At 55.0% G+C, this 55,808-nt stretch carries 47 protein-coding genes and 1 pseudogene (1 of these 48 only partly in view); 24 read left to right on the top strand and 24 right to left on the bottom strand.

Annotated elements, in window-relative coordinates; genetic code table 11:
* Positions 1-361: 361 nt before the first annotated feature.
* On the top strand, positions 362-619 hold the full coding sequence (locus HGO37_RS18540) for a type II toxin-antitoxin system VapB family antitoxin (RefSeq protein ID WP_250984603.1): 258 nt from the start codon (positions 362-364) through the stop codon (positions 617-619).
* Between the two features lie 594 nt (positions 620-1,213).
* Positions 1,214-1,646: pseudogene (locus HGO37_RS18535) on the top strand (transposase); the annotation flags it as partial.
* 460 nt (positions 1,647-2,106) lie between these two features.
* Here the strand turns inward: HGO37_RS18535 and scpB are convergent.
* From scpB to HGO37_RS18520, 3 genes are all read right to left on the bottom strand, one after another.
* A complete protein-coding gene (gene scpB, locus HGO37_RS18530) occupies positions 2,107-2,802 on the bottom strand; it encodes an SMC-Scp complex subunit ScpB (protein ID WP_250984602.1) in 696 nt (231 codons plus the stop codon).
* Between the two features lie 2 nt (positions 2,803-2,804).
* Entirely contained in the window at positions 2,805-3,740 is a 936-nt protein-coding gene (locus tag HGO37_RS18525; RefSeq protein ID WP_246787984.1) for a DUF1403 family protein, read from the bottom strand.
* Between the two features lie 138 nt (positions 3,741-3,878).
* Positions 3,879-4,772 (bottom strand): helix-turn-helix domain-containing protein, encoded by an 894-nt coding sequence (locus HGO37_RS18520; RefSeq protein ID WP_250984601.1) that lies wholly within the window; start codon positions 4,770-4,772, stop codon positions 3,879-3,881.
* 357 nt (positions 4,773-5,129) lie between these two features.
* On the opposite strand from HGO37_RS18520, the gene HGO37_RS18515 reads away from it, so the two are divergent.
* The 4 genes from HGO37_RS18515 to HGO37_RS18500 all read left to right on the top strand — a co-directional run bounded on the left by HGO37_RS18515 (position 5,130) and on the right by HGO37_RS18500 (position 9,436).
* Positions 5,130-5,939, top strand: coding sequence for a transketolase (locus HGO37_RS18515; RefSeq protein WP_250984600.1), 810 nt, complete (start codon positions 5,130-5,132; stop codon positions 5,937-5,939).
* Positions 5,939-6,907, top strand: coding sequence for a transketolase family protein (locus HGO37_RS18510; protein ID WP_250984599.1), 969 nt, complete (start codon positions 5,939-5,941; stop codon positions 6,905-6,907). Before HGO37_RS18515 ends, HGO37_RS18510 begins: the two co-directional genes overlap by 1 nt.
* An 83-nt stretch (positions 6,908-6,990) precedes the next feature.
* Positions 6,991-8,463 (top strand): FGGY family carbohydrate kinase, encoded by a 1,473-nt coding sequence (locus tag HGO37_RS18505; RefSeq protein ID WP_250984598.1) that lies wholly within the window; start codon positions 6,991-6,993, stop codon positions 8,461-8,463.
* A 22-nt stretch (positions 8,464-8,485) separates the two neighbouring features.
* Positions 8,486-9,436 carry a sugar-binding transcriptional regulator gene (locus tag HGO37_RS18500; protein ID WP_250984597.1) on the top strand — a complete coding sequence of 317 codons (951 nt, stop codon included), beginning with the start codon at positions 8,486-8,488 and terminating at the stop codon, positions 9,434-9,436.
* A 25-nt stretch (positions 9,437-9,461) separates the two neighbouring features.
* Here HGO37_RS18500 and HGO37_RS18495 read toward each other — a convergent pair whose 3' ends face one another.
* From HGO37_RS18495 to HGO37_RS18480, 4 genes are read right to left on the bottom strand one after another with little or no spacing between them, the layout of a single operon-like run.
* Positions 9,462-10,271, bottom strand: coding sequence for an ATP-binding cassette domain-containing protein (locus HGO37_RS18495; RefSeq protein ID WP_250984596.1), 810 nt, complete (start codon positions 10,269-10,271; stop codon positions 9,462-9,464).
* A 46-nt stretch (positions 10,272-10,317) separates the two neighbouring features.
* Positions 10,318-12,285 carry a Fe(3+)-hydroxamate ABC transporter permease FhuB gene (gene fhuB / locus HGO37_RS18490; RefSeq protein WP_250984595.1) on the bottom strand — a complete coding sequence of 656 codons (1,968 nt, stop codon included), beginning with the start codon at positions 12,283-12,285 and terminating at the stop codon, positions 10,318-10,320.
* The gene (locus HGO37_RS18485) at positions 12,282-13,187 is read right to left on the bottom strand and encodes an iron-siderophore ABC transporter substrate-binding protein (protein ID WP_250984594.1); all 906 of its coding nucleotides are present in this window, start codon (positions 13,185-13,187) and stop codon (positions 12,282-12,284) included. The genes fhuB and HGO37_RS18485 overlap by 4 nt, the downstream gene beginning before the upstream one ends.
* A gap of 26 nt (positions 13,188-13,213) precedes the next feature.
* On the bottom strand, positions 13,214-15,301 hold the full coding sequence (locus tag HGO37_RS18480) for a TonB-dependent siderophore receptor (RefSeq protein ID WP_250984619.1): 2,088 nt from the start codon (positions 15,299-15,301) through the stop codon (positions 13,214-13,216).
* 262 nt (positions 15,302-15,563) lie between these two features.
* Here HGO37_RS18480 and HGO37_RS18475 point away from each other — a divergent pair, with 262 nt between their 5' ends.
* Entirely contained in the window at positions 15,564-16,475 is a 912-nt protein-coding gene (locus tag HGO37_RS18475) for a LysR family transcriptional regulator (RefSeq protein WP_250984593.1), read from the top strand.
* A gap of 346 nt (positions 16,476-16,821) precedes the next feature.
* Here the strand turns inward: HGO37_RS18475 and HGO37_RS18470 are convergent, their stop codons facing one another.
* The 5 genes from HGO37_RS18470 to HGO37_RS18450 form a co-directional block, all read right to left on the bottom strand.
* Complete coding sequence (locus tag HGO37_RS18470) at positions 16,822-17,595, bottom strand: ABC transporter ATP-binding protein (RefSeq protein WP_409515604.1); 774 nt, start codon at positions 17,593-17,595, stop codon at positions 16,822-16,824.
* Positions 17,592-18,446, bottom strand: a complete 855-nt coding sequence (locus HGO37_RS18465; RefSeq protein ID WP_250984592.1) for an ABC transporter ATP-binding protein — start codon at positions 18,444-18,446, stop codon at positions 17,592-17,594. The genes HGO37_RS18470 and HGO37_RS18465 overlap by 4 nt, the downstream gene beginning before the upstream one ends.
* Positions 18,439-19,350 (bottom strand): ABC transporter permease, encoded by a 912-nt coding sequence (locus HGO37_RS18460; RefSeq protein WP_371815344.1) that lies wholly within the window; start codon positions 19,348-19,350, stop codon positions 18,439-18,441. The genes HGO37_RS18465 and HGO37_RS18460 overlap by 8 nt, the downstream gene beginning before the upstream one ends.
* A gap of 9 nt (positions 19,351-19,359) precedes the next feature.
* Positions 19,360-20,424: an ABC transporter permease gene (locus HGO37_RS18455; RefSeq protein WP_371815336.1), complete on the bottom strand. Its 1,065-nt coding sequence runs from the start codon at positions 20,422-20,424 to the stop codon at positions 19,360-19,362.
* Positions 20,425-20,547: 123 nt separating this feature from the next.
* Complete coding sequence (locus tag HGO37_RS18450) at positions 20,548-22,143, bottom strand: ABC transporter substrate-binding protein (RefSeq protein WP_250984591.1); 1,596 nt, start codon at positions 22,141-22,143, stop codon at positions 20,548-20,550.
* A 125-nt stretch (positions 22,144-22,268) separates the two neighbouring features.
* On the opposite strand from HGO37_RS18450, the gene HGO37_RS18445 reads away from it, so the two are divergent.
* The 3 genes from HGO37_RS18445 to HGO37_RS18435 are packed head-to-tail and all read left to right on the top strand — an operon-like array spanning position 22,269 to position 25,052.
* Positions 22,269-22,988: a GntR family transcriptional regulator gene (locus tag HGO37_RS18445; protein ID WP_192489639.1), complete on the top strand. Its 720-nt coding sequence runs from the start codon at positions 22,269-22,271 to the stop codon at positions 22,986-22,988.
* Entirely contained in the window at positions 22,981-23,901 is a 921-nt protein-coding gene (locus tag HGO37_RS18440) for a dihydrodipicolinate synthase family protein (RefSeq protein ID WP_250984590.1), read from the top strand. The genes HGO37_RS18445 and HGO37_RS18440 overlap by 8 nt, the downstream gene beginning before the upstream one ends.
* An 11-nt stretch (positions 23,902-23,912) precedes the next feature.
* Positions 23,913-25,052 (top strand): mandelate racemase/muconate lactonizing enzyme family protein, encoded by a 1,140-nt coding sequence (locus HGO37_RS18435; protein WP_250984589.1) that lies wholly within the window; start codon positions 23,913-23,915, stop codon positions 25,050-25,052.
* 138 nt (positions 25,053-25,190) lie between these two features.
* On the opposite strand, the gene HGO37_RS18430 is transcribed toward HGO37_RS18435, so the two are convergent.
* From HGO37_RS18430 to HGO37_RS18405, 6 genes are all read right to left on the bottom strand, one after another.
* Positions 25,191-26,270: an ABC transporter ATP-binding protein gene (locus HGO37_RS18430; protein WP_250984588.1), complete on the bottom strand. Its 1,080-nt coding sequence runs from the start codon at positions 26,268-26,270 to the stop codon at positions 25,191-25,193.
* On the bottom strand, positions 26,267-27,094 hold the full coding sequence (locus HGO37_RS18425) for a carbohydrate ABC transporter permease (RefSeq protein WP_250984587.1): 828 nt from the start codon (positions 27,092-27,094) through the stop codon (positions 26,267-26,269). Before HGO37_RS18425 ends, HGO37_RS18430 begins: the two co-directional genes overlap by 4 nt.
* The gene (locus tag HGO37_RS18420) at positions 27,091-27,993 is read right to left on the bottom strand and encodes a carbohydrate ABC transporter permease (protein WP_250984586.1); all 903 of its coding nucleotides are present in this window, start codon (positions 27,991-27,993) and stop codon (positions 27,091-27,093) included. Before HGO37_RS18420 ends, HGO37_RS18425 begins: the two co-directional genes overlap by 4 nt.
* Before the next feature lie 101 nt (positions 27,994-28,094).
* A complete protein-coding gene (locus HGO37_RS18415) occupies positions 28,095-29,327 on the bottom strand; it encodes an ABC transporter substrate-binding protein (RefSeq protein WP_192489645.1) in 1,233 nt (410 codons plus the stop codon).
* Positions 29,328-29,399: 72 nt separating this feature from the next.
* A complete protein-coding gene (locus HGO37_RS18410) occupies positions 29,400-30,305 on the bottom strand; it encodes a sugar phosphate isomerase/epimerase family protein (RefSeq protein ID WP_192489646.1) in 906 nt (301 codons plus the stop codon).
* 12 nt (positions 30,306-30,317) lie between these two features.
* Entirely contained in the window at positions 30,318-31,352 is a 1,035-nt protein-coding gene (locus tag HGO37_RS18405; RefSeq protein WP_250984585.1) for a Gfo/Idh/MocA family protein, read from the bottom strand.
* 130 nt (positions 31,353-31,482) lie between these two features.
* Here HGO37_RS18405 and HGO37_RS18400 point away from each other — a divergent pair, with 130 nt between their 5' ends.
* Entirely contained in the window at positions 31,483-32,496 is a 1,014-nt protein-coding gene (locus HGO37_RS18400; protein ID WP_250984584.1) for a LacI family DNA-binding transcriptional regulator, read from the top strand.
* Between the two features lie 91 nt (positions 32,497-32,587).
* Here the strand turns inward: HGO37_RS18400 and HGO37_RS18395 are convergent, their stop codons facing one another.
* On the bottom strand, positions 32,588-33,568 hold the full coding sequence (locus tag HGO37_RS18395; protein ID WP_250984583.1) for a sugar phosphate isomerase/epimerase family protein: 981 nt from the start codon (positions 33,566-33,568) through the stop codon (positions 32,588-32,590).
* A gap of 488 nt (positions 33,569-34,056) precedes the next feature.
* Here HGO37_RS18395 and HGO37_RS18390 point away from each other — a divergent pair, with 488 nt between their 5' ends.
* The 5 genes from HGO37_RS18390 (at position 34,057) to HGO37_RS18370 (ending at position 39,216) form a co-directional block, all read left to right on the top strand.
* Entirely contained in the window at positions 34,057-34,998 is a 942-nt protein-coding gene (locus HGO37_RS18390) for a D-ribose ABC transporter substrate-binding protein (protein ID WP_192489650.1), read from the top strand.
* A 69-nt stretch (positions 34,999-35,067) separates the two neighbouring features.
* Entirely contained in the window at positions 35,068-35,691 is a 624-nt protein-coding gene (locus HGO37_RS18385; RefSeq protein ID WP_250984582.1) for a DUF2291 family protein, read from the top strand.
* Positions 35,688-37,232 (top strand): sugar ABC transporter ATP-binding protein, encoded by a 1,545-nt coding sequence (locus HGO37_RS18380; RefSeq protein WP_250984581.1) that lies wholly within the window; start codon positions 35,688-35,690, stop codon positions 37,230-37,232. Before HGO37_RS18385 ends, HGO37_RS18380 begins: the two co-directional genes overlap by 4 nt.
* Positions 37,229-38,311, top strand: a complete 1,083-nt coding sequence (locus HGO37_RS18375; RefSeq protein WP_192489653.1) for an ABC transporter permease — start codon at positions 37,229-37,231, stop codon at positions 38,309-38,311. The genes HGO37_RS18380 and HGO37_RS18375 overlap by 4 nt, the downstream gene beginning before the upstream one ends.
* Before the next feature lie 95 nt (positions 38,312-38,406).
* Entirely contained in the window at positions 38,407-39,216 is an 810-nt protein-coding gene (locus tag HGO37_RS18370; protein WP_192489654.1) for a DeoR/GlpR family DNA-binding transcription regulator, read from the top strand.
* A 19-nt stretch (positions 39,217-39,235) separates the two neighbouring features.
* Here the strand turns inward: HGO37_RS18370 and HGO37_RS18365 are convergent, their stop codons facing one another.
* A complete protein-coding gene (locus tag HGO37_RS18365) occupies positions 39,236-40,600 on the bottom strand; it encodes an MmgE/PrpD family protein (RefSeq protein WP_250984580.1) in 1,365 nt (454 codons plus the stop codon).
* Between the two features lie 111 nt (positions 40,601-40,711).
* Here HGO37_RS18365 and HGO37_RS18360 point away from each other — a divergent pair, with 111 nt between their 5' ends.
* The 8 genes from HGO37_RS18360 to HGO37_RS18325 all read left to right on the top strand — a co-directional run bounded on the left by HGO37_RS18360 (position 40,712) and on the right by HGO37_RS18325 (position 50,122).
* Positions 40,712-41,617: a LysR family transcriptional regulator gene (locus HGO37_RS18360; protein WP_250984579.1), complete on the top strand. Its 906-nt coding sequence runs from the start codon at positions 40,712-40,714 to the stop codon at positions 41,615-41,617.
* A gap of 35 nt (positions 41,618-41,652) precedes the next feature.
* Positions 41,653-42,552, top strand: a complete 900-nt coding sequence (locus tag HGO37_RS18355) for a LysR family transcriptional regulator (RefSeq protein ID WP_192489916.1) — start codon at positions 41,653-41,655, stop codon at positions 42,550-42,552.
* Positions 42,553-42,727: 175 nt separating this feature from the next.
* Positions 42,728-43,672 carry an ABC transporter permease gene (locus HGO37_RS18350; protein ID WP_192489657.1) on the top strand — a complete coding sequence of 315 codons (945 nt, stop codon included), beginning with the start codon at positions 42,728-42,730 and terminating at the stop codon, positions 43,670-43,672.
* Entirely contained in the window at positions 43,669-44,487 is an 819-nt protein-coding gene (locus HGO37_RS18345; RefSeq protein WP_250984578.1) for an ABC transporter permease, read from the top strand. The genes HGO37_RS18350 and HGO37_RS18345 overlap by 4 nt, the downstream gene beginning before the upstream one ends.
* Positions 44,484-46,112, top strand: a complete 1,629-nt coding sequence (locus tag HGO37_RS18340) for an ABC transporter ATP-binding protein (RefSeq protein WP_250984577.1) — start codon at positions 44,484-44,486, stop codon at positions 46,110-46,112. Before HGO37_RS18345 ends, HGO37_RS18340 begins: the two co-directional genes overlap by 4 nt.
* 1 nt (position 46,113) lies before the next feature.
* Entirely contained in the window at positions 46,114-46,977 is an 864-nt protein-coding gene (locus tag HGO37_RS18335; RefSeq protein ID WP_250984576.1) for a serine hydrolase, read from the top strand.
* A gap of 25 nt (positions 46,978-47,002) precedes the next feature.
* Positions 47,003-48,544 (top strand): ABC transporter substrate-binding protein, encoded by a 1,542-nt coding sequence (locus HGO37_RS18330; RefSeq protein ID WP_250984575.1) that lies wholly within the window; start codon positions 47,003-47,005, stop codon positions 48,542-48,544.
* 135 nt (positions 48,545-48,679) lie between these two features.
* Positions 48,680-50,122 carry a M20 family metallopeptidase gene (locus HGO37_RS18325; protein ID WP_250984574.1) on the top strand — a complete coding sequence of 481 codons (1,443 nt, stop codon included), beginning with the start codon at positions 48,680-48,682 and terminating at the stop codon, positions 50,120-50,122.
* Between the two features lie 58 nt (positions 50,123-50,180).
* Here the strand turns inward: HGO37_RS18325 and kdgD are convergent, their stop codons facing one another.
* The 4 genes from kdgD to HGO37_RS18305 form a co-directional block, all read right to left on the bottom strand.
* Entirely contained in the window at positions 50,181-51,086 is a 906-nt protein-coding gene (kdgD, locus tag HGO37_RS18320) for a 5-dehydro-4-deoxyglucarate dehydratase (RefSeq protein ID WP_250984573.1), read from the bottom strand.
* A 74-nt stretch (positions 51,087-51,160) separates the two neighbouring features.
* The gene (locus HGO37_RS18315) at positions 51,161-52,366 is read right to left on the bottom strand and encodes a pyridoxal phosphate-dependent aminotransferase (RefSeq protein WP_250984572.1); all 1,206 of its coding nucleotides are present in this window, start codon (positions 52,364-52,366) and stop codon (positions 51,161-51,163) included.
* 76 nt (positions 52,367-52,442) lie between these two features.
* Positions 52,443-54,080 carry a hydantoinase B/oxoprolinase family protein gene (locus HGO37_RS18310; protein ID WP_250984571.1) on the bottom strand — a complete coding sequence of 546 codons (1,638 nt, stop codon included), beginning with the start codon at positions 54,078-54,080 and terminating at the stop codon, positions 52,443-52,445.
* 14 nt (positions 54,081-54,094) lie between these two features.
* Positions 54,095-55,808 carry the 3' portion of a hydantoinase/oxoprolinase family protein gene (locus tag HGO37_RS18305; RefSeq protein ID WP_250984570.1) on the bottom strand. Its footprint extends 377 nt past the window's final position, so the window shows 1,714 of its 2,091 coding nt (coding positions 378-2,091); the start codon falls outside the window, past its right edge — the gene reads right to left on this strand; it ends in the stop codon at positions 54,095-54,097.

Genomic DNA, 55,808 nt, shown 5'->3' with positions numbered 1-55,808 from the left:
CGCTCGCCTCCCTGGTTGCGGCGCGTCTCTGACGACCACCTTGCCCTCTCAGCAGCCGATCCTGCCAGCGCGCGCGCCCCGAAACTGCAGATTTTCTCGCCATTGCCACCGGATTAGCCCCGCTTACCCCCGCTTACGTGTGGATGGGCAATTTGGCGAGATAGTAAACCATTGAAATCATGGTAAATGATTTGTGAAACCAACTCTATAGCTATTTTAATATTCGTCAGTGGGTATGGTTAACAGTTGGTGTATATACTACTGATTAGTAATGCTTATCAGTGTTTAGCCATCTCCCGCGATCTTATTGCCACCTTTGTATGTGAAGCCTATGTTTCGCGCACGAATTAAGAGGAACGCGATGTCCGAACCACAGCTTTCCATCCGCAGCGGCAAAGCGAAAGATCTTGCCCATGCGCTGGCGCGCCGCACCGGACAGCCAATAAACCGTCTGGTCGAACTTGCGCTTGAACGCTACGATCAGGAACTTCGGGGGAAATCGGCGCTGACGCCGACGGATGCCTTATGGGAGCTGATGGCTGAAGGTCGGCGCTCGGTTCCCGCCGGTACCAGCTCCGGTCATGATGACCTCTATGACGAAAACGGCTTACCAATATGATTGCCATTCATACGTCGGTGAAATTGGAAACGGCGCTGAACGAGCCTGAGGCGGAACTGTTTCAGACTCTCATAAGCCAAGAAGAAATTCTTATTGTTTGGCCGACCCTTCTGGAGACGCGCATGGTGCTTCGGGCAAGAAGTTTTCGAATGCGGGAGCGATTTCCAAGCTGTTCGTTGATCTTCCGAACGTGACTGCGGTCGACTTTGGTGAACGGCATTATAAAGCGGCCGAGAAGGCTTTCTCGAAGCTTCGCGCTTTGATGACAAAGCCACGGTCTGCTCGTCCGATTATTGCGTGTGATGATCCAGTTGAAGCCTACGTTCAGGCGTGCATCGCATCTCCATTTTTCAGCTATGTTTCTCCGGAAATTTATAGTCTGTGCGACACTAGGAAAACCGCGACAGACGATTAGACCTCTCATTCGGTTGATGAGACATCAGCACTCGGCCTGTGCTTACCACTGGCATGGTCATCTTTTCACTAAAGACGTTCTTGCAGCGATGCTTGCCTAGCTCGTGGCAATCAACTTCGATCTTACCCGCCCCTTCTGGGCGGTTGCCACTATCTACGTCGTGGCCAACCCTCTTTCCGGTACTCGCAGCTTCAAGCCAGAGCCAGGCTACGAAGCTTCGGATGACAATTCCAGGCGTTGGTGCCATCACTGCCGTCTCGTACATTGCAGCGATCAAATATCCTGATGACGTCGCCACCTCGCACCCAGTGGGTGCCTGCCTCGGGCTTACGACGCGGCCCTAACAGTCCGGCAAAATCGATTACGATGGCCATATTTCGCGACGCGGTGACGGTCGGCTGCGGGGATTACTCTATGAGGTGGCAACCGTCCACTTAACAAGAACCACTGTAAGGACCGAATGCAGTCTTAAGATCTGGGGGCTGAAGCTGCGTGAGCGGCGGGGCTTCAAAACGTACCGCGGTTGCTGTTGCGCGAAAACTTGCGGTCATTATGCATAGCATGCTCAATCCCAGGCAAGCGATCAATCCATTGGCTGGCGCTGCTGCATAGGCAAATTGCCGGGTTACCTGCATCAGCGTCTCAATCTGACTGAGATGTTGACCGTCCCCGCTGTGGACGTGGGTCATTCCGTCGGTTCGGTCGCAGTTCCTTGAGACTGCGTCTTGAAGATAGGTAGACCCGCCCTGTGAAAACCCAAGATGCGGCGATTGCTTGTCGACCGCGGAGACAACCGTGCTCCCAGCAACGGACGAGTTTGCAGGAATAGTGAGATGTACAACGAAGAAGTGAAAAAGATGTCGCCCTCCCGACACGGCAACGAAGTACGTCTAATCCACTTGAGGCGACGCAGGCGATTAGCCGACGGAATGAAACTGCTATGCTTGGGTTCGCGTGAGGCTTCCCTTAACCAATCAATTGCAGCAGCATTGCTTTTTGGCTGCCCACTAAACATCGGCTAAGACCCCTGGCGTTTCGGACATCCTTGGAAGCAGAAACTGAGCGGACACACCTACTTTTCGTCTGCTTGCTGCATATTCTCGATCGCGGAGTCAGTCACCACAACAGCTGTCCTATTCAACAGGCCCGCGTCCTCAAGGGCTTCGATATCCGGTAAATCACGCAGTGTCTCAAACCCGAAAGCCGACAGAAAATATTTCGTCGTCACATACGTATATGGAGCGCCGGGCATGGGACTGCGCGGCCCGGTATCGAGTAAGCCGGCTCCTCGAATACTGGCAATCGTATCGCGCGAAATTTCCTTGCCGAAAATTTTGGAAAGCTCTCCACGCGTGATTGGCTGGAAATACCCAATTGCAATCAGCACCATGGCCTCATGATGGGAGATAGCGGGTGCCAGCGCACGTGTCGGTGTTTTCGATGCCTTGATTGCATGCGCATAGGCCGGTTTGGTGCGGTACTGCCAGCCTCCAGCCACGGAAACGATGTCATAGGGCCTCGGTTTCATTTCTGCACGCAGATCAGCAATCAGTTTATCAATGTCGCAGCCATTCCCCACAACGCGAGCCAGCGTTTCACGGCGAACCGGTTCTGATGCGGCAAAAATGATTGCCTCGACGCGCATCATCCACTCTCGCCACCGGAACTCGACCGGCAAATGTTCCAGTTCGGTATCCAGCGGGATTTCAATCTTGCTGCTTGACCGCCTGTCGCGACGTTCTTTTTGGGCGGAGCCGTCAATCTCCATCGTCAAATCCCGTAAACCCGGAAGGTAGAGCGGCCAGAAAGCTCTCTCACGCCGCCCATGCTCTCCAACCGTTCGAAAAATCTGCTGCTTGCCCAGCGGGACAGGTCCGTGCCCGGCGCTGAGGCTGATAGGGCATCTTCGCTCAAAAGCTGTCTGATAATCCGCTCTCCGCCCTTTGTACGAATGGTGGCAGAACTGGCTATCGTTCGGTCTGCGCGGCGGCCAATCTCATTTGCCATCAGCAACACATCTTCCGTCCCGTGAACAAGCGCCATGGAGACCGCACGATTGAATCCCTGCTCTCCCGGGGCCAAACGTCCTTTGCCAGCGGAGGTCCGAAATGCACCGCTGTAGCGTTGGGCAAGAAGAAACGGAACTGGCAAATCCCAGCCAAGACGTTTCGCCAAAACCCAATCGCCCAGCCACCACGCTAAAACCTCGACATCGGGGCGAACGGCATGAATTCTTGTCACCAATTCCGCCACAGCTATCGGTGCGGCCTGCGGTTTTTGCATGATCTCGTCGATAAGGACAGGAAGGTCAGCAAGTGTGCTGTCCCAACGTAACGCAAAAAGATCCGTCAGGGATTGCAGGGTCTTGCTGCTGATAAAATCCACCCGCGTCTTCAGCATTCTGGTCGCCAGCAGGACGTTTCCGGCTGGCCCGGCATTGTCACCGGGTCGCACCATCAATACCGCGTCGCGCAAGGCGGCTTCTTCGGTCTCACGGCCTAACATCTGGTTGGCCGAAATGGCACAGCGCAATGCAAGGCGGCTTCGCCAGCACCCTGTCCACGGGTGATCTTTTTTGATAAACCCATCCAGCGAGTTCAAAGCCGAACCCGCAAGAAAGGCCGCATCCGCTTCCGTCACGGCATTTTTCTTGTCGGAAGCCCAGGCCGGAATGATTGTGGGTGAATAGGCTACAGTCACACCCATGCGTGATGCTCTTTTCATCCGCAAAGGCTAACAGACAAGTGCACTTATTGCCATATGCGCGATAGTTTACGCACAGCATGTCTCAGATGGCATTTTTACCATTTTTGCCGGCAACGGCAAATCCTGTCGGCTGAGATTTCAGCTGAGCTGTTGCATGCGCCGCCACGCGGCGGGCGTCTGACCAGAGACTTGCCGGAATGCTTTTGTCAGATGCGCCTGATCTGAAAAACCAAGCTGCGCTGCCACACCAGCCACGCTCAAGTCGCTCTCCAGCAGCATTTTTTGCGCAAGATCGATCCGTTTTCCAAGCTGCCATTGCAGCGGCGTCTTGCCCGTTGTCTGTTTGAAAACATTGGCAAACCAACTTTCCGAAAGCCCGACAATATTGGCCATCTCCGCCACTGTCAGTCGGCAGTCGTTGCGGGCGTTTACACCGTTGATCAGCTTGTTCATTTGCGCCTGTGTCAGCCGCCCGTTGGACGGTTCACTGACATCGTCTGGAATATTGAGAAGGCCGGCAACAATGCTGCCAACAAGGCTTTCAGCATAGATCGCATGACGTGAAGGCGACGAGAGTTCATCAATCACCAGACCGGCCAACAGCTCAATCGAGCGAATGTCCTGAATCTCGACCGGGCTGCGCAGAGCTGTAAGTGCCGCTGATGTGCCGATTGATGGCGACAGAAACCGCAGCAGCCGATCCTTGTGCAAGTGCAGATCAAGATGAGAAAACCGGTGCGTGCCGGTGAAGTTCGTCCACAATGGTACGCCGGCCGGCACGTAAATGGCCCGCATCATCGGGCGATATTGCTGTACGTCGGAACGGTCGCGGTTGGACATGTGAATATGCGACGAAACGTCATTCAGAAAAATGACGATACGTGGATCTGGAGACAGGTAATAGGCACTGGCGCCATTTTGCCCTTCAGCATCCCAAAACACACTCATGATACCATCGAGGCCACGCCATTTGACCGGCGCCGTAACCTTGATGCCGTCTGTATGGCAAATCATCGAGTGCATGTATGTCATATCAATTACATTCAACGTTTTTCATAAAAACCGGCACAGACGTTAAATTCGACCTCCAGGGCGTTTTCCAATCTGGAGAACCGCCTCTCTAAGCTGCCATGCCATCACGGATTTTCATGATGAAAATATTCATGTTTTACTGCAATGGCAACTGTTTTGTCATTCAGCTGCGGACGGGGCCGCACGCATTGTCACTCAGCCCACCCAATGCAGAATATTTATTCACAAAAGCTTTTTAATTCTCGAAGCAAACTAATGCGCGATTCAGAGACGCGCTTATTCGCGGTTAATGCTTGACTTATTGCCTGAATGTGAAAATATATTGATAAGTGAATATATATTCAATATGAGGATTTCATGCAGCCGAATGATCTCGAACATATCGCCCGACAAATTCGTCTTCGCGATCTTCAAGCCGTCGTCGAAGCCGGAGCTGGCCATATTGGCGGGGAAATGTCGGCCATCGACGTTTTGACGGCCCTCTATTTCCGGGTTCTGCGTATCTGGCCGGATCAGCCCAAACACCCTGAGCGCGACCGTTTTGTACTTTCCAAGGGCCATGTTGCCTTGGCGCTTTATGTCACGCTGGCCAAACGAGGTTTCATTCCGGAAGCGGAAATCAGCACATTTCTCAAGCCACATTCGCGCCTGAACGGTCACCCTAATTGCAACAAGGTTCCGGGCGTAGAAACCAACACGGGGCCATTGGGCCATGGCCTACCGGTCGCCGTCGGCATGGCCAAGGCAGCCAAGATAACAGGCGCGAAGTATCATACCTATGTCCTGACAGGTGATGGCGAGATGCAGGAAGGTTCAAACTGGGAAGCTATCGCTTCGGCAGCACAGTTCGGCCTCAATAACCTGACCCTGATCATCGATCATAACCGGTTCCAGCAGGGTGCCGCCCTTAAGGATACCAACAATCTCGCGCCCTTTGCCTCGAAACTCGAGGCTTTTGGCTGGACCGTTTCCGAAATCAACGGAAATGCCATGAACGAGATTGTGCCAGCACTGGAAACGCGCGGTAACCAACCGCATTGCATTGTCGCCCATACCAACAAGGGCCACGGCATTTCCTTCATGCAGGATACCGTCGACTGGCATCACAAGGTGCCAAATGCAGAACAGTATAAAATTGCCCTGGCTGAGCTTTCGGAGACGCTGTGATGAACGCTGTAACACCTTCTCCAAAACTGCATGATTGCCGCGACGCCTTTGTCGCAGTGCTCGAGCGCCTTGGCGCAGAAAACTCCAGGATCGTTGCCGTCTGTAACGACTCCGTCGGCTCCTCAAAACTTGGCGGTTTCAAAGCCAAATGGCCGGAACGCCTCGTCAACGTCGGCATCGCCGAACAGAACATGGTTGGCGTTGGTGCTGGCCTCGCCAATGGTGGCCTTTTGCCATTCGTTTGTGGCGCGGCCTGTTTCCTGACCGGCCGTTCGCTTGAACAGATCAAGGCTGATATTGCCTACTCCAATGCCAATGTGAAGTTGATCGGTATTTCCTCCGGCATGGCCTACGGCGAACTCGGCCCGACACATCATTCGATTGAAGATTTTGCCTGGACGCGCGTTCTTCCGAACCTTCCGGTCATCGCACCATGCGATTCCATCGAAACTGCAGCCGCGGTCGAATGGGCTGCCAATTTCGATGGTCCAGTTTTCCTGCGTCTGTCGCGTGTCGGCGTACCGGATTTGCTACCCGCCAATCACACATTCGAGCTGGGCAAGGCCAATCTGTTGCGGGATGGCGATGCAATCACTTTGATCGCCAACGGCACGCTGACCCACCGCATGGTGAAAGCCGCCGAGATTCTGGCCTCGAAGGGAATTGAAGCCCGGGTGTTGAACATGGCAACCGTTCGCCCCCTCGATGTCGATGCCATTGTTAAGGCGGCTCATGATACAGGTGCCATCCTGACGGCCGAAGAACATTCTGTGTATGGCGGTCTTGGCTCTGCCATTGCCGAATGCGTAGTGACTGAGGCACCTGTGCCTATGAAGATCCTTGGCGTTCCCGGTGTTTTTGCACCGACCGGCTCCGCAGAATTCCTGCTGGATGAATTCGGAATGTCACCCGCCGCCATCGCAGACGCAGCCGTTGCGCTGATTGCACGGAAGCCTTCACAGGCGTGAGTTGCCGTCCCTAAATTCAATGCCGGGCAGATCTTGGTCGAAGCCAACTGCCCGGTCCTTGATGCCCCTATACCGGAGCTGCCATGACGACGACTGCCATTCTCGCCATTGACCAGGGCACCACAAATTCGAAGGCCGTGCTTGTTTCCACGGCAGGCGAAATCCTGTCGCGTGGCTCATCACCTGTCGGCATCGAGCACCCCCAGCCCGGTTGGGTTGAGCAAAGTCCCGTCAGATTATGGGTATCCGTGCAGGAAGCAATTGCCCGCTGCATTCAGTCGATTCCCGATGTCGAGATCATTGGCATTGCAATTTCCAACCAGCGCGAATCCGTCACCATCTGGGATGCGCAAACAGGCGAACCTCTGGGACCGGTGGTCAGTTGGCAGTGCCGCCGCACCACTGCGACTTGCAGCGCGTTGATTGCCGCCGGACATGCGCCGCGCGTGCAGGCACTGACGGGCTTGCCGATTGACCCGATGTTCCCTGGCCCGAAAATGAAATGGCTTCTGGATCGGGCACCAGCAGGACATAACGTAAAACTGGGAACCATCGATGCCTGGCTGATCCATTGCTTTACCGGCGGCGCGGTCCACGCATGTGATGCAGCCAATGCCGCCCGCAGCCAGCTATATGATCTCAACGTCCAAGTCTGGAGCGACGAACTGTGCACCCTATTTGGTGTTCCCAAGTCCGCACTACCGGAAGTTCGCGATAGCGCCGCGCATTTTGGCGCCACCAGCAATGTGCCGGGTCTTAAGGACGGCATTCCGATTGCCTCCGCCATTGGCGACAGCCATGCCGCATTGTTCGGCCATGGCGCGTTTAATCCCGGCGATGGCAAGGCAACCTTCGGCACAGGGTCGTCAATCATGACCACCCTTCCCGGCTTCATTGCGCCTCAACAAGGTATCACCACGACCATTGCGTGGTCGATTGCTGGCAAACCGACCTATGCTTTTGAGGGCAATATTCTGGTTTCGGCCGCTTCTCTTCCATGGATGGTCGAGATGCTAGGCCTTCCCGATGTGCAGGCACTGACCGAACTTGCCGCGACGGCCGCCCCCGGCGGACCCGGTTTCGTTCCAGCCTTTGTCGGGCTTGGCGCGCCCTACTGGCATTCCGATGCACGCGCGTTGTTTTCTGGCATGACCTTCAACACGACGCGGGCGCAGATGGCGCGTTCAGTCACCGATTCCATCGCATTTCAGGTGCATGACGTATTCAAAGCGATGGCCTCGCAGTCGCAGACACCAATGGGTCGTCTTTACGTCGATGGCGGTCCAAGCCAGAACACTTTCCTCATGCAATGCGTGGCCGATGTTCTTGATCGGGCGATCATTCAATGTGATGCGCCGGAGGCGTCAGCATTGGGTGCTGCCTATCTTGCCGGCCTTTCACTGGGTGTGTGGTCGGATCTGACAGCCATCAGTGCGCTACCACGCAACAGCAATACAATCACCCCACGGAGCTCCGATGTTATGGATCGCCTGCATGTCTGGCAGGACGCAATCTATCGCTCGACCGTGTCCGTCCCTTCATCTATGAGTGAATAAAAATTCACTGCCGGAGGTTTGCATGGCACGGCTCAATGAGCTGCGACTGATCGCCCGAATTGCCCAGATGTACCATATCGAAGGCAAAAGGCAGTCCGAAATTGCTGAAATCATGCATATGTCTCAGGCAACCGTGTCGCGCATGCTGAAGCGCGCCGAGCAGGAAGATATCGTTCGCACGACGGTAATTCCACCAGCTGGCACCTTCGCAGAGCTCGAAGACGCCCTTCGTGATCGCTACGGCCTGACCGAAGCCATTGTTATCGACTGTTCGGAAGATCGTGACAGCGCCATTACCGCGCGCATTGGCGAAGCAGCCGCACATTTTCTGGAGGTCACCCTTCAGCCGGATGAAATCATCGGTGTCTCAAGCTGGAGCCAGACCATTCTGCGTATGGTGGACAACATTCATCCGCTAAAAAACGCAAAGGCCAAATACATTGTGCAGGTGCTTGGTGGCATGGGCGATGCGTCAGTGCAAACCCATGCGACACAGTTGACCGCGCGTCTTGCCCGGCTGACCGGTGGCGAACCGCGCCTTCTCCTCGTACAAGGCATCACCTCATCGCGAGAAGCAAAGCTCGTCATGCTGGCCGACCCGGTTGTGCGTGAAACCATGGACCTTTTCAGCCGCCTTAGCCTCGCCATTGTCGGCATTGGCGCCGTCGAACCGTCAGAGCTTCTGGCCCGGTCCGGCAACACTTTCTCTCCGCAGGAGATGGCCATGCTGCACGATGCTGGCGCAGTTGGTGAGATTTCCTACCGCTTCTACGACAAGGACGGTAAACCGGTGGAAACACCACTCAATGATCGGGTTATCGGCCTTTCACTCGAAGAGCTGCGTAAGACCAATCGCGTCATGGCACTGGCCGGTGGAGAGTCCAAGACCGAAGCCATTGCCGGCGCGTTGAAACTTGGCGTCATAGACGTGCTGGTCACCGACAAGTTTACCGCCGCTCGTCTGACAAATTGAGATTTTTCAAAGCGGTTGCAACGGTTTATAGCGCCAGCGCCACCAGCCTGCCGGTGGCCGGATGCGTGATGACATCCATCGAAACGCCGTAGATTTTTTGCAGGGCTTGCGATGTCATGATTTCATCCGGGCTGCCGCGTGCGATCAACTTGCCGGAATGAAGTGCGATAATGTCGTCGCAGAAGCGAGCCGCCATGTTGACGTCGTGCAGCACCACGACAACACCGAGACCCTTTTCATGCGAGAGACGCTGAACAAGTGACAGCACCTCAATCTGGTGCGCCACATCAAGCGCTGAAATTGGCTCATCCAGCAGCAGGCAATGTGCGTCCTGGGCAACCAGCATCGCCAGCCACACCCGTTGGCGTTCACCGCCAGACAGCGTATCGACAAGCCGGTCAAGGAATGGGCCGATATCTGTCAGCTCAATTGCCTCATCGACCTTTTTTTGATCAACATTGCTGAACCGACCAAGCGCCCCGTGCCATGGGTAACGACCAAGAGCCACCAGTTCCCGCACCAGCATGCCCGATGCTGGCGGTGTATTTTGCGGCAGGTAAGCAAGCCCTCGCGCAAACTCGCGATTGCTCCAGTCCGACAGTGGTTTTCCGCAGAAAGAGACATCCCCGCCGGTCGGGTTTTGCAAACGGGCAAGGATTTTCAGCAGTGTCGATTTGCCGGAGCCATTATGACCGATCAAACCAACGGTGCGTTTCGCGGGCAGCGACAAGGTCAAGGGCTGCAACAACGTCCTGCCCTGTAAAGACAGCGATACATCCTTTAATGAGAACAAGGGAGCAGCCTCATCGTTTTGCGATGTAACAACACTGTTCATGCCCCTGCTCCTCTCATTACCGCATACATAATCGCAATCACATTTGTCATGCGCGCCTGCCTATCAGCCAAATGAGATAGGGCGCGCCCGCCATGGCAGCAAACAATCCCAACGGCAGTTCGTAAGGGAATGTCACTGTTCTTGCGCCGATATCTGCAATCAACATCAGCATTGCTCCCAGCAGGAACGTCGCCAGCATATGATCGCGAGACCTTGTAAATCCTGCCCTGAAGGCAATATGCGGCGCCATCAGTCCCACAAAACTAAGCGGACCAACCAGCAACGCAGCAGCGCCAGTTCCCAGCCCGGCAGCCAATATCATCAGAGTTCGTGCTGCCCGGACAGGCACTCCCAGCGTTTGCGGCACGGAAGCTCCGAGCGGCATAATCGTCAACCAACGGGAAAGCGTCAGGCACAGAAACAGGATAATAACGCCGAGTGAGCCCAAAACCATGGCGGTAACCGGAGTCGCAGTCGATGCAGTACCCCCCAGCCAGGACAGGATCTGCCATGATCTCTGATCACCAACGGCAAGCAGTGCCGCCAGGATTGCAGAACTGAAGGAACTGACCGCAACACCGGCCAGCAGAATGCGTTGCGGCGAAAGATGCTGCCGGCTGGAGAATATCAGCACAACAATCATCACGGCGATTGCCCCGAGGCCTGCCCCGGCAAACAATTGCAACATGCCAGCTGCCGGAAAAATAGTAATCGCGGCGGCAAAACCGATGCCTGCTCCGCCACTCACACCAATCACTTCCGGGCTTGCCATCGGGTTGCCGGTCAGTCGCTGCAGAATTGCGCCTGCGAGAGCAAGCAGACCGCCGGCACCAGCCGACGCCAGCAAACGGGGCCAACGAAGCGGCAGAAGATCTTTGAAGTCCTGCATATTCAAAATCAGCCAGCCATCAGCGGTTTTGGCAACAGCCAGTGCAACAAAGACAATGACCGGGATAAAAGCAGACAACAGCAGAAGACTGCACAGCGATCGACGGTTCTGCTGTTCCACGACACCTGGCTGATGGGCATCATCGGAGCGGACCTGCGGCAAAAGCCACAACAGCAGCGGGCCGCCGATCAGCGCGGTCACAGCACCTGTCGGGAAATTTTCACTGGTTGTTGATGCCAGCAACTGGACAAAACCGTCGCAAAGCCAAAGCAATAGGCCCCCTGCGACCGGAGCGGCAAAGAGGATATGGGCTGGTTTACGAACACCAAGCCCCCGCACCAGTGCCGGCGCAGCAAGTCCGATAAAACTCACAAGTCCGACAGCAGCTGAAACACCGGCGGATAGCGCAACAGCCAATGCCCCGATGGCAAAACGAATCCCGAAAAGCGAGACCCCGAGAGACCGCGCACCGGCATCACCAATCGCCAGAACCACCAGAGGTCGGATCAGAAGCAAGGTCAGGAACAGCCCCCCGATCAACTGAAGCAGCAATGACAGGGATACCGACCAGTCCTGTTGGCCCAGCGAACCACCATTCCAGGTGACGAGTGACATCAGATACTCGCCCTGCGACAGGGTCAGTGCCGCAGAAATCGCAGACGCCGTCACGCCGACCAGAAGACCTGAGACAACCATCGAAACGGGCTCGAAGGCGCGTCGCCATCCAAGCAGGAAAACAACCGATGCCGCCATGAACGAACCGGACAGCGCGACCAGACCACGGTAGCCATCCAGCACTTCCGGGAAAAACAAGGTGCCAGCGACGATGGCAAGTTGCGCGCCTGCAGACACGCCAAGCGTAGACGGGTCGGCAATCGGGTTTTGTAGAAGCCGTTGCAGAAGTGCACCGGAAAGCCCGAGTATGGCGCCTGCCAGTACCGCAACCGCTGACCGTGGCAATATCGCATAGGCAAGAATGATCTGATCGGTCGTCATTCGTGCCGCATCAAACGGAATGGCAGGCCAGCCCTGTAATGGCAATTTTTGTAGCGCTGTATAGGTGGCGAGTGCCAGAGCGAGAAGCAGTGTTGCTGCGGCGAGGCTCCAGATTGTCCTGACGGTCACAGCGCATCCTCATTGGTTAGCAGTGCTTCCGTCAACAATCGCGCAAAACGCATACCGGCCGTCACACCTCCGTAAGGATTGACGTTGTCGAGCATCACCAATCGCTTGTTCTTGACTGGCTCAAGTGCGTTCCAGATCAGGCTTCTGCGCAACCCGCTGCGCGCCTCCACCGGCACATTGGACACAACGACAATCCGCGCATCCGGATTTTCCGCAAGAGTTTCCAGCGGCACCGGCGCTGCGAAGGTAAAACGCGAACCCTCACGCCACGCATTCGGCAGACCAAGCCGCATCAGGATGTCGCCAAACATGCTGTCGCTGCCGAAGGCGCGAAAATGCCTGCTGTCACCAATATTGATGATGTAGGTCGGACGATTGGCGTAGGGTGAAAGACGCTCACGCATCGTTTCCAGCGAATGCCCGGCCTGCTGCAGTACCTCTTGCGCCTGTGTGGACCTGCCAAGTCGCTCGCCCAACGCAGTGACCGCCGCAAGTGCCTTGCCGAAGGGCGGCTCACCCTTGACGTAAAACGGCAGCGACATGGTTGGTGCAATGGCCTCAAGCTGCTGCTGATAGCGGGTATAAAATGGCGAAATCAGAATAAGCTCGGGCCGCAAGAGATAGAGAAGTTCAAAATTTGGAGAACCTCTCAAACCCAGATCCGCGACAGTCTCCGGCACTGCAGGCTCAACACTGTCCTTGCGAAATTGAATAAGTTCAGTCGCGGCAACGGGCCTTACACCAAGCGCCATGACGGTTTCCAGCATCGCCCAATCAATGGCTGCTACACGCTGCGGAAAGACCTCAGCCTGTGCCAACCGACCAAATAGCGGCGCGGCGAGCAGGCCAAGAACCTGTCGCCGCCCAAGGCCTGATACGTTGAGTTTTGTGTGCACCGTCATTCCGGATCGTTATCAATTGCCCGTATTTACCAGCGATAGGTCAGCTTGCCCATTACCGTGCGGCCATTTCCGTAATAGCAACCGAATGTACCGCAGCTGGCTAGATATTCCTTGTCTGCAATGTTCTGGACATTCAGCGAGGCACGGTAATTGTTTTTGTCGTAATGCACACCCGCATCAAACAATGTCACGGCGCTCATATCAAACGTGTTGGTTGAGTTGCCGTAGCGCTGGCCGACATATCGCACACCGCCCCCCATGCCAAATCCTTCCAGCGGCGTATCTTCTGCAAAGGTATAATCCAGCCACAGGCCTGCAGAGTGCCTTGGAGCGTTCTCATAACGTCTGCCGTTATTCGTGCCGCTGACAATTTCCGTGTCCATGTAGGTATAGGCTGCACGAAGGTTGAGCCCATCCGCAAGACTGGTGACGCCCTCCAACTCCAGACCTTTTACACGTACGTCATACTGACCGTAAACAAGAGGCGTTGATGAGATCTGGTAGGATACGTTCTTTTGAAGCAGATCATAAACAGCAGCGGAGAAGAAACCGTCCCAGCCCTGTGGTTGGTATTTTATGCCGGCTTCCCATTGTTCGCCCATGGTCGGTTCAAGCAATTTCCCATTGGCGGGAACCGGCGTTGGCTCGAACGATGTGGCATAGCTGACATAGGGCGCGATACCATTATCGAACACATAACCAAGACCAACACGACCAGTCGGCTTCTCATCATCCTTGCTGCGTGATCTTGGAGCCGTGCCAGGCGCAGAAATCGCGCCACCTTCCGTGCTAGCCCAATCGTAACGCAAACCAACTGTTGCACGCCAGTTATCATAGGACATCTCGTCCTGAGCATAAATGCCCAGTTGCGTTAGGGTCGATTTCACATCTGCATATGTCGAGCGCGAAATGAGTGAGATTGGTCCACCATAGACAGGATTGACAGGATCAAGTGGGGTCGCCCGCCAGAACTCGGTTTTTACCTTGTTATCGAAATTGCGATAATCAAGACCGAACACCAGCTTATGGTCGATACCGCCAGTAGCAAACTCGGCCTGCAGGTTGTTGTCGACATTAAACGTATTCAGACGTTCGTCCTGAAAAGTGGCGTTTCGAGCGATGAGGCTGCCAGCCATACCATTGCCTGCGGAACTCATCCCAAGCGATTGATAGTTCCAGTCGAGGTTCGAATACCGAAAGTTCTGTCTGAAGGTCCAGGTTTCATCAAACCGATGTTCAAATTCGTAACCGATATTGGTCTGTTTACGATTGGAAAAATCGAATGACGGATCGCCGACATAAAAACCGCGCGGCAGCATTACACCCGTCGCGTTCAAGGTAAGGGCTGGCGGCAGTCCAGACGGTGAGCTTGGATTATCGCGCTGGAAGCTGGTCAAGACTGTCAATGACGTGTCGTCGTCCGGTTTCCAGGTGAAAGCAGGCGCGACGAAATAACGGTCGTTATCGAGAAAGCCGCTTTCATCGTGGGCGTTGCGTGCCACGCCCGTCAGGCGATAGGCGAAGTTTTCTCTATCGGCAATCGGACCGCCAAGATCGAACATCGTCTGATAATAGTCGTCACTACCGATCTGGACGCCAACCTCACCAAAAGCATCAAATGTCGGACGTTTGCTGATCTGGTTGATCAGGCCACCGGGGTTGGCCTGACCATACAGAATAGAAGCTGGACCGCGCAGCACTTCTACCCGTTCCAGACCATAGAGCTCGATCGGTGCGGCACCGGCGGTGCGCATGATGCGAAGCCCGTTCAGAAACTGGACCTGACGCCCATCAAACCCGCGAATTGTCGGAGAATCGAACCGGGCGTCAGAACCATAAGGGGCAGCAACGACGCCCGGCGTATATTGCAACGCCTCACTAAGCGTCTTGGCGTCCTGCGCATCAATCTGGTCGCGGGTGATGACCGACACGGATTGTGGTGTCTCAAGGATAGGCGTGCCTGTTTTGGTGGCCGTTGAACTGCTTTTGGCAACATAACCCTTTACAGGTCCCTTAGGGTTTTCCTGCCCTTCGCCTTGCACAGTGATTGTTCCGAGTTGTACCGCGCTGCCGGAATCCTGCGCTCTAACCAGTTGCGGCCATACCATGACCATAGCAACAGCCAAGACATGACCAGTCGTCAAAAGTGCCCTGCGCTTCTGATTGATACCCACGTTGCAAACCCTCAAATGACAGCCAATCACATGTCCTATGTCGAGACGACATATTTTCTGGACTTTTTTTGTCATCTTATTACTCAGAGGGCTCACAATGTTCCAATAAGCAGAGACAAGTATTTTCATAATCTAAAATTATGATAATCACAGAATTGCATAGTTTGTAATTCTTCTAATTTTCACCTCGAAAGCGACGGCCATGGCTGGACCCAAAATTGCCAAAGCGGACAGTTTTGAACTTCGTCATCTCAGATATTTCACCGCATTGGTGGACGAGAGAAACTTCGAGCGTGCAGCAGCAAGACTCGGCATTGCGCAGCCCGGTCTTAGCCAGCAAATCATGAACCTTGAGGCAATTGTCGGCATGCCCCTGCTGGACAGGACGAAACGCTCCGTCAATCTGACCTTGCCGGGGCAACTGCTGTATGCTGACGCCAAGAAGTTGCTGGCCGACGCGGATGCAACACTTGCAGCACTCAAACGCCTTGACCGTGGCGAGACAGGGCGCATCTCGATCGGCTATGTCGCATCGGCTGCTTATGCCGGCTCTATGTTGCAGTCCATCACCAGTTTTCGCTCATCCTATCCGGATGTGGAACTGCAACTGACGGAAATGGAAATGCGCATGCAACTTGCAAGCATCGCAGATGGCACGCTTGATTTCGGTTACATCAGGCCTCCGGCTCCGATACCGGAAGGCATAACGACCAACATCATTTTGAAAGAGCCGCTGGTGGTCGTGCTTCCTGAAAAACATCCACTTGCCCACGCCAAACAGCTTCAACTATCCGCCCTTGCACATGAGACCTTCATCACACCGCGCCAGCCACCGGATGTCGGCTTTCATCATAACACGATCAGCGCCTGCAACGAGGCTGGGTTCCAGCCGATCATCAGCCCACTCGGGCGCGATTTTACCACCATTTCCAGCATGGTGGCTGTTGGACTTGGAATTGCGCTGGTACCGAAGTCGCTGAATTGTCTGATGTTGCCGACGATCCGATACGTGCCGATCATTGACAACAACATCACTTCGGATCTTGCCATTGCTCACCGCAAAACCGAAGCATCGCCTGCGGTGCGCGCCTTCATCACCTACAATCGGCTGTAAATTTGCCTATCCGAATGCCCGCATAGATCATAGGTCTTGGCGTCAAGGGGGTGCGGATATTAAAAACTGCCCGGAAAACAACATTCCAGACTGAGCCGCCTCGGGTACCGACGCGGTCACATCGACGCTGGAATCATCTAGCATGCATGGCAAACTTTGATAGATTCCTCAGATGGGCCAGCAAAACGAAGCGTAGTATTCTGCGGGAGAGAACGCATGCGCACCGTCATCGACAGACGGCAAACGATAGGCCGCGAAAGCGGCATTGAAACCGGTTACGTCCGCAATGCACGCGCTGCCACAACCCTTATAAATTAACCTCTCAGTCAGGCCGCCAGAATAAAGATCAGGCTGGAACAGTGCTGCGCTTGGGCACATAACCCCGACTGCCATCCATCAACACGCGGGTGTAGGGATGGCTCACTGTTCCATCGATAAGCTGTTGTTTTTCGGCGACCTCGACAAACACACCGTTCTGCATAACCGCAACCCGGTCACACAGATGCGCGACGACAGCCAGATCATGGCTGACAAGAATGTAAGTGAGTTTCTCACGCTCACGGAGGTCTTTCAGCAGGTTGAGGATCTCCGCTTGGATCGACACGTCGAGTGCTGATGTCGGCTCATCCAGCAGTAGGATGCGAGGCTCCAGAATAAGCGCACGAGCAATCGCCACACGTTGACGTTGGCCACCTGAAAGCTGATGCGGAAAGCGGTAACGAAAACTGTGCGGCAAGCCGACATCGGTCAACACTTTTTCAATCCGCTCCTCGCGGCGGTCCTTGCCATGAATTTCCAGTGGCTCCAGCAATGTACGGCCGATCGTGTGGCGTGGGTGGATGGATCCGAATGGATCCTGAAACACCATCTGCTGTGTGGCGAGTTGCGATTTTGTGCGTTTCTGTCCAATTACTTCACCATTGATGGTGACGGCCCCTGTCCATTGCCGGTTACGCCCGGCAAGGGCACCAAGGACTGTGGATTTTCCACATCCGCTTTCGCCGACCAGACCAAATGTTTCGCCGACGGCAATCTCAAAAGACACGTCATTAACCACGCGCAGCAGCGTATCACCAGCGCCATAGGAGACCTGCAGATTTTCGACCTTAATCATACTCATGAACGGTTCTCCAACCAGGCCGGGTCGCGCCGCAACACATCCAGCCTGTCACGTGGATGCTCTAGGCTCGGCAGTGCATTCAACAGACCGCGCGTGTAAGGGTGGCGCGCATTATCGAGATCAGCTGCAGCAATGGTTTCGACAATCTGCCCAGCATACATGATGATGACACGGTCGCAGAAACTACGCACCAAATTGAGATCATGCGAGATGAACAGCAGGCCAATGTTGCGCTCCATGACCAGTTCATCAAGGATTGACAACACCTGCTGCCGCACCGTGACATCCAGTGCAGAGGTTGGCTCGTCGGCGATGATCAACGATGGCGAGGCAATCAGCATCATGGAGATCATGATCCGCTGGCCCATACCGCCAGAGACCTCATGCGGATAAAGATCGAAAACACGCTGTGGATCACGGATATTCACCCGCTCTAGCATCGCTAGCGTACGCGACCTTGCTTCCTTTTTCGAGACATGTTCGTGCAGAATAACCGTCTCGGAAATCTGCTCACCGACCGTCATCACCGGGTTGAGTGAATATTTCGGGTCCTGAAGGATCATGGCAATACGACGGCCGCGTATCGACAGCATCTGTTGCTCGCTTGCCTTAAGGAGATCAACATCCTCAAACTGCATGCGTTTGGCTTTGACAAGCGCATGCGGGGGCTGAAGGCGCATGATAGCACGACCCGCGGTGCTTTTACCGGAACCGGATTCACCGATGATGCCGACCTTCTCGCGCCCGACATTGAAGGATACGTCACGCACTGCGGTCACTACGCCAGAGAGTGTTGGAAACTCCACCGACATATTTTCGACGCTCAGAATTGTTTCTTTTAAATCAGCCATTTCTTGGGTCCAGAATATCGCGCAGGCCATCACCCAGCAGGTTGAAGGCAAGACTGACTATGAGAATGGCAATGCCGGGAATGGTCGTTAGCCACCAGGCATCAAGCAGATATTGACGCCCGGACGCTGCCATTGCACCCCACTCCGGCATAGGCGGCTGCGCACCGAGACCAAGGAAGCCGAGACCGGCAGCCGTCAGAATGATGCTGGACATATTCAGTGTCAGACGCACGACCACGGATGGTGCACAAAGCGGCACGATATGACGTAGAAGAATGCGCATCATTCCCGCCCCCTGCAACTCTGCAGCTACGACGAAATCGGCATTTCGAAATGTCAACGTTTCAGCGCGCGCAAGGCGGGCAATTGGGGGCCACACCGTCAATGCAATGGCAATCACCGCATTTTCGATGCCAGGTCCAAGACTCGCCGAAAAGGCCAGCGCCAGAACCAGGCTCGGAAAGGAAAGGAAAATATCAGTAATGCGCATCAGCACCACATCCACCCATCCCCCGAGATAACCGGACATCGCGCCAATCATGAAGCCGATGGGCGCTACGATCAGTGTCACCAGAATGCTGATGTAGAGGGTTGTTCGCGCGCCATAGACAAGTCGGGTATAAACGTCACGACCAAATTCATCCGTTCCAAACCAGTGCTGCCAAGATAGTGGCTGCAAGGCGCGCGATAGATCTTGATCATAGGGGCTGTAGCTGGTGATAGCGGGCGCAACAATAGCCACGACAATCAATCCAAGAACCACCAGAAAGCCGGTAAAGGCCAGCGGATTGGCCAGCAGCCCAAGCCAGGCAACATAAGCTTTATGTAGCCTGGCCTGGCGGGAAGACGTGAAGTCCTCGCTGATCAACCAATTATGCAGGGTGGTGAAAGATCCGTTTTTCATCATGATAAATCACCGCGTCCGTGGATCGATGAAGCGATAGACAATATCCGACAGGAGATTGATCGCGATGGAAATGAGGCCGATCAGCAGCACACTGCCAAGCACTGCATTCATGTCCGCAAAAAACAGTGCCGATGTCAGATATTGACCAAGACCCGGCCATGCGAAAACCGTTTCGATCAGCACGGTGCCATCAAGCAGTCCGCAATAAGCCAAAGCCACTACAGTCAACAACTGGACGCGGATATTCCGAAATGCATGCCGCCAGACAACAGCGCGTTGCCCCAGCCCCTTGGCACGGGCGGTGAGAATGTACTCCTGGCGCAACTGCTCCAGCATGAAGCTGCGGCTCATACGGCTAAGATACGCCATAGCTGCGTAACCGAGGATAAGAGCGGGCGCGATAACATGGTGCAGCGCGCTCAGAAACACTTCCCACTCTCCAGCCAGTACGGAGTCCAGCAGCAAAGAACCGGTCGGGCCTTCGACAAGCCCTTCATTGTAGATATCGATGCGTCCACCGCCGGGGATGAGGCCAAATTTCGCGTAAAATACCAAAATGACGATGGTACCGAGCCAGAAAATGGGCGTCGAATACCCCATAAGTCCGACAACGCGTCCTAGGTGGTCAACCCATGTTCCCTTGCGCACTGCAGAAACCACGCCGAGTGGGACGCCAAGTCCTGCACCAATGATGGTGGCGAGCGTCGCCAGTTCAATCGTTGCCGGGAAGACACGGGCCAGGTCGCTTGAAACCGTATTTTTCGTAATGTGAGATTGGCCAAAGTCCAGCTGCACCACATTTACCAGATAGGTCCCGAACTGCTCGTAAAGAGGACGATCCAGCCCCATTTCCTTGTAAACGCGCTCATATGTGGCCTGATCGGCCTGGTCGCCGATGGCCGCGATAACCGGATCGGCAGGGACAAGACGCCCGATAACGAAGGTTATCACCAAAAGTCCAAACAGGGTTGTCAGGATCACCGCAAATGATGTGGCGATTTTTCGGATTGAGGACAGCAGCTTTTTACTGCTGCCCGATACCCTTGTGGCGGTTGCCTGGGAGGAGTTCAATTCGGAAATCCTTGCTGGAGCATAATCCGCACACAGCACCAATGGTGCCAGTGAGACTATCGTCACTTAAAAGAGGTACAGAGAGCCAGTCTGATCCGATCAGACAGGCTCTCCCGAAAAGAGTTATTCACCCTTTGTCACGGTATCCCAGCGGGTCAGCCAGGTGGAATGACCGACATAACCTTTCACGTCCTTGCGGACTGCCTTGGCATCCGTTCTCTGGAATGACGTGACTAAAGCAGGCGAGGATTCCAGATAGGCCTTATTGATCTTGCCATAGAGATCGGCACGCTTTGCCTTGTCGGTTTCATGTGCTGCGGCCAACACCATGTCCTGAATATCCTTCGGAACATCCCAGGCAGAACGCCAAGCAAGAAGACCGGTCAGCTTTGCTTCATCTGCATTGTTGGCGTTTGTGGCGTAGGACGCGAGAACCGCATGCGGATCCGGCAAACGTTCACCTGAACGGGCAGAGAATATCTCGAAAGCCCTGTCGCGGAACTTGCCAATGTGGTCACCACCCTGCAAGTCCAGCTTGATACCAGCCTTTGCAGCATTGGCCTGAAGGGACTGTGCCACCTCATATTCCGGCGTTACCGGCGTCGCATAATAGGTTTTGGAAAAGCCATTTGGATAACCGGCCTCGGCCAGCAACTGCTTGGCCTTTTCAATATCCAGTTTGTATGGATTTTCGGTGATTGCCCCCGGAAGACCAGCAGGAATGATGCTCTGCTGCTTGATGCCGTAATATTTCATCACTGTGGAAGACAGCCCGTCATAATCAATGAGGTAGCGGAATGCCTCGCGAACCTTAGGATTTGAAAGAATTTCGTCCTTCTGGTTCAGCGCCACATAATAGAATCCAAAACCCGGCGTTTTCTGGATTTCGACATTGCCGCCTGCCTCAAGGGCTGCCAGATCTGTCGAGGAAAGACGTGTCGCAACATCCATGTCGCCCGCATCGATTTGCAAACGTTGCGCAGACGATTCCGGCAGGTGACGCAAAAGCACGCGGCGCATTGCAGGAGCACCCTGCCAATAATCGGGGAACGCCTCGGCAATCAGCGTTTCGTTGGAACGCCATGAGCGCAAGGAGTAAGGGCCGGAACCCGCATCCGCCGTCTGCAGATAGGCACGCCCCATGTCGCCATCCTTTTCCTTGTCGGCAAGGAATGCGCTGTCCAGGATAGAGGTGGAAAAGCTTGCCAAAGACAACAACAGCAAATCTGCGTTCCACACATCTGCGGTCTTGATCTCGACAGTCTGATCGTCAGTTGCCCTGATCAGACTATCAACATTGTCAGCTGAAAAACCCCATTGGCGCAGATCTGTCGACGGCGCCAGCCCCAACTTTACCAAACGGCGAAGCGACCATTCTACATCTTTAGCCGTAAGTGGATTGCCGGAATGGAACTTCACGCCAGAGCGAATTTTGAACGTAAAAGTCTTGCCGTCTTCGGAAACAGTCCAGCTTTCAGCAAGACCCGGCTGAGGCTCGTTAATCTTGTCGGCCGGCAAAACAATCAGCCGCTCATAGAGGTTGGCGACAACTTCAGCCGCTTCAAGCTGGTTCAATTCATGCGGATCCAGACCACGCATCGACGACATGTTGGTCGCGATGACAAGTTGATCTTTAGGCGTCGCCGCTGACGCGGCAAAAGGCAATGCTGCTGACATGGCAACAGCACCGGCAAGCGTCAGGAAATGGCGTCTCAACATGCTCTTCTCCTCCACAACGAGGCTCCTCAACCTCTGAAAACCACAATTTTCATATCGACATCGATCTGAAATCTGGTATATCAGATCTCACAAGTTCGATAACACGTCAACAGGATTTTGCATCAATGGCTGATCTACCGGATCTTTCATCGACACAGGGGCGCATTGAGAAACTGGACCCACAACTCCAGATTACCGTCCGTGATCATGTGCACCGCATCCTGCGCGGCGCGATCATTGCCGGTCGTTTCGCCCCTGACGAAAAAGTCAACGAACGGCAACTGGCCGAACAATTTGGCGTCAGCACCACCCCCATCAAGGAGGCGTTGCGACAGCTGGAAGCAGAGGGGCTTGTTCAGGCATTGCCACGACGCGGCGTGATCATCCGCTTCAACATGGGCTGGGCAGAGGAAATGATCCTTGCACGCGCGGCTCTCGAATCGATGATTGGCCATCTTGCAGCCCGGCGCATGTCAAAAGAGGCGACCACAGCGTTAAGGGCCACTGTCGGCCTTATGGAAGTCGCCACATCAAGTGGCGATGTTGATGAGCTTATTGCGCTCAACGAAACATTCCATGACCAGATCCATCAGGCATCTCGCTGTCAATATTTGGCAAAGCTGATTGAGCGTCAGCAATTTTATGACGCCAGCATTCGCCGCATCATTCACTCGGATACTGCAGAGCGCGAAAAGGCGTTGCGTGAGCACGCAGCCATTGCCGATGCCATCATAGCAGGGGATGCGGAACGAGCAGAAAAGCAGATGCGCGACCATGTGGTGCGCTCTGGCGAGACATATCTCGCAATCGTTTTTGGAAAAAGGGAGGACATCAAGGGTGAGTGAGAAGCTCGAAATCGTAAGAAAGGCACTGACTGGCATTTCTGGAGTGCCGGTTACCCCCTACCACGCAGACGGCAGCGTTCATGTCGAGAAGCTCGACACGCTGATCAAGGGGCTGGCGGCGGCCCGCGTGCACAACCTGATGGCTGCAGGCAATACCGGTGAGTTCTTCACGCTGACCATGGACGAAATTCGCCTCGTCCACCGCACAACGATCCGTGCAGCAGATGGCAAGGCACTGGTCAGTGCGGCTGTTGGCCGCTCGCTGGCCGATGCCAAAGCATTGGCGAAAGACGCAATTGCTGAAGGTGCAGATGCCATCATGGGCCATCACCCGATGGACCCGTTTGCAGGCCCCTCCTATCAGGCGCGGTATTTCCTCGAGCTGGCAGATTCGTCTACCGTGCCGGTCATCGCTTATGTGCGCAGTGACGGCTTTTCGGTGGCTGATTTCCGTGAACTGGCACTGCATTCCAACATTGCAGGGATCAAGTTTGCTTCGTCAAACCTCATGCTGCTGGCAGACATCATCCGCTCCACACAGGATGCACCGGCCATTTGGGTTTGCGGTCTTGCCGAGGGTTGGGCTCCGGCCTTTTACGCGCTTGGCGCGCGCGGTTTCACATCAGGTCTCGTCAACGTTTTCCCGCAACGTTCGCATGCCATCCACACGGCTTTGGAAGTGGGTGATTATGCTACAGCACGCCAGTTGATCGACGGCATCGCAGGTTTTGAGGCGCTTCGCACCAAATACAATAACGGCGCCAATGTCACGGTCGTCAAAGAAGCGCTCGGCATGCTCGGCAATGATGTTGGTCCGGTCCGTCTTCCCGGCGTGGTTTCGCTCAACGAAAGCGAACGCGCCTTGCTGCGCAACGTGGTTGACCGGGTCAGCAACGAGCAGCAGGCTGCCTGAGGAGAGTTAACGTGCATATTACCGGTATAAAAACATATATGCAGCGCGTCGATGATCGCCCGCGCCTGCTTCTAAAAATAGAAACCAGCGAGGGAATTTCCGGCTGGGGCGAATGCTACAATCATGGTCCCGACTGGGCCTTGCCGCCACTCCTGGACTATCTGTTCCATCAGATTGAGGGCGAGGATCCTCGCCGTGTGGAATATCTGGTGCTGAAGCTCAACCAGCAATGCCGCTTTCCGCCTGGTGCGCTGGGCCTTGCTGCAATTTCAGCCATTGATCACGCATTGTGGGACATTGCTGGCAAAGCCGCCGGTCTGCCGGTTTATATGCTGCTGGGCGGTAATGTGCGTGATCGCGTGCGGGTCTATTGCGGCGTCTACACAGCGCCGGATGCAGAACATGCCCGTGACCAAACCATGAAACTGCAAGAGGATTACGGTTACACTGCCTTCAAGCTCAGCCCCTTCCGCCGCGACTTGCATACCGGCCGCTGGGGTGAACTGGTGAAGGAAACGGGTGACTGGTTCGGCAAGATCAGAGACATCACACCATCGCATTTCGAATTTGCTTTTGATGCTCATGCCAAGATTTTTGAGCCCTATCAGGCGGTCCAATTGGCCGCGGCCATCGCGCCTTACGACCCGCTGTTTTACGAAGAGCCGATCCGCCCGGAGCACATACCGGCCTGGAGTGAACTGAAATCCAAAGTCACAGTGCCGCTGGCCACTGGTGAATCACTCTACTCACGTTTCGAGTTCCTGTCGCTTCTGTCCGCACGTGGAGCCGACATCATTCAGCCCGACATTTGCGTTGTGGGCGGTGTCAGTGAAATGCGGCGCATCGCGGCAATCGCCGAGGCACATTACGTCACCATCGCACCGCACAACCCGATGGGTCCGTTGGCCACAGCAGTGAATATTCACTTCTGCGCGGCCCAGCCCAATTTCAAGATCCTCGAGTTCAAACCCCATATTCATGCGCCATGGGCACTGGACCCATACATGCCTGTCGATGGCCATATGGAACTGCGTCCGGACCGTCCGGGCTGGGGCATTGAAATTGATGAAAAAGCCCTTGTGAAAGAAGATTATATTCACTGGGAGCGCAAGATCACCCGCAAACCAGACGGTGCAACCGCCTATCCGTAAAAAAATGTTAAAAGACGCGGGTGTTCCATGTTGGCCACCCGCGTCGTTTTATCATCAGAAAACCTTGGTTACCGGGACGGAAAAGGCGCGCCCTCTGCACTTGGGTGTCCGGCGCTTTTCCTGAAAAGCGAGCATGGCTTAAACGCCGGGCTCAATCCGCAGCTCTGTTTTCGCATCGAACACATGAATGTTGTCCCGGTCGAAAGTCAGGCGGATGGATGTATCCGACGTAAGCGGAGACCTGCCGTTCAAAACAACGACGATTTCCGGTGATGTGGCGGACGTAACATAGGTCATTGCACCAGTCGACTCGACTGCGGCGACCGGAATATCAAACCCTGGCGCATCGGGCGCTGCCAGCACCAGATGTTCCGGCCGGACGCCAACCAGCAATTCTGTGTTGGCTGGCAAGACCTTTCCGAGTTCAATGACCTGTTCACCACCAAGATCGAGGCTGAGCGATTTTCCATCCGCCGATGACCGCGCAGGAATGAAGTTCATCGCGGGTGAACCGATAAAACCGGCAACAAAGCGGTTGGCCGGTCGGTCATAGAGATCAAGCGGCCTGCCCTGTTGCTCGATCACGCCGCTGCGCATCACCACGACATGATCTGCCATGGTCATCGCCTCGACCTGATCATGCGTCACATAGACCGATGTCGCGCCCAGCCTGTCGTGCAGCGCACGGATTTCCTTGCGCATGTGGACACGCAAGGCGGCATCGAGGTTGGACAGAGGTTCATCAAACAGGAAGGCCTTGGGGTTGCGAATAATCGCGCGGCTCATCGCCACACGTTGACGTTGGCCGCCCGACAATTCCCTGGGGTAACGATGAAGCAAATCAGAAAGGCCGGTGATGGCTGCGACCTCTTCGGCGGCCTTCTTTGCTTCTGCCTTTTTCACGCCCTTTATTTTCAGGCTGTAGGTAAGATTTTGCTCCACTGTCATATGCGGATAAAGCGCATAGGACTGAAACACCATGGCAAGGTCACGTTTTCTGGGCGGAACGTCATTCATCCGCTCACCCGCTATCACCAAATCTCCGGCAGAGATTGTCTCAAGCCCGGCGAGCGAACGCAGCAGAGTTGACTTGCCACATCCGGACGGACCGACCAGTGCTACAAACGCACCCTTGCGGATAGAAAGATCGATGTTCTTCAGCGCATGATAGGCGCCATAATATTTGTTCACGCCCGACAGTTCGATTTGCTGGGTCATTTCAGAGCTCCTGAGGTCAGGCCGGAGACGATACGTCGCTGCAACAGCACGAAGATCGCAAGGATTGGCGTTACATACATTGTGGCGTAGGCCATGATGTTGTTCCATTCGCTGGTGTTTGGCCCCATGAATGAATTGAGGCCAACACTTGCCGGCTGCAAAGTGACATCCTGGATCATCGACTTGGAATAGACGAACTCTCCGAAGGCCTGCATGAAGATAAGGATTGCGCTGACCAGAATGCCGTTGCGGGCAAGCGGTAAAACGATGTGAAAAAAGGCACCAAAACGGGAGTTGCCATCCACAAGTGCCGCCTCTTCCAGCTCCAACGGCACGGCCATGAAGGTTGCACGGACAAGCACGACAAAAAACGGCATGCTTTTGGCGGCAATTGCCAGAATGACGGCAAAACGTGGATAATCGAGCAGGCCGATTTGCGTGAAGCCGACGAAGATCGGTGTCACCATCAACGAGGCCGGCAGAACCTGCAACATCAAGATCAGGAAAAGACCGGCATCAATCAAGACGTTTCTGTAACGCGCCAGTACATAAGCACAGCCGGTTCCAAGCACGGTGATCAGCGCAACGGACCCGAACGCAATCAATGTCGAGTTCCACAGGTACCGCCCCATATTCCGGCTTTCCCACACATAGGTAAACGTGCCCCACTGTGCAGTCGAAGGCCAGAAACTTGGCGGATTGGCAAACATTTCCGAGCCGGCTTTGATCGCGGTTATATACATCCAGTATAGCGGAAACAGATAGATTGCCGCCATGACGAGAGCGATAGCCAGCATCAAACGATTACGAGATGTTTCATTCATCCGCGCACCTCATGCCGTGTCGAGCGGACATAAACTGCCGCCGCAAACATCACGAACACCGTCATGATCACCGAGATCGTGGCACCTCTGCCAAAGTCATATTGGCGGAATGACAGATCCCAGGCCCAATACTGCGCAACATTGGAGGAATTGTTGGGTCCACCGTCGGTTATGGCCGCAAACAGGTCGAATTGCTGCAGGGTAAAAATCAGACCCAGAGAAATAATAGCCCCGATGGTCGAACGCATCATCGGCAAGGTGATTGTCCAGAACCGGTTCCAGGCATTGGCGCCGTCCATCTCGGCTGCCTCATAGAGATCACCGGGAATGGCGGACAGACCAACCGAAAGCAAGATCATGTTGAAGGACGTGCCTAGCCAGATATTGGCAATAACGACGGCCCAGAGGGAGAAATCGGGATCGGAGCGCCAGAAGATATTGTCGCTGATCAAACCACTTTCCCGCAGGAAAAAATTCAACACGCCGAAATCACCAGACAATATCCAGTTCCAGATCGCGCCGACGACCAACCCTGGCATGACCCATGACACAAGGAACAATCCACGCAGCCATGTGGAGCCGGGAAAACTCTTCCAGAAAAACAGGGCCAGACCAAAACCAATCACGAACTGACCCGCGATGGAGCCAAGCACGAAGATCAGCGTATTGGTCAGGATTGGCAGCGTTTCCGGCTGTTTGAATAGAGCAACATAGTTGTCGAAGCCCACAAATGGCCTGATAAAGCTGCCGAGGCTGAACATGTCCACCTCCTGAAAGCTCATCAGAATATTGTAGATCAGCGGCAGGCCGGCCAACGCAAACAGGAATGCAAAGGGCACGCCAACCAGCATCAGGTCGAAACCGCGACCATCGCTTATACTGGAGAGTATTCGTCTCATCAGAACCTCTTATGATCGCTTCAGACTACCCGGCACCGCAGTGCCGGGTAGTGACGTCGGGGAGGAAACGAGATATTCGGTCACGTCAGATGGAAGGCTGGTCAGCCTTCGATCGACTTGATCTTCTCGGCGGCCTGATCAAGCGCCGCCTTGGGCTCCATTTGCCCGGTCAACGCGGCCTGAATGGCATCCTGAATTGCCTTGGAAATCTTGGGCCATTCAGGCGACGGGCCACGCGGCTGGGCATATTTCAGCTGTTCGACGAATGTCGCCAAGGCAGCATCCTTGACGGCATTGCCGGTGGGTGGGACCGGCAGATCAGCGCGGGCGGGCAGCTGGCCGAAATCCTTGTACATGGTGGCATCCTTCGACGCGAAGAACTCCAGGGCTTTGAAAGCCTCTTCCGGATGCTTGCTTTTTGAGAAGATCGCCCAGTTATAGTCACCCATAGCCGACGAGCGTTCAGCGCCTTCTTGCGGAACTGGCAACAAGGCTGTGCCCCACTCAAACTTGGCGTCGCTTAGCATGCGATCGATTTCCCAAGGCCCGGAAATCGCCATGGCGGCATTGCCGGCATTAAATGTTGCGGTGGAATCCCACTGACTGCGGGTCAGTGTGTCAGGCGACGTCAGCTTTTCATCCAGCAACTGTTTCCAGATGGTCAGGGCACGCACGGCACCTTCGCCGTTGATGGCCTTGTAGGATGATCCCCCCATCTGCGCCCATGGCAAAAACTGGAAGGTTCCTTCTTCGTTAGCCTTTGCAGAAAACGTAATGCCATACACATTCTTTGACGGATCATTCAGCTTGCGAGCTGTTTCCACCAGTTCATCCCATGTCTGGGGCGCCTTTTCTGGATCGAGCCCTGCCGCCTTGAACAGGTCCTTGTTGTAATACAGCGCAATAGTATTGGTGGCCTTCGGCACACCGTAATATTTGTCATCCCAAGTGACCGATTTCAGAGGTCCGGGGAAATAGTTCTCCGGTTTTATCTCCGATGATCCCTTGATCATGTCTGTCAAATCAAGAAAGGCACCGCGCGACGCAAACATCGCATGGTTGGGGTTATCGATGGCGATGATGTCAGGTGCCTTTCCTGTCGAGTAGGCGCGCATAGCTTCACTAACGACGTCGTCAAACTGGATCTGGCGATATTCGATCTTGATGCCATTATTCTGTGCGTTGAATTCCTTGATCAGATTGGGCGCGGGCTGAATATCGCGGTCCAGGGACCACAGGGTCAGCGTTACGTCGTCAGCTTTTGCGGCGAAGCCAACAAGCGAAGTACATGTCATGGCCAGTGCAATAGCAATCGAATGCTTTCGGATACCCATAGTTCTCCTCCTTCGGGTTATCTTCACGTACCTTGCCGATTGTCCGCCTCCTCAGACAACCGGCCACTCCTGTCAGGTCGGATCGACGACGAAATCGCCTCCTCGTGCCTGTTTCAAATGGTTAAGTGCATGGACCTGACCGGTCATCTCAAGTGCATCGCGATAGACAGGGTCATGCCAGCCTTCAATGTCGATGGAACCTGACCAGCCGGCGAGACGCAGTTCAGAGATAATATCGGTCCAGTTGCTGTCGCCAAAACCGGGTGTGCGCATGAAAACGAACGGATGTTTTCCAAAAATCCCGTGCTCACGAATGACATCCCAGCGAATGGTCGCATCCTTGCCATGAACATGGAAAATCTTGTGCGCCCATTTGCGAATCTGCGGCAATGGATCGATCAGATAAACCATCTGGTGGCAGGGCTCCCACTCCAAACCGATATTATCGTCAGGCGTTTCGTTGAAAATCAGCTCCCAGGCGTCGGGATTATGGGCGATATTCCAGTCACCGGTTGCCCAGTTGCCATCCATGGCACAATTTTCAAAGGCGATTTTTATGCCCTTGTCGGCGGCACGTTTGGCAAGTTCGCTCCATACTTCCCGGTAACGCGGTAGGCTCTCGGGCAATGGCTTGTTTCTGATCCGGCCAGTAAAACCAGCGACGCAGGTCGCACCGAAATGATGGGCGTTGTCGATGCAGTCTTTCCAGCCTTGCAGGGTCTGCAAATCCAGTTCGGTTTCCTCGAGCGGATTACCGAACATGCCGATCGTTGACATGGTAATATCCCTGTCGCCGATGGCATCGACGCACCGTTTTCCAAGCTCGGCAATATCCTGACCATTGGTCGTCTGCCAGAAAAACGGCTCAAAACTCTCAAAACCCATATCCGCGATCTGCGAAATGCGCTGTGCCGCCTGACCTTTTGTGGCACTGACCATTGTACCAACGCGGATGGAATTCCTGTTCTGTTCGCTCATTGCTGATTCTTCCTATGCTGCAAGATCGACGGATCGGCCAGACCGGGCGCTTTCGATTGCGCCGAACACCATGGCCAAGCTCTTGATGTTGTCCTGCCCAGCCGTTTCAGGGGTACGACCTGTCCGGATTGCCGACAGAAAATCAGCAATGACACTGGCATGCCCATGGGTTTCCTCTTCATTGGCAGGCGGCGGCACCTCAATGGACGTGAAACCGCGCAGCAAGCCATCCTGCACGCCCGCAATAGAAGCACTAAAGGCTTCCTCGCCATCCCAGGTCAGCATTCCCTTCGTGCCGACAAGACGCCAAGTGCCTTCCCAGCTTGTCCGTTCGCCTTCCGCACACCAAGAGCCGCGATAGGTAAACACCACATCATCCGACAGCTGGAACACCGCATTGGCGGAAGCACCATGGGCGTACCACGAGCCCCGGGGGTTTGTTTCAAGGCAATAGACAGAAAGTGGCAGTTTGCCCGAAACATAACGGGCAGCATCGAAGGTATGGATCGCCATGTCCAAAAGCAGCACATTGTCCATTTTTTCACGGAATCCGCCGAAATGCGGACCAATGAAAAAGTCGCAATGAATGGCGGTGATGTCGCCGATCGCACCACTCTCAACAAAGCGACGCATACGCCGCACACCCGATATGAAACGGCGGTTCTGCACGACGGAATGGATTTTTCCGGCGGCCTTCGCAGCTTCAATCAGATCAGCTGCCTCGCTCATCGAGCTCGACATCGGCTTTTCACTCAGCACGTGACAACCATATGCCAGGGCGGTGCGGACAACCGAATGGCGCGCGGCTGGAATGACGATATCAAACACGATATCCGCTCTGGTCTTCTCCAGCACCTCACGCAGGTCTGTTCCTGTAATAACAGGGCCTAAATTGAACTCGTCTGCGAGTGCTCGAGCGACATTCAGGTCAAGGTCAACAAGACCGACCACCGACAGCGCATCCCGCAAGTCTGGTGTGGATTTCACCGCACGAAGCCAGCCCTTGGCCATGGCCCCGCAGCCACACAATACGACGTTGTATGTCAAGATTAACCTCCCTGAGACGTTAGGATTCTCGCCCTCCAGCAAAAACCGTAAACGTTTACGGTAACTATGGACATGTCTGATTTTTTGTCAATACTGTTTGCTGAAACGGTGATGAAAGACGGGTTACAGCATGAAGGGCATTCGCCAACTGGCCGAGCATCTCGACATATCGATCGGCACCGTATCGCGTGCGCTGAACGGCAAGACGGATGTAAATCCTCGGACACGCCAACGTGTTCTCGAGGCCGCAGAAAAACTGGGTTATGTTGCCAACCAGTCGGGCCGCTCTCTCCGCAAGGGTTCAACCGGCGTCATCGGTTTCATGATGCAAACTGGGCCGGAAATCACTGGCCAGGGCGACACGTTTTTCATGAGCGTCTTTGACGGCGTGCAGACGGTGCTGGCTCGTCACAATCTCGATCTTGTCGCGCTGCTCTGCTCCTCATCCGAAGATCCCGACGCCTACCTACAACGCACCGTGGCACGCGGTTTTGCTGATGCCATCATTCTTTCGGCAACCCGGCGAAACGACGCCCGTTTCGAACTGCTCGACCGGCAAAACATCCCGTTCATCTCACTCGGTCGCAGCCTGACCGACGTTGGTCAACCGTGGATCGATCTGGATTTTGAAGGCATGGCCGAAACCGCCATGGAGCGTCTCATCAATGCTGGACACACGGACATCGGTGTCGTCTGGCCGCATGGCGATCTCAATCTGGGTTACATTTTCATCGAACGATGCCGGGACGTTCTGGCTCGCCATAATCTGACGCTGCGCGATGAATACATCTTTCGCGCCCGCCCCAATGAGGCTGGCGGTTATGCGGTGGCGCAGGAGATAGCTGCCCGGCCGACCCGCCCGACCGCCATTACTCTTGTCAACGAAACGCTGGTGACGGGTCTATATAAAGGCCTGGAAGAAGCAGGCATCAAACCGGGGAAAGATATCGCCATCATCGGCCGCCACAGTCCGCACACCCAGTTTCTGTCTCCGGCATTAACGGGCTTCAGCCTTTCGCTACACGACCTCGGCGTCAGCCTTGCCGAGGGTCTGCTGTCTGTTATGCCTGCCTACAAGGATATCTATCCGGCCACCTACCGCCGCGTCTGGCCAATGGCCCTGATCGAGGGGGAAAGCGGCTAGACTGTTGCTTAAGATATATATGTAAAAAGCCCGACCTCAGGGCCGGGCTTTGATATGCAGTAAGCAAAATCGAAACGTCACTGGAACGCCATTACATGGCGCCGAACAATGCTTTCTGGGCGATTTTCAAGGCACCAATCGCGTCATGACGGCTCTGCGCCTCTCTCAATGCATCAACATCAAGCGCGGCAAGCCCTTTGTCGGCAGCCTTGAGGAAATCAATGGCGTGGTTGGCCGTTGCAACACTGTCTTCGCGGAACGGGAACTGATCCAGCTGCCAGACACCTTCCCACTTGTTCTTGCGGAGAACGTAGAAAAACTCAAACAGTTCAATTGGATGAAGGCTGCCAGCAACCAGATCGTCATCCCACGAACGATAGTTGTCGTTGACGTCCATACCGAACAGACGACCATAATCGATTGCAAGCTGTGCACTGTCGGCAGCAGACTCACCGCCCATGATGGCGTGGCCAAAATCGAGAAGAATGCCAACATTCGGCAGGCCGATTTTCTCGATACCGAGCAGTGTACGTGCCACAGAACCAAAGCTCATGCGCACGCGTGGTTCCCGGGGTTTGTATTCGATCACGAATTTCAGATCGGGGTTTTCGCTGGCAAGCTGGCCGACCCCATCAAGCGAGTGCTTCCACAATGTGCCGTAGTCAACCTGGAATGGATAGTCCCAGCCATCCTGACCCGGCCAAAGCTTGACATAATCAGCACCGAAATAACGAACCTGATCACAGGCTTCTGTCACCAGTTCATGGGTTCGTCTGCGAACACCAGCATCCGGGTTGGTGAATGAGCCTTTGACGAATTCACGGGTATAGATCTCTGGCGTAATACCGATGACGCCCAACTTGTTACGATCCAGCGCCTCTTTAACCTGCGCATTGGAAAAGTCACCGCCGAAGAATGGATAGTTGATATCGACAACCGACAGATCAGCAACCTGACCTGCCAGGTCAATCGCCTCGATAACACTGCGCGGTGTGCCATATCCATCCGTGGCATAACGATCGAGATAGGTGGCGAAGTGCCAGATACCGGCGCCAAAACGTTGTGTTGTCATAGGTTTCCTCCATGTATGTGAATATTTGGGCGCGCGCCTTCTGCAGACGGCAACGCAAAATCAGATGTGATGACGAGACAGTGTCAAAGCAGATCGAAACGAAACGAAACCGACATTGCACAGCGGGCGACTGGAATCCCACCGACCCCTGACAGCGATACACGTATCTGTTTGCAAACGAACCGGCACAATCCACTCCTCCCAGACGTGGCAACCACATCAAAGCACTAAACGGCTTTTGAATGCTTTCGATTTATTTCATTTGATTGAACAAATCGCATGAAACACCAAAGCGTTCAAGTGAATTATTACCCCACCAAGCCATAACGAAAGAGAGAGCGCCGCCTTACATCCTATCAGTGCATGTTGGGTCATCAATTTTGCGAAAAACCGAAAATCTCAAAAATATATTGACATCAAACGAAAGTAATCGATAGTTTAAACCTCGAAAAACCGCTGGAGGGTGGTTTTGACAACGGGAGGTCTCCATGAAACTGACGAAACGTCTTTTGATGTCCGTCGTCGCGCTCGGCATTGCCGGTGCGATGTCTGGCGTGGCTTTAGCTGCCGATACAATTGCAATCATCACACCAAGCCATGACAACCCATTCTTCAAGGCTGAAGCGGATGGCGCTGCAGCCAAGGCGAAAGAACTGGGCTATGCCACTATGGTTCTGGTCCACAATGATGACGCCAACAAGCAGAACGAACTGTTCGACAGCGCCATTGCAGCTGGCGTAAAAGCCATCATTCTCGACAATGCCGGTGCAGACGCCTCAGTTGCGGCAGTCCAGAAGGCCAAGGACAAGGGCATACCTTCTTTCCTGATTGACCGCGAGATCACCACAGCCGGCGTTGCCGTATCGCAGATCGTTTCCAACAACTATCAGGGTGCACAGCTTGGCGCGGAAGAATTCGTCAAGCTGATGGGTGAAAAGGGTAATTATGCCGAACTTCTCGGCAAGGAATCCGACACCAATGCCGGCATTCGTTCGCAGGGATATCACGACGTGATCGACCAATATTCGGACATGAAGCTGGTTGCCAAACAGACGGCAAACTGGTCGCAGACCGAAGCTTACACTGTTATGGAATCGATCCTGCAGGCGCATCCTGACATCAAGGGCGTGATCTCCGGCAACGACACCATGGCCATGGGCGCTTATGCAGCACTTGAAGCAGCTGGCCGCAAGGACGTTATCGTCGTTGGTTTCGATGGTTCGAACGACGTTCGTGACTCCATCAAGAAGGGTGGCATCAAGGCAACCGTTCTTCAGCCCGCTTACCAGCAAGCACAGCTGGCTGTTGAACAGGCTGACAAGTTCATCAAGACCGGCTCCACAGGCCTTGAAGAAAAGCAGTTGATGGATTGCATTCTCATCAACGCTGACAATGCCGAAAAGCTCGAGACATTCGCGCTGACGCAGTAAAACCTGCCTCGCCATCCGGGGTGCCTGAGCACCCCGGATGTTTGCCCGCTTTTAAAAGTTCGGATCGCCATGAAAATCACAACCCTTGTTGCGGTGAGCCTGCTTGCCGTGTCCGTTTCAGGCTGCAAACTGGTCAAGACCAACAAAGACGACGCGACAAGCGCCGCGGCAGACCCGATTGCAGAACTGGTCGAAACGACATTTGATGCCAAGCTGGTACCAGCGCTGTCACAGAAGGCCGTGGATCTCACGCAACTTCGCGACGCCATCAAGTCCGGTCTCGACAAGGCTGGCGAGAGCCATGGCGTAAGAGTTGGCGGCGCTGGCGGCGGCTGGAACTTCGCGATCAAGGGAACAGCAAACGTTATCAACGAAAACCGCGCATCCAAAGCAGCCGTCGCAGATATCGACATAGATGGTGATGGAAAGGCCGACGCGACCCTGCAACTGGGACCGGTCGTCAAGGGGTCGGCCTTGCGCGATACGACTGCACTTTATGATTTCTCCACATTCCGTGACCAGATCGAATATGCCCGACTTGGCCGCGCCCTCAACGACAAGGCCGTTTCCAAACTGCCCACAGTCGACACGCCGCTGAAGGGTAAAAAGATCAATTTCCTCGGCGCTGTGGTCATTCGCTCGGCAACCGAGCAGCCACTGATCATGCCAGTCTCCATCGAGGTGGCACAATGAGTGCGGTTGCAGCAGTCGAACCGCATCCGATCGGCCTGTCCATCCGCAATGGCTCAAAAATCTATCCTGGAACCCAGGCACTCAAGAATGTCGATTTTGACCTGCGCATGGGTGCGGTAAACGTTCTTGTCGGCGAAAACGGCGCTGGAAAATCAACGCTTATGAAAATCATAGCGGGCGTTGAACAACTGAATGGCGGCTCCATCGAACTGGATGGTAAGTCGGTTGTTTTTACCGACAAAACGGATGCCGCCAAACATGGCGTCGGCATTGTTTTTCAAGAACTCAACCTGTTCCCCAACCTGACGGTCGCGGAAAACATCTTCGTCGGTCACGAAAAGACCAGGGCTGGCATTCATATCGACAGGGCTGCACAGACCAGTGCCGCCAGAGCGCTGATGAAGCGGCTGGAACAGAATATCCATCCCGACACGCCGCTCGGTAACCTGCGGATCGGTCAGCAGCAGATCGTTGAAATTGCCAAGGCACTGGCGGAAAATGCCCGCATTCTCATTCTTGATGAGCCAACATCGGCCCTTTCTGCGGCCGAAGTCGAGGTGCTGTTCAGGGTCATCAACGACCTGAAAAAACAAGGCGTTGGAATTGTTTACATCTCCCACCGGTTGGAAGAGCTTATTCGCATAGGCGACTATATAACCGTCCTACGTGATGGCGTTATCACCGGATCGCGCTCGATGAAGGGCGTGGACATCCCCTGGATCGTTGCCAACATGATCGGCAGCGCATCGAAAGAGTTTCCCAAAACCGTTGAGCACGAGCTGGGCGACGAAGTGTTTCGTGTTGAAAACATCTGCCTGCCGAGCCCGGCTGGCGGTTATGCCGTTGATCACATGTCGCTGACGGTCAGAGAAGGTGAAATCGTCGGGCTTTACGGCCTGATGGGCGCTGGCCGTTCGGAACTGCTTGAGTGCATCATGGCACAACATCCGAATTCGTCCGGCCAGATGTTCATTTCGGGTAAACCACTCAAGGAACAAAGTGTCTCCGGGCGCATCCGTCGCGGTCTTGCTCTGATCCCTGAGGATCGCAAACGCGATGGCCTCGTGCAGATCATGACAATCCGGGAAAACCTGACGATGTCGTCTCTTTACGACTTCACGCGCGGGTTTCACCTGAGCCTCAAGGCAGAGGCCGCCAAGGCTGCCGAATTCGTCAAGCGCATGGCGATCAAGATCGCCAGCATGGAACATCCGGTTTCCAGCCTGTCCGGCGGCAACCAGCAAAAGGTCGTTATCGGCAAGGCGCTGATGACGAAACCGAAAATCCTTCTGATGGATGAGCCTTCTCGCGGCATCGACATCGGCGCCAAGGCGGAAATTTTCCGCACCATGCGGCGCCTGGCCGGTGATGGCTTGGGCATCCTTTTTGTCACATCCGATCTGGAGGAGGTTCTGGCCCTTTCCGATCGCATTCTCGTCATGGCGAATGGCCGGCTGACTGGACAATTTCCAGCTGGCGCCAACGCAGCGGATGTCGTTTCGGCGGCAACTCCCAATCTTAAAAAGGTTGAAACACTATGAGCAGCATCGACACCTCGGGCAACGTCAAAACCGTCACTGGAGTGTCAACGTCCAGAACCTCTGCATTGCTGCTACTTTTGCACATGCGGACATTCGTGGCTCTCATTCTGGTGTTCACCTTCTTTGCCATCGCCGCTCCCAACTTCCTGAGCATGGGCAATATGGTGATCATTTCCAAGCACGTTGCGCTGAATGCATTGCTTGCTATCGGAATGACCTTTGTCATCATCGCTGGTGGCATTGACCTGTCAGTCGGCTCAATTGTCGGCCTCTGCGCCATGGTCGCCGGATATCTGGTGCTTTACGGCATTGATCTCGGCTTCCTCGGCATTGGGTACAGCCTGCAGTTTAATACGATCGAAATCTGCCTTATCGTGCTAGTCGTGGGTGTCTTTATCGGCTCAATAAACGGGTTCCTGATAACCAAATTGAATGTGGCGCCGTTCATCGCCACGCTCGGCACGCTCTATGTCGCGCGCGGTGCAGCACTTCTGTTCTCCGAGGGCCGGACATTCCCAAACCTTTCCGGCAATCCGGAGTATGGGTCTGACACTTTCCGCATCATCGGTTCCGGCACGTTTCTCAGCTTTCCGGTCTCTGTGTGGATCATGGTGGTGGTGGCGCTGGGCGCTGCCTATCTCGCCAGCCGTACCCCGCTTGGCAGGCACATCTATGCCGTTGGCGGCAATGAGCGCGGCGCGGCGCTGTCGGGCGTAAACGTCGATCGTATCAAGCTGTTCGTGTACATGTTCTCTGGCCTGTGCGCCGCATTTGTCGGCCTCATCATATCCTCGCAGCTGCAGGCAAGCCACCCGGCAACCGGTGAGACCTTCGAACTGAATGCCATCGCGGCAGCTGTCCTTGGCGGTACATCCATGTCAGGTGGCCGCGGCCGCATCGCCGGCACCATCGTGGGTGCTTTCGTCATCGGCATCCTCGCGGATGGGCTTATCATGATGGGCGTTTCGTCCTTTTGGCAAACCGTCATCAAGGGTCTGGTCATCATCGCCGCCGTGGTTGTCGACCAGGTGCAGCAGAAACTGCAAGCACGCGTGGTGTTGCAGCAGAACGCCAATTGAGGATTTGATGCTACCAGATCGATACTGTAAGTATCCGATAAAAAGGAATCGAATAATTTCGATTGGTTGCGATTCAGGAGCTTAGGTAAGTCCAAATGGAAGCGAAAGACGAGCAAGATGCTTCGGAGTCGATGATCGGGCTTTTATCCGAGCCAAGACGTCGCCGCATTCTTGAATGGCTTCAAGAGGAAGGCTCCGCCCGCGTCAGAGAGTTGGCGGCCGCCTTCCACGTATCGGAAGCAACCATCCGTCAGGACCTTGAAAGGCTCGAAAACGAAGGTTTCATCACGCGCGAACATGGTGGCGCCTATCTCAATACGGTCGCACCACAAACTGGCACCATGACCCTGTACCATCAGGAAAACATGGACAAAAAGCGCCGTATTGGCGCCCTTGCTGCAAGCCTTGTCAAGGATGGCGAAACGCTGATCCTTGATGCTGGCACGACAACAACAGAAATTGCAACACGCTTGACCAACCGCCGTGATCTGACCTTGATCACCAACGCACTCAACATCGCAATCATATTGGGTGCTGTGCCATCATTTGCGGTGCACATGCCGGGCGGGCAATTCAAATCCCCCACGCTTTCGCTTTCGGGTGACAAGTCAGTCGAATATTTCCGCAACATTTTTGCGGGCAAGCTGTTTCTCGCCACAGCCGGTGTGGCACTGGATGCCGGGCTGACCTATCCAAGCTTTGCCGACCTTCAGTTGAAGGAAGCGATGATCAAGGCGGCGGCCCATGTTTACCTCGTGGCGGATTCGACCAAGATCAACAAATCGTCGTTCACGCGCCTTGGTTCTCTCGACGTGATCCATTCCTTCGTTACAGATGATGGCATTTCAGACCGCGATGCCCGCGAGTTTGAAAAACGCGGCATAGAAGTCCTGATCGCGAAGTAAGCCGTAAATCGCTCAACACCTATCTACGCAAAGAGTGGCTGACCTCTGCCCATAGGGATCGAAATGAGGTCGCATCTTCAATGTCCATAAGTTGTTGCCAGGCATCACTGCGAGCCTTCAGGCCAGCCCATTTCAGGCAATCTGCGAATTTCATCTGCCGTTGAGCGCTGCAGAGTGGCTTCTGAATTGAGCCATCTGCATGCAATCTCTCGATTTTGAGATGCCGTCCGTCATTCAAGTGAATGTCGACCCGATGCGGTAACCGCTCCGTGCCAACCTCTTCGGCAGCGGTGTAAGCCGACATGGATATCAGCGGCATCAACTGGCGAATGTCCGTACGAAAGATGGCAGACGGTGTAAAATCACCAAGAGACAGCCTGCCATGAACAAGTGCGGTCGTCAGGCAATATTGCATTGAAAAACGTGCCTGCATTTCATCGCGCGGGTCGGGATAGGTCAGATTATCCATCGCGGAAATGCCGACCTTGGTGTTGATGGACCTGATATCTTCCGCCCGAAATCCGTGCTGATCCTGCAACTCACGCGCCGCATCGATAGCGCGGTGTGTTGAAGCACAGCACGGGTGCTGTTTGGTCACCAGCCCACGTGTTTCGATGATGTGGTCATGACCGAATGAAAGCGCATCCCAGCCGGTTGCGGCATCGCCACCGAACAGATCTTTAAAGCCCTGTGATCGCTCGAGAATATCAAGCCGTCCTGCAACACCGGCCTTGGCAAGCAATGCCGCCTCAACCGCGTTGCGTGCCGCCAGCCCCGCATGCAGCGGTTTAGCGGGTGTTCCGAACTGACCCTTTGGCCCGCAGGCAGAACTCGTCGCAATACTCATCGCCTGCGCAATCTGGTCCCCGCCCATTCCCAACAAAACTGCGACACCAGCGGCTGCGCCGATTGCACCAACAGTCGATGTACCGTGCCAGCCCCTGTTATAATGCGAGGGAATAACACCGAAACCAACAGCCGCCTGCGCTTCCAACCCGGCGAGATAGGCATGGACAAATTGCCTACCAGTTATCCCATAGTCGGCGGTTGCGAGGGAAAGCAGGGCTGGCACCAGAACCGCAGATGCATGTGCACGGGCAGGATGGAAATTATCATCAAAATCAAGGCAGTGCGCAGCGGTACCATTGATCAGGGCGGCGGTTGAAGCCGATGCTTTTGACCCGTCGACCAATGCCGAGCCACCATGTTCACTGATATCACTGCCAAAGGCGCGCATCACGGCGCGTGGTGTCTCATCGTTGGCACCCGCCAACATACAGCCAATCGTATCGACAATAGCGTCTGTGGCTCGTTGCAACGCCAATGGCGAAAAGCTTTTACGGGTGGCAAGCTGTGTTGCGATTTTTTCAATTACGGTCGTCATTGACGAATGCCTTTTCAGCGGATTTCTTAGTGCCGTGAAAATGTGCGTTTTGGCCAAGGCGCACAATCTTATGCGGTTTACGGGTCGCTCTATTCAATTTCGGGAGAAGAAATGACGGAGGATAGCGACGTCATGATCAGCATCCGGCACATCCATGCCTATGATGCCATTGCCGCAACAGGCTCCACCATTGCAGCCGCCAATGAGCTTGGCGTTTCCCAATCAAATGTCAGCAGATTGCTGCAGCAGCTTGAGCTTTATCTTGGCGTCCGGCTGTTTGAGCGTGACAAGAACAGGCTTTCTCCCACGCGAGAAGGCTTACAAATCGGGCCCCAAATCCGGGCGATTTCGGATCGTCTGACGTCTCTGAAGGTCATGGCACAGGAACTGGAACATGGACGTTCGCAGGAAATCCCCTTGCGACTGGCTTTTCCCGCCAGTCTGTCCGTGACATTAGTGCCCCGCCTGATCAAACGCTTCCTTAGAGAGAACGGACCCGCACGTATAGAGGTGAAGTCAGGCAATTACCTGAGCATTGAACGTATGATCGCCGATGATGAAGCCGACATCGGCTTTACGCGCTTGCCTGAATCCACCCTCGGCCTGAAACATGAGCGCCTGCTTCCGTCGCGAAATATTTGCGTCTTGCATCGTGATCATCCGCTTTCCGTCCGTGACGGGCTGACAGTCACGGACCTCAAGGGCAACGACCTGATCCTGCTCAACAACGCACGACCTGTGCGCCATGAGTTGGAGGCGCTCCTCTACAATCACGGCCTCAGACAGCGCCCCGCCATTGAGGCGCATTCGGTTGGTTGTGCCTGTGCACTTGCGGCGGAAGGACTGGGAATTGCTGTTGTGGGTGAACTCATCGCCAGGGAATACACCGAACTGCCCTTGGCATTCGTACCACTGGAACCCGCTTTGACAGTCAATTATGCACTCATCAGCAGTGAGCGCGCACCGCTTTCCAAAGTTGCGGTTGCCTTTATACGCTGTCTGGAAGATTGGATATAACTCTTGGGTTTAATCGTGAAGGAACACCTCCGATGATCAATTTCCGGCAGCTGGAGGTGTTGAAAACCCTGCTTGCAACAGGCTCGACAATTGCCACAGCCAAAAGCATGAACCTCAGCCAATCGGGCGTCAGCAGGCTTTTGCAACAGCTTGAATCGGACCTGTCTCTGACGCTTTTTGCGCGCGACAAGGGCCGGCTTATCCCCACGCCCGAAGCCTTGATCCTTGCAAAGGATGCCGAAAACGTGCTGCTCGGCATTGAGCGATTTTCCGAGCTGGCAGACGATCTGCGCACCGGCGTTTCAGGTCCTGATCTGGTACGCATGGGCCTGCCCAGCAGCATGTGGGAAAATTTTGCCCCCGCCGTTCTCGCTGAATATGGGCGCAACTTTCCCAATGTGCGCATCGAAACCTTTTTTGAAACTACCACATCCATCACCCGCATGATCGAGCAGCGGGTCATCGATTTCGGCTTCCTGAGATATGAGGGGGAAATACCCACAAGCATCACCATGGAGCCCGTTGCACGTGGCGTCAGTGTCTGCGTCATGCACAAGGACCATCCGTTGGCGGCCAAGAAGGAGATCGGGCCGAAGGATTTGCGTGGTGAGCCTCTGATAATGTTGGGACGGCAACGCCCCCAGCGCGTGATGCTCGACAACACGTTCCAACGCGCTGGCGTGCGCCAGAATGTCAGGATCGAAACTCACAGCAACAGCTCGGCTTGTGCCTATGCCGCACACAATCTTGGCGTCGGTATCGTCAGCAGTTTTTATGCGAATCTCTACCCTCACCTGCCGATTGTTCAGCGCCAGTTCGTGCCTGTTGCGACACAGGAGTTTGGCCTGGCAAAACCAGCTGGAGTCCCGCCATCACTTGCCACACAGGCGTTGATGGACACACTCAAACAGCAGATAGATATCTCACAAAAATAAGCGTTTACAAACATTTATGCAGATTTTTACCCCGTCTGCATCACTGCGACAATATGCATAAACCTATGACAAAAATGCATAATATTGCGCAATTTTTCCATATCGCTCATAGTCCATGAAAATTGGAACAATGGATAGCCGCCTAAAAAACGGCATGTCCAGTTCAGGGGAACATATGCTTCGATTTATCTTAAACCGCCTATTCATGGCGTTGCCGACCGTGCTGATCGTATCGATCACCGTGTTTGCATTGATCCGTTTTATTCCCGGCGATCCGGCAGCATTGATGCTGGGCGACATGGCTCAGCCAGAGCAGATCGCCGAAATGCGTACCGAATTGGGCTTGGACAAGTCCATGCCGGAACAGTTCCTCATCTGGGGACAGAATGTTCTTGCTGGTGACTTCGGAAAGTCCATCGTCAACGACGAACCGGTCTTAGAACTTGTTGTTTCACGCTTCATCATCAGTGCGGAAATCGTGCTGATTGCGGTCGCGCTTGCCAGCCTGATTGCAGTTCCCGCTGGCGTGATCGCGGCCTGGAAACAAAACAGCATTACCGACCTTGCTCTGGTTGGCACTGCAACGGTGTTGCTTTCCATCCCGACATTCTGGCTCGGTCTGCTGCTGCTGTTGTTTTTCGGCCTCAAGCTCGGCTGGTTGCCTGTGCTCGGTTATGTCTCGATGTCTGAAAACTTCACGGCTGGCCTGCTTTACATAGTCCTGCCCATCATGACGCTTGTCATCCATGAGGCCGGTGTCCTTATCCGCATGGCGCGCGCATCGACGTTGGAAGTTTTGCGGCTTGATTACATCACCCACGCCAGAGCCAAGGGACTGTCCGAAAGCGCCGTTCTATGGAAACACGCGTTCAAGAACGCATTCGGCCCTACCTGGACGATGATCGGCCTGATCCTCGGCAATTTGCTCGGCGGTATCGCGGTCATCGAAACTGTATTCACCATTCCCGGCCTTGGCCGTCTGATGGTCGATAGCATTTTCCAACGTGATTACCCGGTTATTCAAGGCTGCCTTTTGTTTGTCGCCCTCTCCTACGTCGTGGTCAATCTTATCGTTGACCTGCTTTATCCTCTTTTCGATCCGCGCGTGGTGGCCGAATGAAAAAGCTTACATTCAATGCCGCCATTGGCGGCACGCTCATCACCGTCCTGCTGCTCGCAGCTCTGACAGGTCTGTTCTGGACACCTTACGATCCGATGAAACTGAGCTTCACCGCCCGTTTGGCGGCACCCGGTGCAGAACATTGGCTTGGTACCGACGAATTTGGACGTGATGTGCTGAGCCGCATCATTGTCGGCGCACGCGCCAGCGTCTGGATCGGCTTTCTGACGGTCAGTTTCGCCGTGTTTTTTGGTTCGCTCATCGGTCTTATCAGCGGTTATGCCCGCGGCTGGGTGGATGGCGTCATCATGGCCGTCAACAATGCACTGCTGGCCTTTCCCGGCATTCTGCTGGCGCTCGGTCTTCTCGCCGTGTTTGGTGCCAACCAATACGGCATCATTTTTGCGCTCGGTATTGCCTACACACCCTCCATGGCCCGCGTTGTCCGTGGCGCCGTGCTGTCGCTTCGCGAGCGTGAATTTATCGAGGCTTCGCGCGTAATGGGCAACAGTGAACTCTTCACGATGTTCCGCCACATCCTGCCCAACTGCGTTGCGCCGATCACCGTATTGGCAACTTCAATGTTCGGCTGGGCCATTCTGTCGGAAAGCGCGCTCAGCTTCCTTGGTCTCGGGGTACCACCACCCGCACCAACATGGGGCAATATGCTGGCCGCTGGCCGCCCCTTCATAGAGCAAGCCGTGTGGCTCGGTCTTTTCCCTGGCCTTTGCATTGCACTCACCCTTCTTGGAATCAACCTCCTGGGCGATGCGCTGCGCGACAAACTCGACCCACGTATGAGGGGCCTGAAATGACAGAACAAAATCTTATCAGCGTTCGCGACCTGTCGCTTCAGGTTTCCCACACCGGTATCGAAGTGGTGAAAAATGTCAGTTTCGACATCAAAGCCGGCGAGATCTTCGGCATCGTTGGCGAAAGCGGCTCCGGCAAGACACTTGCCACCCGCGCCCTGATTTCGCTTCTGCCGCCTGTCATCAAGGCAACCGGTGGCACGATCATGTATAAGGGTCGTGATACCCTGACCATGACCAGCCGCGACTTGCGCGCCATGCGCGGTGCGGAAATCGGCGTGGTGTTTCAGGAACCGATGACTTCCCTCAATCCGTCGATGACCATTGGTAAACAGCTTGAGGAAGGCCTTATCCTTCACACGACGCTGTCACCGGAAGAACGCCGCAAACGTATTCTCGACATGTTGAAACGTGTCGGCATTCGTGACCCTGAAGGTGCTCTGACATCCTGGCCACACGAATTTTCAGGCGGCATGCGCCAGCGTATCATGTTGGCATCGGTCATGCTTCTGAAGCCTGCCCTGTTGATTGCCGATGAACCGACCACTGCGCTTGATGCAGTGATCCAGCGTGACGTCATGGAATTGATGGTGGAACTGACCCGCGCCGAAGGCACGGCCGTTCTGCTCATCAGCCACGACTTGCCAATGGTGGCCCGTTATACCAGCCGTCTTGTGGTGATGGAAAAAGGTGTCATCGTCGAGAAAGGCACCACGGAAGATATCCTACAGAAGCCGCAACATCCCTACACAAAAAAGCTGCTGTCCTCTCTGCCGTTTCGCAGTGAAGCACGCGTACTGGCGGCTGACGCCAAGCCGATGGTTAGCGCCCGCGACATCATCGTCGATTATCCCGGCCGCAAGGGTTTCCTGAAAAAGGCAGCACCGAAACGCGCACTGCATGGTGTCAGCGTTGACATTCATGAGGGCGAGGTTGTTGCGCTGGTCGGTGGCTCAGGCTCAGGCAAGACGACACTTGGCCGCACCATCGCCGGACTGGTGAAAGAAAGCAGCGGCCAGATCCTGTTTGGTGGTCGCAGCCGCGATGCTGACTGGAACGACTACCGCCTGAACTGCCAAATGGTTTTTCAGGATCCCTACTCGTCTCTCGACCCACGCATGACCATTCTTGCACTGGTCGAAGAAGCGCTGCGTCTAGTGCCTGATATCGACAAGGCAGGAAAAAAGAAGCGTGCCTATGAGACGCTGGAAGAAGTCGGCCTGAACAGCAGCTACGCCAGCCGTTACCCGCACGAACTGTCCGGCGGCCAGCGTCAACGCGTTGCCATCGCCCGCGCGATCGCACGCCGTCCAAAATTCCTGATCGCCGACGAGCCGGTTTCAGCACTTGACGTAACCGTCAGGGCGCAGGTTCTCGACCTCTTCTCAAATCTGCAGAAACGTTATGGGTTTTCGTGCCTGTTCATCAGCCACGACCTCGGCGTGGTCGAGCAGGTGGCTGATCGGGTCATCGTCATGCAGGACGGACGCATCATCGAGCAAGGTGATCGTGACACCATCTTCGACAACCCGAAGGAGGCCTACACACGGCGTCTCCTTCAGGCAATTCCTGCTCTTGACCTCAACGAAAATGGTGGAGTGCAACTGAAATGGCGACTGGAGGCATAAAATGGACATGAGTGTAAACACCGCCGCCGCGGCAACCGCGCTTGAAGCAATTTGCAACGCGCAGCCTTTCACCACCCGTTTTATGGTGCGCAATCTTCTGACCGGTGAAACCATCGGTCGCGGTGAAGATGAAGAAACACCGTCTGCCAGCACCCGCAAGACATCCATCATGATGGCGGCCCTCAAAGCCGTGCATGAGGGCCGTTTGGATCTGGATGAGCAGATCGTCTACGAGCAACGTTTTTCCGAAGAAGTCGCCAGCGGCATGTTCCGCTACCTGACACCGGGCATCGTCATTTCGCTGCGTGATGCAATTACCGGCATGATGGTGCTGAGTGACAATGTCTGCACCAAGATGGTGTTCGAGCGGTTGCAGCTTTCGGAAGTCGACAGCTATTGCAAGTCCATCGGCATGAGCGGAACGCATCACCGTTTCCTCATTCCGCCATTGGCCCTATCGCCCGATCACACGCTGACCTCCGTCACCACCACGACAGCACGCGATCAGGTGTTTCTGCTGCAAACCATTTTGGACGCGCAGACTTCACCGGAAGCAGCGGAACTGCTCGGATCATCCATGGAACTTTGCGCTTACGCGCTGCAAACGCTCAAAAACCAGATCCTGCGGTACGCCATTCCATCACGGCTGCCATTTGGCACCTTGGTCGCTCACAAGGGCGGAACGGGCAAACGCGGCCGTATGAATGCCGGCATCGTTTACCGCGATGGCGCGCCTTTCTACATCATCGCCGCTTTCACCGATCAGGTGCCACAGGCGATGGCCGACGGAACGCCGGGCTACACCGTATCACTAGAAACGATCGGCAGACTTTCACGCGTCTGCTGGGACCAATTCCAGCAATAAACTCAATCACAAAAGAGGGTAGAACATGAAAAAGATACTGCTTGCAGGTACAGTCCTGCTCACCATGGCCAATATGGCGGTCGCCCGCGACATCGTCGTGGCGCAAAGCTCGGATTTGCGCAGTAACAATCCCGGCGTCAACCGTGACGGCAATACCGATGGCGTTATCCTGCACATCGTTGAAGGCCTTGTCGGTTACGCCAACAATGGTGAAGTCAAGCCACTTCTCGCCAAGAGCTTCGAAACCTCCGACGACGGCCTGACCTACACGTTCACTCTTCGCGACGGCGTGAAGTTCCACAATGGCAAAACGCTGACCGCCGAAGACGTGGTGTGGAACTGGAACCGCTATATGGACCCGGCCACCAAATGGACGTGCGTTGGTGATTTCGACGGTAGCCGCATCGTCCACGTTACCGGTGTCAAGGCTGTGGACGCCAACACCGTTACCATGACCCTTGAAAAGCCTTCGGCAGTTTTCCTCGGCCTGATGTCGCGCCCTGAATGCGGTTACACCGGCATGATCTCGCCCGATTCTGTCGCTGATGGCACCTTCAAGGAGCCAATCGGCACCGGTCCCTTCAAGTGGAACGAGTGGAAAAAGGGTGAATATATCCGCCTTGCCAAGTTCGATGATTATGTCTCGCCGGAAAATGACGGCAAGGCAGATGGCATGGTTGGCTCCAAGCGCCCGTTGGCTGACGGCATCAAGTTCATGGTCATTCCGGATGCATCCACGGTTAAAGCCGGCCTGCAGTCTGGCGTTCTGGACACGGCCGAAATCTCGCCGGACCTGATCCCTGAATTCAAGTCGAACGATAAGACACAGCTGATCGTTTCCCCGAACAACGGCAAGAACCTATTCTACATCCAGACCCGTGATCCGGTTTTGAGCAAGCCAGGCGTTCGCCGTGCCATGGCCATGGCGCTTGATCTCGACCAGCTCGTTATGGCCGCTTCGAATGAAACCGGCCATGCCAACGGCTCCATGGTTGCCGAAGACTCCATCTACTACAGCGACGTTCAGAAAAAACGTCCTGCCTACGATCTGGAAGCAGTTAAGAAAGAACTGGCAGAAGCCGGTTACAAGGGCGAGCAGATCAGCATCATCGCCAACAAGCGCGGTAACGTGCCAAGCTTCCCGGCCGCCGTGATGGCGCAAGCCATGATGCAGGCGGCAGGTCTTAACGTTCAGATCGAAGTTCTCGATTATGCAACACAGGTGGATCGTCGTCGTTCCGGCAACTACCAGGTCATTTCGCAGTCGGTAGCGCCACGTCTCGACCCGGCACTGATGTACAGATTCTATGTCGGTGACAAGGACAAGAACGCATCGCTGATGTGGGACAATCCAAAGGCCATCGAACTGATGAACGCCGCCTATGTCGAAACCGACCAGACCAAGCGTCAGGCGATTTTCGATGAATTCCATGAGCTGATGCTGGCCGAAATGCCCGGCATTTTCCTCTACGACATGATCGATGTCTGGGGCGCAACCGCCAAGCTTCGCGGTGAGCCAGTATGGCAGTCGAATGCCCGCCTTTGGGAAGTATCGATCGCGGATTGATCCGCACCTTCAGGACGTCAGCGATGAGCTGATGTCCTGAACAACTCAACTACAAAAACAGACGCAATGGCGGGCGTTAGTCCGCCATCCAGACTTCTTTTGCCTGAAATTCCACCCCTGCCCTGAGGATACGACATGCCTGATACCGCTTCACTTGCCGCGTTGAACGCCAATATTGATGGCCTTTCATCCGGGTTTACGGCTCTCAGTGACAGCATCTGGGATTTTGCAGAACTGAAATTCCATGAGCACCGCTCAGCCGAGCTATTGATCGACATGCTGAAAGAGCATGAGTTCTCGGTCACGACAGGTGTCGCCGGTATGGAAACTGCATTCATTGGCGAATATGGCAGTGGCAAACCGGTTATCGCATTCCTCGGTGAATATGATGCGCTGGCAGATATGAGCCAGGTCGCGGGTGTTGACGAACAACAGGTCACGGAGACGGGCGCAACCGGCCATGGATGCGGCCACAATCTCTTGGGCAGTGGCTCACTGCTTGCAGCCATTTCCCTTGCAAAACACCTGGCAGAAAACAACATTCCTGGAACGGTGCGCTATTACGGTTGCCCAGGCGAAGAAGGCGGATCCGGCAAGACCTTCATGGCGCGGGCCGGTCTGTTTGACGATGTAGATGCCGCCTTAACCTGGCATCCAGCACCGTTCAACGGCGTGCGGTCAACAAACAATCTCGCCGTTCTCGAATATTATTATCGTTTTAAAGGCGTTGCCGCCCACGCCTCCAATGCTGCCCATCTTGGTCGTTCAGCACTTGATGCGGTGGAACTGATGAACGTCGGTGTCAACTTCCTGCGCGAACACATGCCACAGGATTGCCGCGTCCATTACGCCATTACCGATACCGGCGGCAAAGCGGCCAATGTCGTACAGGCCCGTGCCGAAGTTCTTTATCTCGTTCGTGCGCCTGAAATGTCGCAAGCGCTTGCCCTTGCCGAGCGGGTCAACAAGGTGGCGAAAGGCGCTGCGATGATGACGGAAACCGAAGTCGAGATCGTCTTCGATTCAGCCTCAACAAATCTCCTGCCCAATCTGACGCTTGAACACGCAATCCATGACAATCTGACCGCTCTCGGTCCGGTTCCATTCGACGAAGCGGACGTTGCCTTTGCACAGAAGATTCAAGCCACTTTCTCAGACGAGGCAATCAAGAGCAGCATTCGGCTTTATCAGATCAAGGACGACGTTTTCCTCAATCACAAGGTGGATGGCACACAACCTTTGCACCTCGGACTTCGGTCTTTCGAGGGGCAGTCGCACTTCCGCGCAGGGTCAACCGATGTGGGCGATGTCAGCCGTGTCACGCCAACCGCGCAGTGCTGGGCACCGGCCTGGGCAATCGGCACAAATCCGCACACATGGCAGGTCGTGGCGCAAGGGCGCAGTCCCGGTGCACACAAGGCGATGATCCATGCCGCCAGAGCGATGGCTGCAACCGGACTTGATCTGCTTGTTTCGCCGGAATTACTGGCCAGAGCAAAGGCTGAGTGGGAAGAAAAAATGGACGGGCAGCCCTATGTCTGCCCGATCCCGCCGGATGTCCATCCTGCCATCGACTGATGGCAGCCTATCCATGCGTCATGGTTGCCCCGCAGAAAGGGCAACCATGAGTGTTCGTTCAGCGCTTGTACTTGCCGATCAGGGCTTCCATCATGCCCATTTCTTCCGTTGTCAGATCCTGCAATGGAGAGCGAACCGGGCCTGCATCAAAGCCCTGCAATCGCACGCCTGCCTTGACGGCTGCAACGGCATACCCCTTGGCACGGTTACGGATCGCCATGAACGGATAGAAGAAGTCGATAAGGATCTTCTCGCACGTCGCACGTTCACCTGCACGCAGTGCCTTGTAGAACTCCACTGCGAGACCCGGAACGAAGTTGAAAACCGCCGACGAATAGGTGGTAAAGCCTGCAGCCAGATAGGCCTCCGCAAAAAGCTCCGCTGTCGGCATGCCCCCGAGATAGGTCAGTCGGTCACCCATCTTCGCGGTGATCTGGCGCACCAGGCCAATGTCGCCCGTCCCGTCCTTGAAACCGACCAAGTTCGGGCATGCATCGCAAAGCCGTGCCAGCGTATCCGCCTGAAGAACCGAGTTGTCTCGGTTATAAACCATCACACCCATGCCGGTTGACTGGCATACTGCCTTGATGTGCTGGTAGAGACCTTCTTGCGGAGCGTCGATGAGATAATGAGGCAAAAGCAGAATGCCGTCGGCGCCAACCTTTTCCACTGACTTGGCTATGGAAATGGCGATTTCAGTGCCGTAACCGCAGCCCGAAACGATTGGTGTTGTGCCGGCCGCTTCCTTTGCGACTCGAACAATCTCCGGGATTTCCTCCGGTGTCAGCGAAAAGAACTCGCCTGTACCGCCGGCCGCAAACAAGGTCGCCGCCTCGAAACCGGACAACCAGTTGACGTGCTCGGCGTAGCTTTTTGCATTGAACTTGCCATCGCCATCGAAATGCGTAACCGGGAAGGACAACAGTCCCGCCCCCAAAACATGTTTCAGATCTTCGGTTTTCATGGATGTAACCCTCCTGTTGTCGAGGTGCGGTTGTCCGTCACCTCTGTCTACTTGTGAATGGGTGGAAAGATGGGTCAGGCCTTTAGAGAGCCGACCATTTGAGCCAAACGATCACAGGCACTTTCCAATTCCTGATTGGATGCGGCGATCGACAGGCGAATAAAACCAGGTGCACCGAATGCAGCACCGGGAACGCTGGAAAGGCCAAACTGCTGCAGCAGACAGGCGGCAAAGTCCGTATCGTCAGCAATGACATCCCCGCCGCTCGTCTTGCGACCCAACAGGCTTTGCACTCCGATAAATGCGTAAAATGCGCCATCGGGAGGAATGAAGTCGATGCCATCGATCTTCGCCAGACGTTCCGCCATGAGACGGGCACGGCTGGCAAAAATCTGTGCCCCATCAGTTACAAAGGTCTGATTGCCAGTCAGGGCTGCAAGCGCAGCCTCTTGTGCAATTGACGAAACGCAGGACACGCTTTGCGACTGCATCTTGTTGAGCGCCGAGATCAACGACTTTGGCCCTGCCGCATATCCAAGCCGCCAACCGGTCATGGCATAGGCCTTTGACACACCATTGACGACCAAAGTGCGATCACGCAATTGCGGACAGGCACTGACAAACGAGACGAAGGGTTTGTCGTGCAGAAGAACATGTTCGTAAATCTCGTCTGAGACCACGAGAATATCAGGGTGGCGGATAAGCACCTCTGCGAGCAACTGGTATTCAGCGGCGGAATAGATTGCTCCGGTCGGATTGGAAGGAGAATTCAACATCAGCCAGCGGGTTTTTGGCGTGATGGCAGCTTTCAGCTTACCGACCGAAATCTTGAAACCATCTTCAGGACCACAGTTGACGTAAACCGGCTTGCCGCCATGCAGGGCAACGATATCGCCGTACGACACCCAGCAGGGTGTTGGAATAATGACTTCGTCACCCGGTTCCAGTGTCGCCAGAAAAGCGTCGAACAGGATCTGTTTTGCGCCATTGGCAATCATCACCTCGTCGGCGGTGTAATCCAGCCCGTTCTCGGTCTTGAATTTTTGAACAATCGCCTTGCGCAGGCTTTCCATGCCAGCTGGCGCGCCATAGCGTATGCCACCTTTCAAAACAGCTGCGACAGCCGCTTTGGTGACATGCTCCGGCGGTTCAAAATCCGGCTCTCCCAATGAGAGATCAATGATGTCGCGACCTTCCGCCGCCAGCTTTTTTGCCGCCATGGCAATGGCCATGCTTGGGGATGATTTGATGCTTGCTGCGCGCCCGTTTTCGAAACTCATTTCCGACTTCCTTGACCTTATCTTTGAGCCAGAAACCGGGCGAGGCTGAACCTCTCGCCCGGTTTCTACGGGAGGGTTATTGGGCAATCACATAGTCGAAGTCAGTGTCGCGCTTCGCGGCATCGGCGTCGCGCTTTTCGACTGGACCGTAACCGCCGCCACCCGGCAGCTGCAGGATCAACCGCCGACCGGCAGGAACATGCTGACGACCCTTGGTGGCAAGACGTGTTCCGTCGTCGAGAAGAACGGCGCCGGCTGCACCACTTTCACCGCCTTCACGACCCCGTGGTGGATGATCGACGCGGTCAAACATCGCGTTGAAGTGCATTTCATGCCCATCGGTTGGGGATATCTCGACAACCTGACCGAGGCCACCACGGAACTGGCCGGCACCGCCGGAACCATCCCGCAATTCCTTGCGCCAGAAGATAACCGGACCAACATGCTCGGTCGCCTCGATCGACATAGAATGGACACCACTTGGGAAGGCGGTGGCACTCAGACCATCAAGTGTCGAGCGGGCGCCAGCACCACCACTGTTGAACAGCAGGACTTCTGCGCGCTGACCGCCGTCGGCTGGTGCATGCTCACCCTGCAATGGCCGTACGCTGACATGCAGGTTCCACAGGGCGCCCGCACCTTCTGCCGGAACCTGCCCCGGCAGCATCTTGTGAACCGCACCAAGTACGGCGTCCGGTACCAGGTGGCCGAGAACGTGGCGAACCGATACTGGGGCCGGGTGCTGAGCGTTCAGAATGCAGTTGGTCGGTGCCGTCATACGGAATGGCAGCAGCGAAGCGTGGTTGTTGGGGATTTCAGGCGCAATCGAGCATTTCATTCCATAGCAGGCATAGGCTGCCGAATAGATGATCGGGCAATTGATACCCTTCGGGCTGGGCGGTGATGTGCCCTCGAAATCCGCAAGGATATGATCTTCTGCAACATCAAGACGCACGGCAATGTCGATTGGCGAGCCGTAACCGTCGACACGCATCACGTTCGAATAGGAGCCCCTTGGCAAGGCCGCAATGCGTTCGATCGTCGCGTCATAGCTGCGCTTGAAGATGAACTCGCCAAGCGTCTCCAGATCATCAAGCTCAAACTCTTCCATCATGTCCATCAGACGGCGATGGCCGATTTCGTTGCAGGCAGCGAGCGAGTAGACGTCACCCACCACCTGATGGCTTTCACGCACATTGTTGTGCAGGATGTTGACCAGATCCTTGTTGACCTTGCCACGTTCGGCAAATTTCATGATCGGTACGAAGATACCTTCCTCGTAAACTTCGTTGGCATCCGGTCCGAAACCGCGACCGCCGACGTCCACAACGTGGGCGGTACAGGCGAAGTAACCCACCAGCGCCCCATTGCGGAAGCTGGGCGACACGACGGTGAAGTCGTGCAGGTGGCCCGTCCCCTTCCAGGGATCGTTGGTGATGTAGACATCACCTTCAAAAATGTTTTCAGGGCCAATATCGCGGATGAAATGACCAACCGCCTCGGCCATGGCGTTGACGTGGCCGGGCGTACCGGTCACAGCCTGGGCAATCATCTTGCCGCCACGGTTGAACACACCGGCAGACAAGTCACCCGATTCACGCACACTGGTGCTGAAAGCGGTACGAATAAGGGTGACAGCCTGTTCTTCAACGACGGAGATCAGACGGTTCCACATGATCTGCATGTGGACTTCGGAAAGTGCATTGGTTTTCATGGGTAATCCTCCGTTCAAGCGCTTTGCTTGACGCGTACGAGCAGGCATCCGTCAGCTTGCATGATGACTTCGCGGCTTGCGGTGATAATGGTCGAGGTTTCGCGTTCGGTGATGACGGCAGGTCCTGAGACCCAGTCGCCGGCCTTCATGTCGCTGCGCGACACAATCGAGGCTTTCTGGAAGCTGCCTTCCTGCACATCGAAGATTTCACGCACACCGCTGGCTTTGGCGCTGGCAGCCTTTTCAGTCTTGCCAATACGGCCGGGAGGCGTGACTTTTGACGTTGCACGCAGCGACCAGCTAACGATCTCGACATCCAGACCGTCAATGACACGGCCGAAGAACTGTTCATATTGTTCATCAAACAGGTCACGGAACAGCTTATCGTCTGTGTCGGCGTAATCACGGACGTCGATAGTGACAGGCACTTCCCATCCCTGACCGACGTAACGCATGTAAGCCGTGCACTCGAGTGCCGGATCGGCATCTGGAGCACCGGAACGAACGAAGGACGTGGCTTCGGCAATCAGGTCGGAGATCGTCTGGTTGATAGCCTTGGCCTCAAATCGGCTGAGACGGCTGTAAGCACTGCGAACGGATTCGAAACCGAAAGGCGCACGCAGGAAGCCGATAGCCGAACCAACACCGGCACCAGGCGGGATCAGTAGATCCGACATGCCGAGCTTTTCACACAGCCGTGCCGCATGAATTGGTGCTGCACCACCAAAGGCAATCATGGTGAACTCGGAGAGTTCCTTGCCGTTTTCCACCGCATGCATACGCGCGGCATTGCTCATGTTCTCATCAACCACTTCGCTGAGACCGTAAGCAGCCGTTGCGATGTCCGTTTCAAGTTTGGAGGCGATGTCGGTGTCCATGGCTTTGTCAGAGGCCGGGCGGTCCAATTTCATGGCGCCACCGGCAAATTCATCCGGGTCAAGACGACCAAGAATAAGGTCGGCGTCGGTTACCGTCGGGTTTGCACCGCCGCGACCGTAGCAGGCAGGGCCTGGCTCGGAACCCGCACTGTGCGGCCCAACACGGATCTGGCGCATGCTGTCGATGGTTGCGATAGAGCCACCACCGGCACCGATTTCGACCATTTCGATAACCGGAATGGAAATCGGCATGCCGCTGCCCTTCTTGAAGCGCCATGTACGGGCGACTTCAAAGGTTTTCGATGTTTTTGGTGTCTGTTTTTCAATCAGGCAAATCTTGGCGGTCGTACCGCCCATGTCGTAGGACAGAACCTGATCGAGACCATAGCTGCTGGCAATATGGGCTGCAAAAATGGCACCGCCAGCCGGTCCGGATTCAAGCAGACGAACCGGGAATTCAACGGCGCTTTCGACGCTGATGATACCGCCACCGGAATGGATCATGAAGACCGGGCAGCGCGTGCCTTCTTCGGTCAACCGGCCAACAAGGCGGTTTAGGTAGGACGCCATCAGCGGCTTGACGAAAGCATTGGCGCAAACCGTGTTGAAACGCTGGAATTCGCGCATCTGCGGCGAGACCTCAGACGAGATCGACACAGAAATATCCGGCTTTTTGGCAAGTAGGCGTTCGCGAACGACCTTTTCATGCTCGCCATTCAGATAGGAGTGGATGAAACCGATCGCGACGCTCTCGTAACCAGCTGCAATAATGCGGTCACACAGCGCGTCCACTTCGGCGATATCCAGTGCCTTGAGCACCGAGCCATCTGCACCGATACGTTCATCGATG

Origin of the sequence: Rhizobium sp. CG4 (assembly GCF_023701965.1) — a bacterium.
Classification (GTDB): domain Bacteria; phylum Pseudomonadota; class Alphaproteobacteria; order Rhizobiales; family Rhizobiaceae; genus Agrobacterium.
This window is presented reverse-complemented; position numbering and strand designations above follow the sequence as displayed.

What these genes read in the sequence shown, in the direction of transcription:
- HGO37_RS18310 (WP_250984571.1), bottom strand. Translation starts at nt 54,080, where the DNA reads ATGAAAACCAATGCACTTTCCGAAGTCCACATGCAGATCATGTGGAAC.
- HGO37_RS18330 (WP_250984575.1), top strand. Translation starts at nt 47,003, where the DNA reads ATGAAAAAGATACTGCTTGCAGGTACAGTCCTGCTCACCATGGCCAAT.
- HGO37_RS18395 (WP_250984583.1), bottom strand. Translation starts at nt 33,568, where the DNA reads ATGACAACACAACGTTTTGGCGCCGGTATCTGGCACTTCGCCACCTAT.
- HGO37_RS18415 (WP_192489645.1), bottom strand. Translation starts at nt 29,327, where the DNA reads ATGGGTATCCGAAAGCATTCGATTGCTATTGCACTGGCCATGACATGT.
- HGO37_RS18445 (WP_192489639.1), top strand. Translation starts at nt 22,269, where the DNA reads ATGGCTGATCTACCGGATCTTTCATCGACACAGGGGCGCATTGAGAAA.
- HGO37_RS18325 (WP_250984574.1), top strand. Translation starts at nt 48,680, where the DNA reads ATGCCTGATACCGCTTCACTTGCCGCGTTGAACGCCAATATTGATGGC.
- kdgD (WP_250984573.1), bottom strand. Translation starts at nt 51,086, where the DNA reads ATGAAAACCGAAGATCTGAAACATGTTTTGGGGGCGGGACTGTTGTCC.
- HGO37_RS18515 (WP_250984600.1), top strand. Translation starts at nt 5,130, where the DNA reads ATGCAGCCGAATGATCTCGAACATATCGCCCGACAAATTCGTCTTCGC.
- HGO37_RS18380 (WP_250984581.1), top strand. Translation starts at nt 35,688, where the DNA reads ATGAGTGCGGTTGCAGCAGTCGAACCGCATCCGATCGGCCTGTCCATC.
- HGO37_RS18485 (WP_250984594.1), bottom strand. Translation starts at nt 13,187, where the DNA reads ATGACGGTGCACACAAAACTCAACGTATCAGGCCTTGGGCGGCGACAG.
- scpB (WP_250984602.1), bottom strand. Translation starts at nt 2,802, where the DNA reads ATGGAGATTGACGGCTCCGCCCAAAAAGAACGTCGCGACAGGCGGTCA.
- HGO37_RS18495 (WP_250984596.1), bottom strand. Translation starts at nt 10,271, where the DNA reads ATGAACAGTGTTGTTACATCGCAAAACGATGAGGCTGCTCCCTTGTTC.
- HGO37_RS18450 (WP_250984591.1), bottom strand. Translation starts at nt 22,143, where the DNA reads ATGTTGAGACGCCATTTCCTGACGCTTGCCGGTGCTGTTGCCATGTCA.
- HGO37_RS18340 (WP_250984577.1), top strand. Translation starts at nt 44,484, where the DNA reads ATGACAGAACAAAATCTTATCAGCGTTCGCGACCTGTCGCTTCAGGTT.
- HGO37_RS18480 (WP_250984619.1), bottom strand. Translation starts at nt 15,301, where the DNA reads ATGGTCATGGTATGGCCGCAACTGGTTAGAGCGCAGGATTCCGGCAGC.
- HGO37_RS18335 (WP_250984576.1), top strand. Translation starts at nt 46,114, where the DNA reads ATGGACATGAGTGTAAACACCGCCGCCGCGGCAACCGCGCTTGAAGCA.
- HGO37_RS18525 (WP_246787984.1), bottom strand. Translation starts at nt 3,740, where the DNA reads ATGGGTGTGACTGTAGCCTATTCACCCACAATCATTCCGGCCTGGGCT.
- HGO37_RS18500 (WP_250984597.1), top strand. Translation starts at nt 8,486, where the DNA reads ATGGCACGGCTCAATGAGCTGCGACTGATCGCCCGAATTGCCCAGATG.
- HGO37_RS18410 (WP_192489646.1), bottom strand. Translation starts at nt 30,305, where the DNA reads ATGAGCGAACAGAACAGGAATTCCATCCGCGTTGGTACAATGGTCAGT.
- HGO37_RS18520 (WP_250984601.1), bottom strand. Translation starts at nt 4,772, where the DNA reads ATGACATACATGCACTCGATGATTTGCCATACAGACGGCATCAAGGTT.
- HGO37_RS18505 (WP_250984598.1), top strand. Translation starts at nt 6,991, where the DNA reads ATGACGACGACTGCCATTCTCGCCATTGACCAGGGCACCACAAATTCG.
- HGO37_RS18420 (WP_250984586.1), bottom strand. Translation starts at nt 27,993, where the DNA reads ATGAGACGAATACTCTCCAGTATAAGCGATGGTCGCGGTTTCGACCTG.
- HGO37_RS18540 (WP_250984603.1), top strand. Translation starts at nt 362, where the DNA reads ATGTCCGAACCACAGCTTTCCATCCGCAGCGGCAAAGCGAAAGATCTT.
- HGO37_RS18425 (WP_250984587.1), bottom strand. Translation starts at nt 27,094, where the DNA reads ATGAATGAAACATCTCGTAATCGTTTGATGCTGGCTATCGCTCTCGTC.
- HGO37_RS18390 (WP_192489650.1), top strand. Translation starts at nt 34,057, where the DNA reads ATGAAACTGACGAAACGTCTTTTGATGTCCGTCGTCGCGCTCGGCATT.
- HGO37_RS18385 (WP_250984582.1), top strand. Translation starts at nt 35,068, where the DNA reads ATGAAAATCACAACCCTTGTTGCGGTGAGCCTGCTTGCCGTGTCCGTT.
- HGO37_RS18345 (WP_250984578.1), top strand. Translation starts at nt 43,669, where the DNA reads ATGAAAAAGCTTACATTCAATGCCGCCATTGGCGGCACGCTCATCACC.
- HGO37_RS18360 (WP_250984579.1), top strand. Translation starts at nt 40,712, where the DNA reads ATGACGGAGGATAGCGACGTCATGATCAGCATCCGGCACATCCATGCC.
- HGO37_RS18375 (WP_192489653.1), top strand. Translation starts at nt 37,229, where the DNA reads ATGAGCAGCATCGACACCTCGGGCAACGTCAAAACCGTCACTGGAGTG.
- HGO37_RS18470 (WP_409515604.1), bottom strand. Translation starts at nt 17,595, where the DNA reads ATGAGTATGATTAAGGTCGAAAATCTGCAGGTCTCCTATGGCGCTGGT.
- HGO37_RS18510 (WP_250984599.1), top strand. Translation starts at nt 5,939, where the DNA reads ATGAACGCTGTAACACCTTCTCCAAAACTGCATGATTGCCGCGACGCC.
- HGO37_RS18350 (WP_192489657.1), top strand. Translation starts at nt 42,728, where the DNA reads ATGCTTCGATTTATCTTAAACCGCCTATTCATGGCGTTGCCGACCGTG.
- HGO37_RS18370 (WP_192489654.1), top strand. Translation starts at nt 38,407, where the DNA reads ATGGAAGCGAAAGACGAGCAAGATGCTTCGGAGTCGATGATCGGGCTT.
- HGO37_RS18400 (WP_250984584.1), top strand. Translation starts at nt 31,483, where the DNA reads ATGAAGGGCATTCGCCAACTGGCCGAGCATCTCGACATATCGATCGGC.
- HGO37_RS18365 (WP_250984580.1), bottom strand. Translation starts at nt 40,600, where the DNA reads ATGACGACCGTAATTGAAAAAATCGCAACACAGCTTGCCACCCGTAAA.
- HGO37_RS18315 (WP_250984572.1), bottom strand. Translation starts at nt 52,366, where the DNA reads ATGAGTTTCGAAAACGGGCGCGCAGCAAGCATCAAATCATCCCCAAGC.
- HGO37_RS18465 (WP_250984592.1), bottom strand. Translation starts at nt 18,446, where the DNA reads ATGGCTGATTTAAAAGAAACAATTCTGAGCGTCGAAAATATGTCGGTG.
- HGO37_RS18430 (WP_250984588.1), bottom strand. Translation starts at nt 26,270, where the DNA reads ATGACCCAGCAAATCGAACTGTCGGGCGTGAACAAATATTATGGCGCC.
- HGO37_RS18475 (WP_250984593.1), top strand. Translation starts at nt 15,564, where the DNA reads ATGGCTGGACCCAAAATTGCCAAAGCGGACAGTTTTGAACTTCGTCAT.
- HGO37_RS18460 (WP_371815344.1), bottom strand. Translation starts at nt 19,350, where the DNA reads ATGAAAAACGGATCTTTCACCACCCTGCATAATTGGTTGATCAGCGAG.